This is a genomic window from Salinihabitans flavidus (genome assembly GCF_900110425.1).
Lineage (GTDB): Bacteria > Pseudomonadota > Alphaproteobacteria > Rhodobacterales > Rhodobacteraceae > Salinihabitans > Salinihabitans flavidus.
In genome coordinates this window covers 1-55,873 of sequence record NZ_FODS01000013.1, presented here as the reverse complement: position 1 = coordinate 55,873, position 55,873 = coordinate 1, and the positions used below count along the sequence as shown (strand labels likewise).

The following is a 55,873-nucleotide window of genomic DNA, read 5'->3' as shown; positions in this document are numbered from 1 at the left end:
TGCCTCGCTGCTCGATGAGGCGACCGCCTGCGCGGAGGCGATGACCATGGCGCAGCGGGTGGCCAAGTCGAAGGCCACGGCCTTTTTCGTGGACCGCGATTGTCACCCGCAGAACATCGCCGTGATGAAGACGCGGGCCGCGCCGCTGGGGATCGAGGTGATCGTGGGCAACCCCGAAAAGCTCGATGCCGAACAAGTGTTCGGCGCGATCTTCCAGTATCCCGGCACCTATGGGCATGTGCGCGATTTCACCGATCAGATCACCGCGCTGCACGAGCACAAGGGCATCGGGATCGTGACCGCCGATCCGCTGGCGCTCACGCTGCTGAAGGAGCCGGGCGCGATGGGGGCCGATATTGCCGTGGGCAGCACGCAACGCTTTGGCGTGCCGCTGGGCTATGGCGGGCCGCACGCGGCCTATATGGCGTGCCGCGACGCGTTCAAGCGGTCGATGCCCGGGCGCCTTGTGGGCGTGAGCGTGGACAGCCACGGCAACCGCGCCTATCGCCTTGCCCTGCAAACCCGCGAGCAGCATATCCGCCGCGAGAAGGCGACGTCGAACGTCTGCACCGCGCAAGCGCTTCTGGCGGTGATGGCGTCGATGTATGCGGTGTTCCACGGGCCCAAGGGCCTCAAGGCCATCGCGCAGCGCATCCACCGCAAGACGGTGCGCCTTGCCAAGGGGCTGGAGGAGGCCGGGTTCAAGGTCGACCCGAAGGCGTTTTTCGACACGATCACGGTGGATGTCGGCCCGCTTCAGGCGGCGGTTCTGAAATCGGCGGTGGATGAGCGGATCAACCTGCGCCGCGTGGGCGAGACCCGCGTCGGCATCACGCTTGACGAGGCGACGCGGCCCGAGGCGGTGGAACGGGTCTGGCGGGCCTTCGGGATCACCCGCAAGGACGATGATTTCACCCCAGAATACCGCGTGCCCGAGAAGATGCACCGCACCTCGGACTATCTCACCCATCCGATCTTCCACATGAACCGGGCCGAGACGGAAATGATGCGCTACATGCGGCGCCTTGGCGACCGCGATCTGGCGCTGGACCGGGCGATGATCCCGCTTGGCTCCTGCACGATGAAGCTCAATTCCGCGGCGGAGATGATGCCGATCTCGTGGCGCGAGTTCGCGCTGCTGCATCCCTTCGCGCCAGCCGATCAGGCGGAAGGGTATCGTGAGATGATCGCGGATCTGTCCGACAAGCTCTGCCAGATCACCGGCTATGACGCGCTGTCGATGCAGCCCAATTCAGGCGCGCAGGGGGAATACGCGGGGCTGTTGACCATCGCGGCCTATCACCGGGCCCGCGGCGAGGGGCACCGCAATGTCTGCCTTATCCCGATGAGCGCGCATGGCACCAACCCGGCCAGCGCGCAGATGGTCGGCTGGAAGGTCGTGGCGGTAAAGTCGGACGAGCGGGGCGATATCGACCTTGAGGATTTCCGCGCCAAGGCGCAGCAGCACGCCGAGGCGCTGGCGGGTTGCATGATCACCTATCCGTCGACCCACGGCGTGTTCGAGGAAACGGTGATGGAGGTCTGCGAGATCACGCACCGGCACGGCGGGCAGGTCTATATCGACGGGGCCAACATGAACGCGATGGTGGGGCTGAGCCGTCCGGGCGATCTCGGCGGGGACGTGAGTCACCTGAACCTGCACAAGACCTTTGCCATCCCGCATGGCGGCGGCGGTCCCGGCATGGGGCCGATCGGGGTGAAGGCGCATCTGGCGCCGCATCTGCCGGGCCATCCCGAAGACGGCGGGGGCGAGGAGGGACCGGTGAGCGCCGCGCCCTATGGCTCCGCCTCCATCCTCGCGATCAGCTGGGCCTATTGCCTGCTGATGGGGGGCGAGGGGCTGACGCAGGCGACGCGGGTGGCGATCCTGAACGCCAACTACATCGCCCGGCGGCTCGAAGGAGCCTATGACGTGCTCTACAAGGGGCCGACGGGGCGGGTGGCGCATGAATGCATCATCGACACGCGGCCCTTCTCCGACAGTGCCGGGGTGAGCGTGGACGACATCGCCAAGCGGCTGATGGATTGCGGGTTTCACGCCCCCACGATGAGCTGGCCGGTGGCCGGTACGCTGATGGTGGAGCCGACCGAGAGCGAGTCCAAGGCGGAGCTGGATCGGTTCTGCGACGCGATGCTGGCGATCCGCGAGGAGATCCGCGCCATCGAGGAGGGGCGGATGGACCGGGAGAACAACCCGCTGGCCAACGCGCCGCACACGATGGAGGATCTGGTGCGGGAGTGGGATCGCCCCTACAGCCGCGAGCAGGGGTGCTTTCCGCCGGGGGCCTTTCGGGTGGACAAATACTGGCCGCCGGTGAACCGGGTGGACAATGCCTGGGGCGATCGGCACCTGATCTGCACCTGCCCACCGATGGAGGATTACGCCGAGGCGGCGGAGTAGGTCCGGGCGGCGTGATCTTGCGGGGCGCGCCTTCGCGCACGCAGTATGATTTGCGCTCAGGCCGCGCAGGCGCATGTCAGTTTGCGCTCAGGCCGCGCAGGCCCCGGGGCTCTGCCCCGGACCCCGAGATATTTGATCCGAGAAGAGGAAACAGCCGGAATCACTCGCGCGCGCGCAAGATGTGCGCGGGGCGTGCGGTGAGCGGCGCCCAGGCGAAGGCCAGCCCGGCCAGAAGCGTGGCCGCGATACCCCCCGCGACGATGGCCAGCGCGTTGGGCCAGATCACGTCGAAGCCCGTCTCCAGCACATGGTGGCTCACGGCCCAGCCGCCCGCGATGCCGGCGGCGAGCGCCACAAGCCCCGCCCCCGCGCCCAGAAGCGCGGCGCGAATGGCAAAGCTCATCAGGATGCGGGCGCGGGTGGCGCCAAGGGTTTTCAGCACCGCCGCCTCGTAGCTGCGGCTGTGCTGGCCCGCGGCGGAGGCGCCGATCAGCACCAGAAAGCCGGTCAGCAAGGTGGCTGCGGCGCCATAGGCGGTGGCGGCGGCGAGCTGTCCGAGGATGCCGGAGACCTGATCGATCGCGTCGCGCACGCGGATGGCGGTGATATTGGGATAGGCGTTGGTCAGATCGCGCATCAGCGCGGCCTCGGCCCCGGGGTCGGCGTAGACGGTGGCGATGAAGCTGTGCGGTGCGGCCGAGAGCGCCGTCTCGTTCATTGCCATGACGAAGCCCATTCCGGCGGTGGAAAAATCGACCTCGCGGAAGCTGGTGATCGTGGCGGTGATGTCGCGTCCCAGTATGTTGACGGTGAGCGTGTCGCCCAGGGCGAGGCCCATTTCGGCGGCTTCCTCGGCCGAGAAGCTGACCTGCGGGGGGCCGTCGTAGGTTTCGGGCCACCATTGCCCGTCGGTGAGGGTCGTGCTGTCGGGTTGCGCGGCGGCGTAGGTCACGCCCCGGTCGCCGCGCAGCACCCAGTGTTCGCCTGCCACCTCGCGCGCGGGCTGGCCGTTGATGCGGGTGATCACGCCGCGCAGCATGGGGGCGGTCTGGGTGCGGGTGACATCCGGATCGCCTCTCACGCGGTCCAGAAACCCCTCCATCTGGTCCTTCTGGATATCGACGAAGAAGAAGGAGGGCGCGACAGCGGGCAGATCGCGGGCGATGGCGCCGCGCAGGTTGCCGTCGATCTGCCCCACGGCGGCGAGGACCGACAGCCCCAGCCCGAGCGACAGGACCACGGGTGTTGCCCCCTCGCGCGGGCCGGAGATGGCGGCGAGCGCCCAATGCAGGGCCGGGCGGCGGTGCGCGGCGGGGCGGGCGCGGGCGGCCAGCCAGCGGATGCCGAGCGCGGCGAGCGTCAGCACCCCGAGCGCGCCGGCGATGCCGCCCGTTGTCCAGAGCGTGAGCATGGCCGAGCCCGACAGCCAGCTTGCCGCGCCCACCAGCAGCGCCAGAAGCAGCGCCAGCGCGATCAGGTAGCGCGGTGCGGGCAGGGCGCGGCCCGACGACATGGCATCGCGAAAGAGCGTGGCGGCGCGGATATCCTCGGTCCGCGCGAGCGGCCAGAGCGTGAAGATGAGCGCGGTCAATACGCCATAGAGCGCGGCCTCGGCCAAGGGGGCGGGGTGGATGGTGAAGACCGCGGGCACCGGTAGAGCCGACTCGATCAGTGGCGCGAGGATCAGCGGCGTTCCGGCCCCGAGCACCAGCCCCAGCGCGATTCCCAGCACGCTCAGCGCACCGATTTGCAAGAAATATGTGGCGAAGATGGTGCCGCGATCCGCGCCGAGGCTGCGCAGGGTGGCGATTGTTTCGGTCTTGCCCGCGAGATAGGCGCGGATGGCCGAGCTGACGCCGACGCCGCCCACGGCCAGCCCCGACAGCCCGACCAGCACCAGGAAGGCGCCGAGCCGGTCCACGAAGCGGGCCACGCCCGGCGCACCGTTGCGCGCGTCGCGCCAACGCAGCCCGGTGTCCTCGAACCGCGACTCCGCCTGAGCACCGATGGTGTCCAGATCGGCCCCCTCGGGCAGGTCGAGCCGGTATTTCGTCTCGAAGAGCGTGCCCGGCTCCAGCAGGCCGGAGCCTTGCAACGCCTCGGTCGCCACGATGGTGCGGGGGCCGAGGGCGAAGCCGCTCGCGGCGCTGTCGGGCTCATTCACCAGACGGGCCATGAGGATGAAGGGTTGCGCGCCGAGACGGACCGTCTCGCCCGTCTTCAGCCCCAGCCGGTCGGCCAGAAGCGGGTGCATGACCGCGCCGGGAAGCCCGTCTTGCCCGGCGAGGGCGGCCTCGAGTGGCATCGCCGGGTCGAGCGAGACCGCCCCCCGGAGCGGATAGAGATCATCGACCGCCTTCACCTGCGTGAGCGCGCGTTCCGCACCGTCGGCGCGATCCACCACGGCCATGGACCGGAAATCGACCACTTCGGAGGTGCGCCGGGCGGTCTGCCTCATCCAGGCGCGCTCTTCTTCGGTGGCGAAGCGGTAGGTGAACTGCATCTCGGCGTCGCCGCCCAGAAGCGTGGCGCCCTCGGTCCTGATCCCGGCCTCGATGCTGGCGCGGACGGTGCCGATTCCGGCGATGGCGGCGACGCCGAGGGCGAGGCAGGCAAGGAAAATGCGAAAGCCGCGCAGGCCGCCGCGCAGCTCTCGCCGGGCGAAGCGGGCGGCGGTGGCAAGATTCATTCCGCGGCCTCGCGGTCTTCGGTGGCGATGCGCCCGTCGGCCAGCCGGATCATTCGGTCGCAGCGCCCGGCCAGCGCCTCGGCATGGGTGACAAGCACGAGCGTGGCGCCGTGACGGTCGCGCAGGCCGAAAAGCAGGTCGATGATCGCCTCGCCGTTGGCGCTGTCGAGGTTGCCTGTCGGCTCGTCCGCGAGCAGGATCTCGGGGCGGGGAACGGAGGCGCGGGCGAGCGCCGCGCGCTGCTGTTCGCCGCCCGACATCTGTGTGGGGTAGTGATCGGCGCGATGCGACAGGCCCACGGCGGCCAGCTCGTCGCGTGCGCGGTCCAGCGCGTCGCGCTGCCCGGCGAGTTCCAGCGGAGCCGCGACATTTTCCAGCGCGGTCATCGTGGGAATGAGGTGAAAGCTCTGGAACACGATGCCGACATGACCGAGGCGCAGGCGGGCAAGCTGATCCTCGGACATGGCGGAAAGATCGTGGTCCAGCGCGCGCACCGTGCCGCTCGTGGCGCGTTCGAGCCCGCCCATGAGCATCAGAAGAGAGGACTTTCCGGACCCCGATGGCCCCGTCAGGCCCAGCGTTTCGCCGCGCCCCACATCGAGTGTGATGTCGCGCAGGATTTCCACCGATCCGGCATTGCCTTTGAGTGAAAGGCACGCATCTTGGAGGGAGAGAATTGGGGTCATGAAAGGGGTGCCTGCTTATGATCGGTTACAAGCCATATGGGGCCTTGGGGTGGCTGAGCAAGGTTCTTGCGCTGCTTGCCCTGCTTGTGTCCGGCCCGCTCCGGGCCGAGGAGGTCAAGATTGTCGCGCTTGGTGACAGCCTGACGCAGGGTTACGGGCTGATTGAGCAGGAAGGTTTCGTGGCGCAGTTGCAGGCGTGGCTCGATGCGCGGGACGCGGAGGCGACGGTCGTCAATGCCGGCGTTTCCGGCGATACCACGGCGGGCGGGCTGTCGCGGGTGGAATGGGCGCTTGGCGCGGGCACGGATGCGATGATCGTGGCGCTTGGCGGGAACGACATGCTGCGCGGGATCGACCCGGCGTCGGTGCGCGATAATCTTGCGGGCATCCTTGAGGTGGCGGCGCGCGCGGAGGTCGAGGTTCTTCTTGTCGGGATGCGCGCGCCGGGCAATTACGGCGCGGAGTACAAGTCCGATTTCGACGCCATCTACCCGGAACTGGCAGAGACCCATGACACGCTCTATGTGGAGAGTTTCTTTATTGGAGTGGACGAGAGTGACCCGGCGGCGCGGCGCGATCTGTTGCAGCCCGACGGGATTCACCCGAACGCCGAAGGGGTGACGCAAATCGTGGAGGGGCTGGGCCCGCATGTGCTGCGCCTGATCGAGCGGGCGCGACAGGAGGGCGGTTGAGCCCCGGAATGACATCGGGCGCCGCAGGGGCGCCCGGTGCCGGAACGGCGGTGATGCTTCGCGTGTTCAGAGCAGCTCTATATTGACGGCGGATTCGCGCCCGTCGCGGCCCGATTCCAGATCGAAGCTGACTTTCTGGTCGTCGGCAAGGCCGGTGAGGCCGGACCGCTCTACCGCGGAAATGTGGACGAACACGTCCTTGCCACCATCTTCAGGGGCGATGAAGCCGTAACCCTTGGTGGTGTTGAACCATTTGACGGTGCCCTTGGCCATCGTCGTCTCTCCTCTTCAAGTTCCTGCCCGCGGAATTGCGGCAGGCCGGCGCAGTCAGTAGCGTAATCGAGATACTGAGCCCTTGAAGCAGCAGGTCGTCGATAGCGTAACATTGCAAAACGGATTTTTGCCGCAGAATCACCTTCATATCAAGGAAAATTTGAAACCCCGCAAGGAGCGGAGCCGATTGGTTCAGTGAAAGACTCAGATTATTTTACCAGTTGATAAAAAAAATATCCTGTGTCAGCCTGTCTCAAAGCCCACCACAAGAATACGGGGAGAGACATGACCAACACACCATTGAGCGCGGGCATCGTGGCCGGGCGTCTTGCGCCTGCGGAGCTTCAGCAGAACTTTGCCGATCTGCATCCGCCGCTGGACGATCACGAGGCGCTGGTGGCGGCGGACCGCTGCTATTTCTGCCATGATGCGCCCTGCATCACGGCCTGTCCGACCGATATCGACATTCCGCTTTTCATTCGCCAGATCGCCACCGGCACGCCGGAAGCGGCGGCGAAAACGATCTTCGATCAGAATATCCTGGGCGGCATGTGCGCCCGGGTCTGCCCGACCGAGACACTCTGTGAAGAGGCCTGCGTGCGTGAGATCGCAGAGGGCAAGCCGGTCGAGATCGGGCAGTTGCAACGCTATGCCACGGACCGGCTGATGACGCGCGGGGAGCATCCCTTTTCCCGCGCGAACCCAACCGGCAAACGTGTGGCCGTGGTGGGCGCGGGACCGGCTGGTCTGGCCTGCGCCCATCGTCTTGCAATGAAGGGGCATGACGTTGTCATCTTTGACGCGCGGGCCAAGCCTGGCGGGCTCAACGAATTCGGGATCGCCGCCTACAAGTCGGTGGACGGCTTTGCCGAGCAGGAGGTTGACTGGCTTCTCAAGATCGGCGGGATCACGGTGGAGACCGGCAAGGCGCTTGGCAATGGACTGACGCTGGAGGGGCTGAGCGGGGAGTATGACGCGGTGTTCCTCGGTATCGGGCTGGGCGGTGTCAACGCGCTTGGCCTTGAGGGCGAGGACCGCGACGGGGTGGAGGACGCGGTGTCCTTCATCGCGGACCTGCGGCAGGCGAGCGATCTGGCGGCGCTGCCGGTGGGCCGTGACGTGGTGGTGATCGGCGGCGGCATGACGGCGGTGGACGCCGCGGTGCAGTCGAAACTTCTGGGCGCGCTCAACGTGAGCCTTGTCTATCGCCGGGGCCGGGACCGGATGAACGCGAGCGCATACGAACAGGACCTGGCCGCCTCCAAGGGGGTGCGGATCATCACCAATGCCCGCCCCGTCGCGGTGCACGGCAACGGCGCCGTGCGCGAGGTCGAGTTCGAATATGTCACCGACGATCAGAAGCCCACGGGTGAGGGCTTCCGCCTGCCGGCCGATCAGCTTTTCAAGGCGATCGGCCAGACGCTTGAGGGCGAGGCGCTTCCCGAACTGGAGGGCCGCAAGATCAGGGTCACGGGCGCGGGGCGCACGTCCTTGCCGAACGTCTGGGCCGGGGGCGACTGCGCCGCGGGCGGCGACGATCTGACGGTGACGGCGGTGGCCGAAGGGCGCGACGCCGCCGAGGACATTCACGCCGGGCTGATGGGCTGAGGCACGCACACAACAGGGGCCGTAGCGGTCCCGCACACAGGGAGATAAGCAGATGGCCAATCTCGCAAGCGACTTCGTGGGGATCAAGTCCCCCAACCCGTTCTGGCTCGCTTCCGCGCCGCCGACGGACAAGGAATACAACGTGCGCCGCGCCTTCGAGGCCGGCTGGGGCGGGGTGGTCTGGAAGACCCTCGGCGCCGAGGGACCACCGATCGTCAACGTCAACGGGCCGCGGTATGGCGCGATCTACGGGGCGGACCGGCGGCTTCTGGGTCTCAACAACATCGAGTTGATCACCGACCGCGAGTTGCAGCAGAACCTCAAGGAAATCAAGGCGGTCAAGCGCGATTACCCGGATCGGGCGGTGGTCGTCTCGATCATGGTCCCCTGCGAGGAGGAGGCATGGAAGGCCATTCTTCCCGCAGTCGAGGAAACCGGCGCCGACGGGGTCGAGCTGAACTTCGGCTGTCCGCATGGCATGGCCGAACGCGGCATGGGCTCCGCCGTGGGGCAGGTGCCGGAATACATCGAGATGGTCACCCGCTGGGTCAAGCAATACAGCCGGTTGCCCTGTATCGTGAAGCTGACGCCCAATGTCACCTCGATCCTGCCACCCGCCATGGCGGCGGCGCGCGGGGGGGCGGATGCGGTCAGCCTGATCAACACCGTCAAGTCGATCACGAACGTCGATCTCGACCATTTCTCGCCCTTCCCGATGATCGACGGCAAGGGCAGCCACGGCGGCTATTGCGGCCCGGCGGTCAAGCCGATCGCGCTCAACATGGTGGCGGAGATCGCCCGGCAAGAGGAAACCCGGGGTCTGCCGATTTCCGGTATCGGCGGGGTGACGACATGGCGCGACGCGGCGGAATTCATGGCGCTTGGCGCGGGCAACGTGCAGGTCTGCACCGCTGCGATGACCTATGGCTTCAAGATCGTGCAGGAGATGATTTCCGGTCTTTCTCAATACCTTGACGAGAAGGACATGGAGATGTCCGACCTGATCGGGCGGGCGGTGCCGAACTTTGTCGAATGGCAGCACCTGAATCTCAACCATGTCACCAAGGCGGTGATCGATCAGGACGCCTGCATCCAGTGCGGGCGCTGCTATGCCGCCTGCGAGGATACCAGCCATCAGGCGATCGCGATGTCCGACGACCGGGTGTTCACCGTCAAGGAAGAGGAATGCGTCGCCTGTAACCTGTGCGTCGATGTCTGCCCCGTCGAGGATTGCATCACCATGCGGACCCTTGAGGCGGGAGAGATGGACCTGCGGACCGGGCTGCGGGTGAGCGCCGAGCATGGCGACTGGACCACCCATCCCAACAACCCGGCGGCGCGTCAGGCGGCCGAATAGGCGAATCAGGGTTAACGCGCTGAAATCGCTGAAAAACCCGTTTCGGTATCACGTCGGTAAAACGTCGGTATCGCGTCGGTATCGAAAACAGCCCCGGCCGGAATTGGCCGGGGTTAAACATGCGCGCGTTGCGCGGGGGGCTTGTGCGACCGGAGGGAGCGTTGCCGCCCACTGGCGGAGTCCGGACCGGCCATTCGGGCTTGTCTTGCGATCTTTCGCGCGGCACTGTCGTGGGTGCCAGTGTTTTTCAGTCGCGTTGCCAGAGCGGGCCCCTCATGCCGACACCATTCGACCCCGAAGACGTCCTGCGTCTCCCCCTGGTTGCCATTCTGGCCAGTTGCGAAACGGACGGCAGCCCCCGCAATGCGCCGGTCTGGTTTCACTGGGAAGAGGGTGCGCTGTTCATGCTGTCGGACGACTCCGCCAGCTCGGCGCGCCGGATTCTGAATGACCCCCGCGTTGCGGTCGAAATCATAGACTATGACAACGGGCAGGGCATCATGCGCCACCTTGGCCTGCGGGGCCGCGCAACCATCGAACCGATGAACCCGGCGCTGTTCCGCCGCCTGCTGTCGCGTTATCTCGGCCCCGACGAAACCCGGTGGAACCCGTGGTTCATCGAGACTGTCGCCCGGATAGATGACCCGTCCGGCCGCCTTATCCGGCTTGCGCCCGACAGCATATTCACCAATGACGTGAGCTTTTTCCGCACAGGACCAGAGCTTGCCACAAGTTGATCGGAGGGGCGGGTTGCGGTTGTTTGCTGCGCTTCGAACGAATGTCAGAGATGTGCAGGAAGCGGAGTTTGCAAATTTCTGGCAATAATCCCAAAATTATATCGATCAACCCACGATGTAGTAAAAGCGGCAGGGCCTTGGGGTTGCTGATGTCAAGACTCATGCACACATACGAATATTCTTGATGAGTGCTGACTTTCAGTGCATCAATTATGGTGCCGGCAGGCAAAGAAGACCGGTAAATCAATGGGAGGATCCAAGATGAAACGTTTTTTCATGCCAATTGCGGCGCTGCTCGCTGCAGTAACGATAACCTTCGCCACCGCAGAGCTCGCAAGTGCGGAAGGTTACGGAAAGCAGAAGGTTGTCTATCATATTAACTATGATGGCGGGCCAGACTCCAAAGCCTACAAGGGCGCGCTGCGGAACATCCAGAACCATATCAACGCAGTCGGCGACGAGAACCTCGATCTCAAGGTAGTTCTGCATGGAAACGGTCTCGGTGTGCTGATGGCGGCTAAATCGGACGACACCTTGCAAACCGTTGTCGGCTCGCTGAAGTCGCAAGGCGTGGATTTCCACGTCTGCAACAACACGCTGGTCGGGAGGGAAATAAGCTACGAGAATGATCTCTACGACGTGTGGGAGAGTGATATCGTACCGTCGGGCGTGGCAGAACTCGCACACCTGCAAGCGCAGGGATATACTTACATTAAGCCCTAATCCGCGTTTCATTTGCCGATAAGAAACCCAGCGCTGTCGCTGGGTTTTTTCTTGTTATGAGGTTCCAGGTTTGCGAGCAGACCAGAGCCAGCGCCGACCGGACGACAAGCTATTTGTGAGGCAGATACCTTGGAAAGGTCCTGAATGGGCTGGGTCCTGCCATTAGCCGTGCGCGTGACCCATGTGTGCAATGGGCCAGTCATTTCACGAAGGGGCGATCACGGGTCGCAATTTTAACCTCCCGCCCCCCAAGCGTTGCCGTCTGTCAGGTCAGTTCTCGGCGCTTTTCAGCGCCCACCTGCAGCTGGGCGCTCGGCGGCGGTCAGGGCGCCAGCAGCTTGCGATACATCGTGTCGAGATAGGCCGCCGCGCCGTCGAGCACGTCGTCTTCGCCGGCCATCAAAACCCGCACCTGCGCGTCGAAATCGGCGTAATGCTGCGTCGTGGCCCAGATCGAGAAGATCAGGTGGCGCGGGTCGAGCGGGGCGATCCGGCCCGCCTCCATCCAGCGGCGGATCAGCGCGGTCTTGTCGTCGAAGAGCGCCTTCAGTGTGGTCTCCAGATGCGGCTTCATGCGCGGCGCGCCTTGCAGGATCTCGTTGGCGAACAGGCGGCTCTCGCGCGGGAACTCGCGGCTCATCTCCAGCTTGCGGCGCACATAGGCGCAGATTTCCTCCAGCGGGTCACCGTCCGGGTCCATGTGGTCGAGCGGGTCGAGCCAGCTTGTCATCAACTGGTTGAGCAGCGAGACGTGAATCTCTTCCTTGCCGTTGAAATAATAGAGGATGTTGGGTTTCGACAGCCCGGCCTCCGCCGCGATCTGATCGAGCGTCGCGCCGCGATAGCCGTGGTGCGAGAACACCTCCAGCGCCGCGTCGAGGATGCGCCGGCGGTTGCGGATCTGGATGCGGCTGCGTTTCTTCACCGCGGTGGGGGCGCCCGTCATGCCGGTGGTATCCTCGTCTTGATGGAAGGGCGAGACTAGCGCGCCCGGTTTGCGCCGTCCAGTTCGCCCGCCGATGCGGCCGGGACCGCGCCGATACCGCGCAGGATGATCTGTTTCACGCTCTGTTTGGCGGCCTCCCATTGCGCGTCCGAGAGGGGGTCGCCGCCATTGAGCGTTTCGATCTGGTGGTTGAAATCGGCGTAATGCTGCGTCGTGGCCCAGAGCATGTACAGCAGGTGGCGCGGATCGACCGGATCCATCAGCCCCTGTTCGATCCAGCGTTCGATCACCGCGATCCGGCCATCTGTCCATTCCGTCAGCGTGGTTTCGAGATAGTCCTGTATGACCGGCGCCTGATGCATCACCTCGGAGGCCCAGACCTTGGAGCCTTCGGGGTGGCGGCGGCTGATTTCCATCTTGGCGTCGATATAGGCGCCCAGCCCCTCGACCGGGCCATCGGCGTGATCGAAGACGTCGGCGGCCTTCAGCCAGTCGAGAAAGATCGTCTGCACCACCTGCCGGTAAAGCGATTCCTTGGTGGGGAAGTAATAATGCAGGTTGGCCTTGGGCAGCCCGGCAACATCCGCGATAAGCTGCATCGTGGCCCCGCCAAAGCCCGCCGCCGAAAAGACTTTTTCCGCTGCCTGCAAAATAAGCTTCTCGCTTTCCCGGCGGCGATCCTTTCGGCTGTTGGGGCGGGCCTCGTCGTTCATGGCGCAAAATGATCCGAGAAAATTCTTGACCAGTTGGTCAGGCTGTGGTGCTTTGTTTTTGACCATATGGTCAGGATGGGGTGGAAGGCAAGAGGCCGCATAACGGCACGACCACCCTCCGCAACAAGGGAGAAGATTGCTATGGCCGCACCGGGTGAAAACCTCAAGATCAATGGCGACCGCCTGTGGGACGCGATTCACGAGATGGCCAAGATCGGCCCCGGCGTTGCGGGCGGCAACAACCGCCAGACTGTCACAGACGCCGACGGCGAGGGCCGCGCGCTGTTTCAGACATGGTGCGAGGCGGTCGGCTGCTCCATGGGGCTCGACCAGATGGGCAACATGTTCGCCGAGTATCCCGGCACCGATCCGCAGGCGCTTCCGGTCTATGTGGGCAGCCACCTCGATACGCAGCCCACGGGCGGGCGCTATGACGGCGTGCTTGGCGTGCTGGGCGGGCTGGAGATCCTGCGCACGATGAAGGATCTCGGCATTCGCACGAAGCATCCGATCGTGGTCACCAACTGGACCAACGAGGAAGGCACCCGCTTTGCCCCCGCCATGCTGTCGAGCGGGGTTTTCGCGGGGATGCACACGCAGGACTGGGCCTATGAGCGCGAGGATGCGGAGGGCAAGACCTTCGGGGATGAACTTCAGCGTATCGGCTGGCGCGGCGAGGAAGAGGTGGGCCAGCGCAAGATGCACGCCTTTTTCGAGCTGCACATCGAGCAGGGCCCGATCCTTGAGGCCGAGGGCAAGGATGTGGGCGTTGTCACCCACGGGCAGGGCCTGAGCTGGACGCAGGTGACGATCACCGGCAAGGACAGCCACACCGGATCGACACCGATGCCGATGCGCAAGAATGCCGGTCTGGGTATGGCGCGGGTGCTGGAAAAGGTCGATGAGATCGCCTGGAGCCACAAGCCCGACGCGGTTGGCGCGGCCGGACATATCGACATCTACCCCAATTCGCGTAACGTGATCCCCGGCAAGGCGGTGTTCACGGTGGATTTCCGCTCGCCCCAGCTTGAGGTGATCAAGGACATGGAACAACGGCTCCGCGAGGAAGGTCAGAAGATCGCGGACGACATGGGCCTTGAGATCGCGTTCGAGAAGGTCGGCGGGTTCGACCCGGTGAAGTTCGATGAAACTTGCGTGGCCGCGGTGCGGAACGCGGCCGAGCGGTTGGGCTATTCCCACCGCGATCTTGTGTCGGGGGCGGGGCACGATGCCTGCTGGATCAACCGGGTGGCACCGACGGCGATGGTGATGTGCCCCTGCGTCGACGGGCTGAGCCATAACGAGGCCGAGGAGATTTCAAAGGAATGGGCCGTGGCCGGGGCGGATGTCCTGATGCACGCGGTGCTCGAGACGGCGGAGATCGTCGAGTGAACATGAATCGGCGGGGCGGGGCGACCGTCCCGGCGCCTTCCGGACCATTTGACGCAAGACGGCGGCCCCGGGCCGCGCTTGCCGAACAGGGAGAAGAGCAATGACAACCAAGGTGATCAAGGGCGGAACCGTTTGCACCGCCGACCGCACATGGAAGGCCGATGTGCTGATCGAGGACGAGACCATCAAGCAGATCGGCGAGGATCTGAAGGGCGATGAATATATCGACGCCGAGGGGGCCTATGTCATCCCCGGGGGCATCGACCCGCATACGCACATGGAAATGCCCTTCATGGGCACCACCGCCGCCGAGACCTTCGAGACCGGCACCTGGGCCGCCGCCTGCGGGGGCACCACGATGCTGGTGGATTTCTGCCTGCCGGGCCCCGATGGCAGCATCAAGAACGCGATCAACGAATGGCACCGCAAGTCGGCGCCGCAGATATGCACCGACATCGGCTATCACATGGCGGTCACCGGCTGGAACGAGACCATCTTCAACGAGATGAAGGACGCCGTGGAGATGGGCGTGAACTCGTTCAAGCACTTCATGGCCTACAAGGGCGCGCTGATGATCGAGGACGACGAGATGTTCGCGTCGTTCAAACGCTGCAAGGAGCTGGGCGCGCTGCCGATGGTGCATGCCGAGAACGGCGATCTGGTGGCCGACATGCAGGCGCAGATGCTGGAGAAGGGCATCACCGGGCCGGAGGGCCACGCCTATTCGCGCCCGCCGGAATTCGAGGGCGAGGCCGCGAACCGCGCCATCACCATCGCCGATACCGCCGGCGTGCCGCTTTATATCGTGCATGTGTCCTGCGAGCAGGCGCATGAGGCGATCCGGCGCGCGCGGCAGAAGGGGATGCGCGTCTATGGCGAGCCGCTGGCGCAGTTCCTGACGCTGGACGAATCGGAGTATTTCAACACCGACTGGGATCATGCCGCGCGCCGCGTGATGAGCCCGCCGTTCCGCAACAAGGAGCATCAGGACAGCCTCTGGCACGGGCTTCAGGCCGGCAGCTTGCAGGTGGTGGCCACAGATCACGCCGCCTTCTCGACCGAGCAGAAGCGGATGGGGCTGAACGATTTCACCAAGATTCCCAACGGCTCCAACGGGCTTGAGGAACGGCTTGCCGTGCTCTGGACGCGGGGCGTGGAGACCGGGCGGCTGACCCCGAACGAGTTTGTCGCCGTCACCTCGACCAATGTGGCCAAGATCCTCAACATCTACCCCAAGAAGGGGGCGATCGTGGAAGGGGCGGATGCCGATATCGTGGTGTGGGATCCCAAGATCACCAAGACGATCAGCGCCAGCAATCACCATTCGATCCTCGATTACAACGTGTTCGAGGGCTTCGAGGTGACCGCGCAGAGCCGCTATACCATCTCGCGCGGGGAGGTGATCTGGGCCTGGGGCCAGAACAGCCAGCCGCAGCCCGGACGAGGCCGTTTCGTGCCGCGCCCGGCCTTCCCCTCGGCGCATACCGCGCTGAGCAAGTGGAAGGAACTGACCGCGCCGAAGCAGATTCACCGCGATCCGATGAATATTCCGGCAGGGATCTGAGCGCGGGGCGCCGGGCCAGCCCCGGCGCCTTTCTTTTACCCATGAACGCCCGGTATGATCCGGGATGTGCAAAGGCAAGACAACGTGACAACATCCCCAGTGATCAGCGCGAAGAACATGTCGCTGACCTTTCAGACCAACGACGGCCCGATCCATGCGCTGCAAGATGTCAGCCTGGACATCGAAAAGGGCGACTTCGTGAGCTTCATCGGCCCGTCGGGCTGCGGAAAGACGACCTTTCTTCGGGTCATGGCCGATCTTGAACAGCCCACGGGCGGCGAGATCACCGTGAACGGCGTCAGCCCCGAAGAGGCCCGCAAGGCGCGCGCCTATGGCTATGTGTTTCAGGCCGCCGGACTTTATCCGTGGCGCACCATAGGTGGCAACATCCGCCTGCCGCTGGAAATCATGGGCTTTTCCAGGTCCGAGCAGGCCGAGCGTGTCAAGCGCGTGCTGGAGCTTGTGGAACTGGACGGCTTCGAGAAGAAATTCCCATGGCAGCTTTCGGGCGGGATGCAGCAGCGGGCGAGCATCGCGCGCGCACTGGCCTTCGACGCCGATATCCTGCTGATGGACGAGCCGTTCGGCGCATTGGACGAGATCGTGCGCGATCACCTCAACGAGCAGCTTCTCAAGCTGTGGAAGCGAACCGAAAAGACCATCGCCTTCGTGACCCATTCGATTCCCGAGGCGGTCTATCTGTCCACAAGGATCGTGGTGATGAGCCCGCGGCCCGGACGAATCAGCGAGGTGATCGAAAGCCCGCTTCCGAGGGAACGGCCGCTCGACATCCGCGACACGCAGGAATTCCTCGACGTCGCGCACCGCGTGCGCGAGGGGCTCAGGGCGGGGCATGCCTATGACGAGTGAGTGTCTTGAAACGGCCCGGGGGGTCTCGGATGCCCGCCACCCCCCGGTGCCGTGCCGCCTTTCGGGCAAGGTGGCGGCCCCTTTCTCCGTTCACGGCCATCGGCTCTCCAGCCTGTGCCGCGAGAGCAGGAGACCATCAATTCCTTTCTCTGTTCTTAAAATACTCAAAAATCCGCGTCTGCCGCGGGCGGAGCGCTATGAGTATTTATGGAACAAAGAAAAGGGGAGGGTGCGGGCATGAGGAACGTTCTTCCGGTTCTGACGGTCGTGGCCGCGATTTTCGTGATCTGGTATGTCGGCGCGGTCGCGCTCAACGCGACATGGGCGCAGGACAACGCGGCGCGCGCGGGTGGGGGCGAGCTGAGCTTTACCGAACTGGTGGCCGACACGCTGTCGCAGGACAAACCCAAGCTGCCCGCCCCGCATCAGGTGGCGCTGGAGATCTGGGAAACCACGGTGGAGAAGAACATCACATCTCGGCGGTCCCTGATCTATCACAGCTGGATCACGATGAGCGCCACGCTCATGGGGTTCGTGCTGGGCACCGGGCTGGGGATCGCGCTGGCCATCGGCATTGTCTACAACCGCACCATGGACATGAGCGTGATGCCATGGGTGATCACGAGCCAGACCATTCCCATCCTTGCCATCGCGCCGATGATCATCGTGGTGTTGAATGCCATCGGGATCACGGGGCTTCTGCCCAAGGCGGTCATTTCCATGTATCTGTCGTTTTTCCCGGTCGTGGTCGGCATGGTCAAGGGGCTTCGAAGCCCCGACCGGATGCAGCTTGACCAGATGAAGACATGGCATGCGACCGGCAATCAGGAGTTCTGGAAGCTGCGGTTCCCGTCGTCGATGCCGTATCTGTTCACCTCGCTGAAGGTGGGGATGGCGGCGTCGCTGGTCGGTGCGATCGTGGGTGAGTTGCCCACGGGCGCGGTGGCCGGGCTTGGTGCGCGGCTTCTGGCGGGGTCCTATTACGGGCAGACGGTCCAGATCTGGAGCGCGCTGATCATGGCGGCGGTTCTGGCGGCCTGTCTGGTCGGGATCATCGGTCTGACGCAGCGGTTGGTTCTCAAGCGGATGGGGATGGCGTAATGGGCTGGGTCGTATTCGGAATATGCGTCTGGCTTGTCGGCTGGCTCACCAATGTCTGGCTGGCGCGGCAACCCAAATCGCAAACCACGTCGCTGGCGGTGCCGGTGATCTTCGGTGTCACGCTGATCCTGATCTGGGAAAGCGTGGTGCGGGGGCTCGGGATATCCCCGGTGCTTCTGCCGCCCCCCTCGGTGATCGCGGAGCGGTTTTCACAATCGTCCGAGATCCTGTGGGTCGATTTCGTGCAGACGGTGATCAAGGGGGCGCTGTCGGGCTATGTCATCGGCTGCGGCGCGGCCTTCGTGATCGCGGTGGCGGTGGACCGCTTTCCGTTTCTGCAACGCGGTGTGTTGCCCGTGGGCAATTTCGTCGCCGCGCTGCCGATCATCGGGATGGCGCCGATCATGGTGATGTGGTTCGGTTTCGACTGGCAGTCGAAGGCGGCGGTGGTTGTGGTGATGGTGTTCTTTCCGATGCTGGTGAACACGGTGCAGGGCCTTCAGGCCAGCGATGCGATGCAGCGCGACCTGATGCGGACCTATGCGGCCGGATACTGGAAGACGCTGCTGAAGCTGCGTTTGCCGTCGGCGATGCCATTCGTGTTCAACGGGCTGAAAATCGCCTCGACGCTGGCGCTGATCGGGGCGATCGTGGCAGAGTTCTTCGGCTCCCCCGTCAGGGGCATGGGTTTTCGCATCTCGACCTCGGTGGGGCAGCTCGCGCTCGATCTGGTCTGGGCCGAGATCGTGGTTGCGGCTATCGCCGGGTCGGCATTCTATGGCGGCGTGGCGCTTCTGGAAAGGGCGGTGACCTTCTGGCACCCGTCGCAGCGAGGCTGAGCAAAAGGAACAACAAGAACAACAACAACACGTCAACAAGGTTCAACAAGGAGAGAAAGATGAAACGTCTATTCACGACAATGAGTGCCGCGGCCCTGACCATGGCGGCGGGGGCGGCGCAGGCCGCCGACGATGTGACGCTACAGCTCAAGTGGGTCACGCAGGCGCAGTTCGGGGGCTACTACGTGGCGCTCGACAAGGGGTTCTACGAGGAAGAAGACCTTGACGTCACGATCAAGCCGGGCGGCCCGGACATCGCGCCGGTGCAGGTTCTGATGGGCGGCGGCGCCGATGTGATGGTGGACTGGATGCCCTCGGCGCTGGCGGCGCGGGAAAAGGGCGCCCCGATCGTCAACATCGCGCAGCCGTTCGCCTCTTCGGGGCTGATGCTGACCTGCCTGAAAGAGCATGGCATCACCAGCCCGGAAGATTTTCCGGGGCATACGCTTGGCACATGGTTCTTCGGCAACGAGATCCCGCTTTACACCTGGATGGGCAAGCTGGGCATTCCCACCGATGGCTCCGAAGAGGGTGTGACCATCCAGAAGATTAACTTCAACGTCGATCCGCTGCTTCAGAAGCAGGTCGAATGCGCCACGACGATGACCTACAACGAATACTGGCAGGTGATCGACGCGGGGCTGACGCCGGACGATCTGGTGGTGTTCAAGTATGAGGACGAGGGTATCTCCACGCTGGAGGACGGGCTTTACGTCGTCGAGGACAAGCTGGAAGACCCGGAATTCGTGGACAAGATGGTGCGGTTCGTGCGCGCGTCCATGAAGGGCTGGAAGTGGGCCGAGGAAAACCCCGAAGCGGCGGCGATGATCGTTCTGGAAAACGACACGACCGGCGCGCAGACCGAAAAGCATCAGGTCCGCATGATGAAGGAGATCGCCAAGCTGACCGCCGGATCGGATGGCGAGCTTGACCCCGAAGCCTATGAGCGGACGGTCGAGATCGTGAAATCCGGCGGCGTCATCGAGGAAGAGCCCGAAGGCGCGTGGACCCATAAGATCACGGACAAAGCTTTGGACTAAGCCGGATCGCAATATGATAGGGGAAAGGGCCGGGCGGTGTTCCGGCCCTTTTCTTTTCGCGCGGCGATCATATATTCAGCCGACTGAATTTGAATGCGAGGATGTGGCGATGGCCGGAGCGAGGAAAATCACCTGCCTGGAGTGCGGGCAGGTCAACCGGGTGCCGGGAGAGAAGCTCTCCGCGGCGCCGAAATGCGGCACCTGCGGGGCGCCGCTGATGGGGGGCAAGCCGCGCGAGGTGGACCTTGCGACCCTGCAGAAGGCGGCGCGCAACGACGATGTGCCGCTGGTGGTGGATTTCTGGGCGCCGTGGTGCGGGCCCTGCCGCCAGATGGCGCCGCAGTTCGCGCAGGCCGCGCAAGAGCTTCTGGGCGATGCGCGTCTGGTGAAGCTCAACACCGAGGATCACCCGAAGGCGGGGGCGGCCTATGGCATCCGCGGCATTCCGACCATGGCGGCCTTTGCGGGCGGGCGTGAGGTGGCGCGGCAGTCGGGCGCCATGCCCAAGGCGGCGATCGTCAACTGGGTGCGCTCGAAGGTGTAAGGCGGCCGTTCTTTGCGGTGGTATCGGGGGCTGAAGCGGATATGCTTGCCCCGTTGCAGACTGGAGGGCCCGATGACCGACGACGACGCAAACGGGGAATTGACACTGCGCACCCTTGCGATGCCGAGCGACGTGAACGTGAACGGCGATATCTTCGGGGGCTGGGTGCTCAGCCAGATGGACATTGCCGGGGGGATCGTGGCGCGCGAGCGGGCGAAGGGGCGCGTGGCGACCATCGCGGTGGACGCGATGAAGTTCATCCGTCCGGTGAAGGTGGGCGATATCCTGTGCGTCTACACGTCCATCGCGCGGGTGGGCACCAGTTCCATCGCGGTGGAGGTCGAAGCCTGGGTCAGGCGCGGCACCGAAGGGGCGCGCGACAAGGTGACAGAGGCGCTTTTCACCTTCGTGGCGATCGACGCCGAGGGACGGCCCCGACCTGTAGACCCTTGATCGCAAAAGAAAAGGCGCGGCCCCCGGGGGACCGCGCCTTTCCTGTCATATCCTGATGCGATCAGGCGAGCGCGAGGTTGATCGCGCTTTCGCGGCCGTCACGGCCGGCTTCGATGTCGAAGGTCACCTTCTGATCATCGCGCAGCCCGGTCAGGCCGGAACGCTCGACAGAGCTGATGTGGACGAAAACGTCCTTGCTGCCGCCGTCGGGTGCGATGAAGCCGAAGCCTTTAGTGGTGTTGAACCATTTCACGGTGCCAGTGGCCATATCCGTGGTCTCCTATCATGATGCTGCCCGCGGAGTGCGGCAGCTTGGCGTTGTTGGTCTGGATCGAGGTCTGAACGCCGTTGGACGGGAGACAGATGGTCGAAAAAGATTAACGTTAGCCCGTGCCGTATGACAGCATTGCCCCCCCGGCGCAAGACAAATCGACGTGACCACCGACGGCGCCTGTGACGGGCCGGATCGGGCGATTTTGCCACGTCGGTGGAACGTCGGTATCACGTCGGTATTGCGTCGGTGGCGCCGCGCGGTGGGGTCAGGCGACGCTAACCCGCCCGTGGCAGGGTGCGCCTCCACGCCGAAAAGGAGACCGCCATGACCCGCGCCCGCACCAAGACCGAACGCCTCGCCAGAGAGCGCCTCGTGCCGAATCTGATCCGGATCGAGAGCGACGGGTGGATCGACGCGACGCTGCGCGAGCAGATCCCCGACGCGTGGCACACGCTGGAGGCCGATGTCGATGTGCGCGAGCCGAAGGAGAAGGTGACGCTCTACCTCGACCGGTCGGTTGCGCGGTTCTATCGCGGCATGGGCCACGGCTATCACGCGCGGATCAACCGGCTTCTGGCGACATGGGCGCAGATGAAGATCGCGGGAGAGGTCCGGCTGGACGCCTACCTGCAAAAGCGCCTGCGGGAGATGGGGGATGATCACCCGGACGCGCCGGAGGGGAGTGGGTGAAGGGGAGGGGGGGCGACGCACGCGCGAATGGCCGGAGTGCGCAAAGAGGGGACTTTGTAAAGTTGCGAAGCGGCCCATATTGGCCATTCACGGGTCCTGCCGACGCCGCAGCGCAGCTTCACGAAACCCGCCATTCATGCATCTTGCAACATTCGAGCGTGGACGAAGGTTAGGAAGCTTACAAAGCTGCTTTTCTCGGCACCACATAAGGGTGAGGCTTTTGAAAATGATGCAACTTGCGAAGGATCAGTCGAACGTGACCGGCGCCTGCCGGCTGCGATTGACGGTCAAGGTGAACACATCCGGGCGGGCATAGTGTCCGCTGGCGTCGAATTTCCGCCGCGAAGATCGGGCGGCGCTGACGTCGATGTCAGAGATCAAGAGGCCCTTCTCCTGATGCATCGGTCCTGCGTGGACGCCGCCGAATGGCTTGTAGATGACCGCGTCGCCCGGGTTCACCCATTCGTCCTTGTTCGGAAACAGGTCTTCATAATGAGGGATGTCGGTCGGAATATCCGATACCTCAAGAGCCGTGGCGCAGCCGATGACCCAGCACCCGCCTTCGCGCGCGATGTGCTGCATCGTGGCCAGCCAGGTGTCGCCGCTATCCCAGGTTGGAGCGACATAGATATCGATGTTCTGGGCATAAAGCGCGTATCGCGCCAAGGGCATGTAATTTTCCCAGCATAGCAGAGCTCCGACACGACCCACCGCAGTGTCGACGACGTTCAGGCCGGACCCGTCGCCGAACCCCCAGACCATGCGCTCGGGATTGGTCGGCATCAGCTTGCGGTGGTTGTTCGCGACGGTCCCGTCCGCGTCGATGATGATGCAACTGTTGTAAAGCGTGCTGCCGCTGACCGCCCCGTCCAATTCCTGATACCCCGCAACGATCACGACACCATGGTCCTTTGCGGCCGCCTGCAACGGCTTCATGCCGCCCCGGCTGAGGTCGATCGCGTTGGCCTGAAGGCGGCAGAACAACTCATCGGTCTTTCCCATCCCCGCGCCGGGCGGCAAACGCCAGACGAAGGTTGGGTAGCCGGGAAACCATGCCTCGGGGAAGACCACCATCTGGGCCCCGTCGCGGGCGGCGTCTTCGATCAGCTGGATCGCGCGGGACATCGTTTTTTCAAGATCAAGATAGACTGGCGGCTGCTGGATGATGGCGACTTTGGTCATGATGTGGTCCTTACTATGCAAATGGGGCTAAAATTCTGTCCGGCCTTCTATATCAGAAGATCCGTCCGACCGGCTGACCAAGCGCCATCGCGCCCGCGTATTCCGACTGCGCCTCTTTTTGCAGCGGGTGATACCTCGCGGCCTGGATGTCACGGAACCGACGTTCCAGCCCTGTCTTGCGGTAGAAGCCCGCGCCACCCGCCAGTTCCATTGCCAGCTCGACCGTCAGGATGGCGTTTTCCTCGACCAGCCTCCGACCGATCATGACGTCATTGACGCTTTGCTCCGATGGCGCGTTGCGCTCCGCCGCGGCGATCATGTGTTCATGCCCCATCCGGGTCGCGGCAAGGGCCGTGTCCATCCGCCCTGCGATGGATTGCAGTCGGTGGGACACGGGCTTCATCCCAGCGATGCCCACGGCGATCTCGCGCGCGCTTTCGGCAATGCCGAGGTATGTCGCGTATATCAGCGGGAAGGCCATGGTGGCGATCAACTGGAAACCGGGATGCCATTCACCCGCCGTCCGTCTGAGGGGGATCTTGTCATCGGGCACGAAAAGCCCGTCGATCATGATGTCGTGCGACCCGGTGCCCCGCATCCCAAGGGTGTTCCAAGTGTCCAGGACCGTGACCTCCTTCGCGGTCATTGGGGCGCCGAAATGAAGCACCATTCGCTCGCCGTCTTCGTCGCAGATGGCGCTGGTCATCAAGATGTCGCCCACGGGCGCACCCGAGGAAAACACCTTGCGCGCGGTAATCTTGTAACCGCCATCGACCTTTTCCGCCTGGCCCGATCCGCCGATCCAGTCCGATCCGCCCGAGCTGAGTAAGACGATGTTCTCCGCGGCAACGCGGCGCAGAAGCGGCTCGACCAGCGGTCGGGCCGCGGCTTGATGGTGCCAGCGCCAGGCCGGAATGGCGACCTGGTGGGTGTGCATCGACAAGGTGAGCCCGCTGGATCCGCAGGCCCCGCCGATGATCCGCAGCATCTCGCACAGATCGCGAAATGAGGCGCCGCCGCCGCCAAGCTCGGTTGGCACGCCAGCGGCCACCAAGCCAGTGGACTTCATGGCCTTGTAGTTGCCCGCGATGAAATCGCCGGTCAGGTCATGATCCGCCGCGCGTTCCGCGCAGCCTTCGGCAAACTGCCGCGCCGTATCTTCAAGGGATGGTTTCCGGGTCGGGATCAGGTCTGCTGTTACGTCAGTCATCAATCAATCCTCCTGTTAAACTTTGAGAAGGATCGCAGGCCGGAGTACGTGCATCCAGTCCACAAACTATACTGGGCAGGACCTTACCTTGTGGTAGATTGAAGATCGGGGCGTTTTGCCCTGCCAAACGGGAGGTTGAAATGCGTGGAAGCTACGGACAGTTCTGCCCCGTCGCCATGGCGTCAGAGGTGCTTTGCGCCCGCTGGACGCCTCTTGTCGTGCGGGAACTCATGTGCGGCAGCACGCGGTTCAATGATCTGCGCCGCGGCGTTCCGCGCATGTCGCCCTCGCTGTTGTCGAAACGGTTGGTGGAGATGGAGGCGGCTGGTCTGATCGATGCGGTGCCGGATGCAAGAGGCATCAAGTCCTACCGCCTGACAAAGGCGGGAGAGGAGTTGCGCCCGATCATCATGTCCCTGGGAAGCTGGGGGCAGCGGTGGGTCGAGACCGGCCCAACGCTTGACAATCTCGACCCGGAGCTTCTGATCTGGGACATGCACCGGTGCCTTGATCCCACGCCGCTACCAGCTCGACGAATTTGTATCCAAGTCGTATTCGAAGATCTGGCCGCAGAAAAACGCGACAACTGGCTGATCATCGACCCAGAAACTGGCGCCGAGGCCTGCTACGTCGATCCAGGGTTCGACGTCGATCTTTACGCGGAATGCAGCTTGCGCACGATGACCGCGATCTGGCTGGGGCTGGACACAGTCGCCGCGGCGGTTGCGCGGGCCGATCTGGTGCTGTCGGGGGACCGGGAAATCGCCGCCATGATGCAGAAATGGCTGGGACTCAGCCCCTTTGCGAAAGACAAGAAGCAGGTGGCGTGACGACGCTGAAGGCGTATAGCGGCCCTGAGCGGACATTCAAGCCGAGCGCAGAAAAATGGCTGGTCCCAGCCCAAACCAGACATTAGATTTGGTGGAAGGCTACGTCGCCTTGATCCGCGATTCGAGGTTGATAGAAACTGGGGGAAGGGAACTACCGAAATGCGCATTATTGATTCAATTTAATGCAATTAGTATCGGTATATTGGTGCTAAGTTGACCGGGCACAATCATTACCCTTGGTGCACATGCGGTTGGTGCGTTGGCGGCGGCAACAGAAACGGTGACGGCGTCTCCGCAGCACCAGGAATAAAGCCACTTCGGCCAGTCTATTCCGAGTATGAAAAGCACCAAGCGACGCAAACACTGAAAGGCTACGGCGCAACAAGCTACTCTCGCTGCTTCGTTAATCCCAATGCATCCTGCCCTGTCTGCGGTCAGCCGGTTTATTTCTATTCGAATGAGTACGGTAGCCGTGTCTTCTTTAATGAACTCGGAAAGCCTTGGGAGAAGCACGGTTGCACGGACACCGGGCGCCCAGCCTCTGGCTCAATGCGTGCTCGCCCTTCCAGTCGACCAGTTGCTGAAATCAAAGACATTCTCGGTGCCGAAGAAAAGATCGAACAGCGAATACTACCTGTAGGTCGGCAAGCCAGAAAAAATTCGTGGAAGCTTGCAGTGGTGGTTGAAGTCCATTTTACCGACTTCCGGATGGAAGTTCAGGTTGAAGACCTTTCAAGCCAAAATCATCAGAAATATCGTTTTTCCATTTACTGCGATCAGCCGCTTCTAACTGAAGGCGACCTCGTCAGTCGCCGTGGAGAGACCTTCTCATTTCTGCATCCACTGTCACTTGAAGACATCGAGGTTACCAACGGTGACCGGCTAATGGACTTCGAAGCGCTGGAGAAGGATATTGACCCAAGTGTTATTCCCGATGAGGTTTTAGAGCTTTTGCCATCCGAGAGGAGGCACTTTGGGTCAGAAAGCGGCGGAACTGCCAAAGTGTCAGGTACATTGCGTTCTGTCCTCGAAGATTTCGCCAAGAAGGGGATAGTGGGCCCCAAACTTGTTTCTCACTATTTGAATGCAACGGGCCGTGTGACTGCTGATGGTTCGCCTTGGACTCCTCGCCTTGCCTTTTTTCTGATAACCCTATCCGGCGTATCCCAAGAAAAACCGGTTAGGCAAAAGAAACGAACTGCAGCTAACAAACAGAAAAAGGCTCGGAAGCCGCAACCACATCCACGCGCCAAGAAGCGCCCACGTTCATCTGGAACCCTGTCTGGCAATTCGGTTTCGCAATCAGCCAATAAAACTCGCAAGCCACGTTCCGAACCCGCACATCGGCTCTCTACCGATGTAGATGAGTGGGCACGTATGCTCTCAAGGCTTGGGCGGGTTTCCAGAAAAGACGACGACGGCTGATGATTACCCGGAACTAAGATTGAGCGCTGTTATCGGTCGCTCCGTTTCGAAGGCGGAGCAATGAGACGATACGGTTTTCAGTCCTGTTGGCCTTGGTCCGTTCTCAGGTGGCCAACGGCTGGTCTGAGATGACAGCGGCGCACCAAAAGTCACATTGGCTTTCTCCTGCCGTGCGGTCTTTCAAGTGGCAAACGGTCAGTGTTCGTTTCCTGCAGCATCGCTGCCGTCCGTCCAAGACGCAGCGAACTACCGCTTCCCGCCCTCCCTGTAGAAGCGCTATGACCGCTCCGGGCGGGGACCGGTCATTCCTGGACCCGCGTTTGAAAGACCGTTCAGACCCTCCCCCCCTCAACTCGCCAGCATCCTCAGTCCTTGCGTGACGTCCGAGCGGACGGCGAGGCGCAGGCCGGGTTCGTCCCCGGCCTTGAGCGCGGCGAGGATCAGGCGGTGGTAGTGGGGCGGTTCGGTCTTGCGCAGCCGTCCGTAGAGCGCGCGCATCGTCGGGCCGAGTTGCAGCCACACTGTCTCCGCCATCGCCAGCATCGCCGGGGCCTGCGCGCGCAGGTAGAGTGTGCGGTGAAATTCGAGGTTGCTGCGGATATAGCTGACCGGGTCGCGCCGCTCCACCGCGTCGGCGACGGAATTGTTGATGCTTTGCAGCCGGTCGATGAGCGCCATATGCGCGCGCGGCAGGGCGCGGCTGGCCAGTTCCACCTCGATCAGGGCGCGCAGGGCGGCCAGTTCCTCGATCCGGTCGCCGGTGAGTTCCGGTGTCGCCACCCGGCCCGAGCTTGACAGGGTGAGCGCGCCCTCGGCGGCCAGACGGCGCAGCGCCTCTCGCGCGGGGGTCATGGACACACCGTATTCCTGCCCGATCCCGCGCAGCGTCATGGCGTGGCCGGGCATCAACTCCCCGTGCATGATCCGGGTCCGAAGGGTTCGGTAAATCCGGTCATGGGCCGAGGGCGTCTGCTCTGGCGGGCGGGTCTGGATCAGCATGGGCCGACTGTGATCACAAACCGGATCGGGGTCAATCGCAAATGGTCTCAGAACCGCACGAGGTGGAGCGAGTCGCCCTGCTGCCGCAGCCATGCGCGCGGCGCCGCGTAATCGCCGTAGAGCCGCTCTACCGTGGACCAGAAGGCCGGGGAATGGTTCATCTCCGTCAGGTGCGCGACCTCATGCGCGGCGACGTAGTCGAGCACCTCGGGCGGGGCCATGATCAGCCGCCATGAGAACATCAGCGCCCCGGCCGATGAGCATGAGCCCCAGCGCGAACGGGTGTCGCGCAGGGTGATGCGCGTGTAAGGGCGGCCCAGCCGCGCGGCGTAGGCGTCGCAGGCCGGCACCAGCGCGGCGCGCGCCCGTGTCTTGAGAAACCCGGCGATCCGCGCGCCGGCGCGGGCGGGATCGCCCGGCACCGTGATGGCCCCCGGTTGGAGCTGCACGGCGCGGCCCGGTTCGGTCTCGATCCGCCGAAATTCGCCCTGCACCGGGATCTGCGCCCCGATGGCGGCGGTGATCTGCGCGGGGCGATCCGACAGGTGGCGGCGCAGCCAGTCGGCGCGGTCGCGGGCGAATTGCAGCCCTTCGGCCTCTGGCACGCCGCGCGGCAGCGTGAGCGTCACCCGCCCGTCGATCCGCGATACCCGCAGGGAGATGCGCCGCGCCCGCGCGGAGCGCCTCAGATCGAGTGAAATTTCCGGGTTGCCCGGAAGAAGATGTTGCCCCATATACGCCCCTCGACGCGCGGCCCGGCGGGGCGGCGCGATAGCCTTTGACACACCGAACCACATATGGCAGTTGGCGCGAACTGTCTGCAAGACTCACGAAATCAGAGGGGATTTCCCATGCCCAAGGAAGAATGGGGCGTCAAGCGTGTTTGCCCGACAACCGGCAAACGGTTTTATGACCTGAACAAGAACCCGATCGTCAGCCCCTATACCGGCGAGGTCGTGGAGCCTGAAACCGGCAAGAGCCGCATGATCGCGGCCGATGCCGAGGATGCCGTCACCACCAAGTCGAAGCCCGCCAAGACCGACAGCAGCGCGGTTCTGGATGATGACGATTCGGTCGATCTCGATGTCGGGGACGATGTGCTCGAGGATGACGACGAGGACGAGAAAGTCTCGCTCGACGATCTGGCCGATGTGGCCGCGGACGACGACGATACCTGAGCCAAGGGCCGGGCGGGGCCGACGGCCGCCGCCCGGCACAGGTCAGCCGCCCCGGCAGGCCGCCATCAGGCGATAGGCGATCTGCGCGGCGGTGAAATCCCACGCCGCGTTGCCATCCGGCGCCAGTTCCACCACGTCCACCCCCACGCACCGCCGCCCCCCCAGCGCGTGTTCGACCAGATGCAGCGCCTGGTAGTAGCCAAGGCCGCCGGGCACCGGCGTGCCCGTCGCGGGCATCTGCGAGGGATCGAGCCCGTCCACGTCAAAGCTCACGTAGACCAGGTCGGGAAAATCCTCGGGCAGATCGACGGCATGGATGTTGCCGGTCACGAGCCCTTCGGCATCCTTGAAGAAGACATTGTTGGCAAGGCGGCTCTCTTCCTCTTCGGCAGAGAGGGCGCGCACCCCGAAATGGGCCTGCCGGATGCCCTCCTGCGCCAGCAGGTGCATGACAGAGGCGTGCGAATGCACCTCGCCCTGATAGGCGACGCGCAGGTCCGCGTGGGCATCGATCAGCACAAGCCCCACGGGCCGATCCAGCGTGCGCGCCACGCCCATCACCGCGCCGTAGGTGAGCGAATGCTCTCCGCCCAGCGTGACCGGGATGCGCCCGGCCTGCGCCGCCGCCTGCGTGCGCGCGGCCAGCCGCTCCATCACCTGCGGCATCGGGCCGGTGCAGTCGAGCGGGTCTTCGGTGAAGATCCCGTCCGCGCAGGGCTCCGCCCCGTTGCAGCGGCGTTCGAGTTCATTGCTGGCGGCGATGATCGCCTTCGGCCCCCCGGCCGTGCCGGCGCCATAGGACACCGTCCGCTCCAGCGGCACCGGGATCACATGAAAGCGTGCGGACTCCCCACGTTCCGCTGCGCTCAGTTCACTGTCGAGAAAGACGCTCATGACAGACGCTCCCTGAAATCGTCGTATCCGAATTCGCGGATGATCCGCAGCGCATCGGTGTCGCTGTTCCACAGGGCGATCGCGGGCAGCGGCACGCCGTTGAAGGTGTTGGTCTTGACCATCGAGTAATGCGCCTGATCGAGAAAGGCGAAGCGGTCCCCCACGCGGAGCGGCCGGTTCCATGTGTAGTCCCCGATCACGTCGCCAGCGAGGCAGGAAGGGCCGCCGAGGCGGTAGGTTTCCCCGTCTTCGGCCTCATCGAGGAGCGCCGGGCGATAGGGCGCCTCGATCACGTCGGGCATGTGGCAGGTGGCCGACACGTCGGTGATCGCCAGCTTCATCCCGTTCACCGGCAGGTCAAGCACCTCGCCCACGAGGATACCCGCGTCGAGCGCCACCGCCTCTCCCGGTTCGATATAAACCTCCACCCCGTAGCGCTCGCGGATGCTGTGCAGGAAGGCGATCAGAACATCGCGGTCGTAATCGGCGCGGGTGATGTGATGCCCGCCCCCGAAGTTGAGCCATTTGAGCCGGTCCAGATAGGGTTGCAGCTTGAATTCCACCGAGGCCCATGTGCGCAGAAGCGGCACCACCCCCTGTTCGCACAGCGTGTGCATGTGAATCCCCTCCACGCCCTCCATCACCTCCGGCGTGATCTGGCTGACGGGGGTGCCAAGACGCGAGCAGGGCGCGGCGGGATCGTATTTCGGGATCTCGCCTTCGGAATGTTCGGGGTTGATGCGCAGGCCGACCGACACCCCCGCCGCGTGGCAGCGCGGCGCGAAACGGGCCTTCTGCGCAGGGGAGTTGAAGATCATGTGATCGGACAGCGCGATGATGGCGTCGATCTCGCTTTCCTTGTAGCCGGCGCAGAAGGTGGCGACCTCGCCGCCGTATTCCTCGCGGCCCAGCCGCGCCTCGAATAGACCGCTGGCGCAGGTGCCGCCGAGATACTGCCGAACGAGGGGCGCCAGCGCGAACATCGAGAACGCCTTGAGCGCGCTGAGGACATGCGCGCCGGAGCGATCCCCGACATCGGCCAGAACCTTCAGGTTCCGCTCCACCGCCACCTCGTCCACCACGAAACAGGGGCTTGGTACGCGGGCAAGGTCGAGCCGCCGGAAGGCGCCGGGATCGCCGGCTTGAGTGGCCATCATGTCTGACACGGGTCTGATCTCCGATTCTGCGCGCGGTCTGGCGGGGGACAAAGGGGGCGGGGCCCCCTCAGAATTCCACCGGGCCGTCCAGTTCCCTGACATGCCACGGCAGGCCCTGCGTGTTCAGCATGTCCATGAAATCATCGGGGTCGAGTTGTTCCATGTTCCACACGCCCGGCCTGGCCCAGTTGCCCTTGAGCACCTGCGCCGCGCCGATCATCGCCGGCACGCCGGTGGTATAGCTGACCGCCTGACTGCCGACCTCGCGGTAACATTCCTCGTGGTCGCAGATATTGTAGATGTACCAGGTCTGCTCACCCGTGCCGTCCTTCGCCTCGCCGGTGGCGATATCCCCGATGCACGCCTTGCCCTTGGTCAAGGCCGCCAGACCGCCGGGATCGGGCAGCAGGGTTTTCAGGAACTGGATCGGGATGATTTCCACCCCGTTGTGCATCACCGGGTCGATCCGTGTCATGCCGACGTTTTCCAGCACCTTGGCGTGCTTGATGTATTCATCCCCGAAGGTCATCCAGAAGCGCGCGCGCTCGATCTCGGGGAAATGGGTCGACAGGCTCTCCAGCTCCTCGTGATACATCAGATACATGTTCTTCGGCCCCACGCCGGGAAAGTCGAATTCGACCTTGTGGGTCATGGCGGGGGTCACTTTCCATTCGCCCCCTTCCCAGTGTTTCGCGTCGGCCAGCACTTCGCGCAGGTTGATCTCGGGGTTGAAGTTGGTGGCGAACGCCTGGCCATTGTCGCCGCCATTGGCATCCAGCACGTCGATCTGCCGGATGCTGCCCAGCTTGTGCTTTTTCAGCCATGTGGCGAACACGCTGGTCACGCCCGGATCGAAGCCCGATCCGAGAATCGCGGTCAGCCCAGCCTTTTCGAATTTCTCGCGGTAGGCCCATTGCCAGTGATATTCGAATTTCGCCTCGTCCTCGGGCTCGTAATTGGCGGTGTCGAGGTAATGGCAGCCCGCCTCAAGGCAGGCATCCATCAGTTTGAGATCCTGATAGGGCAGCGCGAGATTCACGAGGATGTCCGCGCCCGTGTCCCTGATCAGCGCCACCGTCGCGGCCACGTCCATCGCGTCCAGCGCCTCGGTCCTGATTGTCACGCCGACACGCTCTTTCACGCTTTTGGCGATGTCGTCGCATTTCGATTTGGTGCGGCTGGCCAGCGTGATCTCGGTAAAGATCTCGGGGTTCATCGCCATCTTGTGGACGGCGGCATGGCTGACGCCGCCCGCCCCGATCACCAGTGTCTTGCCCATGGGAAACTCTCCTCTGGATGGGTTATTCGTAATAGGTATAGCCGTTGATACTGTCGCGGTAGGCGGCCATCAGCGTGCGCCGGTCCTTGGCCTTCAGGCCCCCGCCCGCGATCGCCTCATCGACCATCTTGCGGAAGGCGGCAACGCAGTCGGTGGGGTCGAACTCCACATAAGCCAGCACCTCGCTGATGGTGTCGCCCTCCTGTTCATGGAGCAATTCGAACCCGCCGCCGGGCTTGAGGTCAATGGTCACCACGTTGGTATCGCCGAAAAGGTTGTGCAGATCGCCCAGCGTCTCCTGATAGGCGCCGATGAAGAACACCCCGAGGTAATAGGGCGCATCCTCGCCCAGCGTATGCACCGGCAGCGAGGGGGAGACCCCGTCAGCGAGGATGAAGCGGTCCACCTTGCCGTCGCTGTCGCAGGTGATGTCGGACAGGATCGCGCGCCGGTCCGGCGCCTCGTTCAGCCGTTGCAGCGGCACCATTGGGTGGATCTGGTCGATGGCCCACACATCGGGCAGCGACTGGAACAGAGAGAAATTGCAGTGATAGATGTCGGCAAGGCTCTCAAGCTGATCGTCCACATCGGTGGGCCCGTCGCTGCCCGCCACCACCGCCTTGATCCGCCCCATCAGGTGCAGGTAGATGCGTTCGGCCCGGCCCATCTGCCGCAGGTCGATATAGCCGCGCCGGAACATCGCCCGAAGCTCGTTGCGGTAGAAGGTGGCGTCGTTCCAGCATTCCTGAAGCCGGTCGGTGCGCAGGTAGTCATTCACAGCGATCAGGTCGGAGATCAGGTGGTGATCGTCCGGCTCTGCCGCCGGGGCGTCCTGCGCGTCATAGAGCGTGGCCTCCAGCACGTTGAAGATCAGCATCGAGGAGGTGGCCACCACCGCGCGGCCGCTTTCGGTCACCAGCGTCGGATGCTCCACCCCGGCCTCATCCATCGCATAGGCCACCGTTTCCACCACGTTGGAACAGTATTCCGCCACCGTGTAGTTGATGGAATTCTCGATCGCCTTCTTCTCGCCGGTGTAATCCACGCCAAGCCCGCCGCCGAGATCGAGATGCGTGAGCGGCACCCCCTCGCGGGTGAGTTCGGTGAAATAGCGGCACGCCTCGCCCACCGCGCGGCGCACGTCGTTCACGTCGGGCACCTGGCTGCCAAGATGCGAATGTTGCAGCCGCAGGCAATGCAGCAGGCCCGCATCGCGCAGCTTGTCGATCACGGCGACGATCTGATCGGTGTTCATCCCGAAGGTGGATCGGTCGCCGGAGCTTTCCTCCCACTTGCCGCTGATCTGGTTGGTGAGCTTCACCCGCACGCCGAGCATCGGCTCCATGCCAAGTTCCTCGTACACCGCGATGACGGTATCGACCTCCTTGGGGCTTTCCAGCACGATCACCGTGTTGAAGCCCAGCTTGCGGGACAGGATCGCAAGCCGGATGAACTCCGCGTCCTTGACCCCGTTGCACACGATCAGCGCCTCGCCCGGAAGCCGGTGCGCCAGCGCGATGACAAGCTCCGGTTTCGATCCGGCCTCCAGCCCGTAGTGATAGGGCTTGCCGTATTCCACGATCCGGTCCACCACCTGCGCCTGCTGGTTGACCTTGATCGGGAACACCCCGCGATAGCTGCCGCGATAGCTGGTGCGCGCGATGGCGGCGGCGAAGCTGTCGTTGATCTCGCGGATCTCGTGTTCGAGATAGGAGGCGACGCGCAGGATCATCGGCACATGCACGTCACGCTGTTCCAGATCGTGCAGGATCTCCGGCAGGCTGACCGGCGGCTGATCCGGCGCCAGCGGGTTGCGAAGCCCCACGTCGCCGTTGTCCATCACCACGATCAGATCCTTGCCCCAGCGGTCGATCCCGTAAACGGAATGTGCGGCGTCCTGCGTTTGCGTCACTCGGCTCACCCCCTGTCGATGGTTTGTCACACTGTCCGGACCCTGCGCGCCCGGCACTGCCACCTATGCCGGATTCGCGGCGTTTCCAAGGGCCAGTCTGCACCGGGGCACGGGCAAAAGGCGACCCTGATTCGGGGCAAAGTTTGCTGTTGACTCGGTGGCCCCATTTTACTTAACATGATAACTAACATCAGAACGGACCGGACCCATGCCGCATATCATCATCGACTATTCCGCCAACCTCGAAGACGAGGTCGACATGACCGCCTTCTGCGAGCATATGCGCCGCGCCGCCGCCACGATAGAAAGTTTTCCGCTGGCGGGCATCCGCGTGCGCGCCATCCGCGCCGATCACTACGCCATCGCCGACGGCAACCGCGATCACGGCTATATCGACATCTCCGTGCGTCTGCGCGCCGGGCGGCCGGACGCGGTGAAGCAGGCCGCGACGCAGACCCTGTTCGACGCGGCGCGCGCGCTGCTTGCGCCGGTTCTCGACCGACGCCCGCTCGCCCTGTCGCTGGAGATGCGCGACATCGACCCCGACCTGTCGCCCAAGACCGGCACCATCCGCCAATACCTCAAGGAGAGTTGAGCCCATGACCGACCTGCAAACCAATCTCGCAAAGCTCAACGGCCATCTTGCCCGCTTTTCCGAAGGCGGCATTGACAACCTCATCGGCGGGCAAAGCCGTCCCGCTGCCGGGGGCGCGACGTTCGAGACCACATCGCCCGTGGACGAAAGCCTGATCTGTACCGTCGCGCGGGGCACCGCCGCCGACATCGACGCCGCCGCGGGCGCCGCGTCGGATGCCTTTCCCGCATGGCGCGACATGCCCGCGGCAGAGCGCAAGGCCGTTCTCATCCGCATTGCCGAAGGCATCGAGGCGCGAACCGAGGAGATTGCGCTTTGCGAATGCTGGGACACCGGGCAGGCGCTGCGCTTCATGTCGAAGGCGGCGCTGCGCGGGGCGGAGAATTTCCGCTTTTTTGCCGACAAGGTGGCCTCGGCCCGCGACGGGCAGCAGTTGCGCTCTCCCACGTTGATGAATGTCACCACCCGCGTGCCCCTTGGCCCGGTGGGGGTGATCACGCCGTGGAACACGCCCTTCATGCTCAGCACATGGAAGATCGCCCCGGCGTTGGCGGCGGGCTGCACGGTGGTGCACAAGCCGGCAGAATTTTCGCCGCTGACCGCCCGCATCCTTGCCGAAATCGCGCATGAGGCGGGGCTGCCGGACGGGGTCTGGAACCTCGTCAACGGATTTGGCGAAGAGGCGGGCAGGGCGCTGACCGAACACCCGAAGATCCGCGCCATCGCCTTTGTCGGGGAATCGAAAACCGGCTCCATGATTATGAAACAGGGGGCCGATACGCTCAAGCGGGTGCATTTCGAACTGGGCGGCAAGAACCCTGTCGTGGTGTTCGACGATGCCGATCTGGACCGCGCGCTCGATGCCGCGATCTTCATGATCTATTCGCTGAACGGGGAACGCTGCACCTCCTCCTCGCGGCTTCTGGTGCAGGACACGATTGCCGATGAGTTCGAGGCGAAGCTGATCCAGCGGGTGAACAACATCAGGGTCGGCCACCCGCTCGACCCGGCGACGGAGATCGGCCCGCTCATCCACAAGGTGCATTTCGACAAGGTGACGGGTTATTTCGACACCGCGCGCAGTGACGGGGCGACCATCGCCGCCGGCGGCGCGCGCGAGGGGGACACCGGCTGGTTCGTGCGCCCCACGCTCTTTACCCATGCCACCAACGACATGGCCATCGCGCAGGAAGAGATTTTCGGCCCGGTCCTGACCTCCATCCGCTTCGGGAGCGAGGAAGAGGCGCTGGAGATCGCCAACGGCACGCAATACGGTCTGACCGGCTATGTCTGGACCAACGACCTCAAGCGCGCGCTGCGCTTTACCGACAAGCTGGAGGCCGGCATGATCTGGGTGAACTCGGAAAACGTGCGCCACCTTCCCACGCCCTTCGGCGGGATGAAGGCCTCCGGCATCGGCCGGGACGGGGGCGACTGGTCATTCGAGTTTTACATGGAGCAGAAACACATCGGCCTTGCGTTCGGCGATCACGCGATTGCCCGGCTCGGGGCCTGACCGCCGATCAAGTGACTTGACCCGGAAACGCGCGCCACGTCTTTTGCAACGCATCAGGAGAATCCGCCAATGCCCGTCCCCGCCCCGAATCTCTATCCGCCGTTCAATATCGTGCGGCTGAGCCATGTGACCTATCGCGTCACCGATCTGGCCGCCTCGCGCGCGTTCTATGTCGACACGCTCGGCCTTCAGGTGACTGAAGAGAACGACAGCGAAATCCACCTGCGCGCGATGGAAGAGCGCGGGCATCATTGCATCGTTCTGGAACAGGCGGGCACCGCCGATGTCGGCGTGCTTGGCTTCAAGCTTTTTGACGAGCCCGATCTCGACAAGGCTGAGGCCTTCTTCCGGGCGCGCGGCCTGCCCGCCGAATGGGTGGAGCGCCCGCACATGGGCCGCACCCTGCGCACCCGCGATCCCTGGGGCATTCCGCTGGAATTCTACGTGAAAATGGACCGCCTGCCGCCGATCCATCAGCAATACAAGCTCTATCGCGGGGTCAAACCGCTGCGCATCGACCATTTCAACATGTTCTCGGCCGATGTGGACGCCTCTGTTGCCTTCTACAACGACATGGGGTTCCGCGTCACCGAATACACCGAGGACGCGGAGACGGGCCGCGTCTGGGCGGCGTGGATGCACCGCAAGGGCGGCGTGCATGACGTGGCCTTCACCAACGGGCTGGGCCCGCGCCTGCATCACACCGCCTTCTGGGTGCCGACACCGCTCAACATCATCGACCTGCTGGATCTGATGGCCACCACCGGCTATGTCGCCAATATCGAACGCGGCCCCGGACGCCACGGCATCTCCAACGCCTTCTTCCTCTATGTCCGCGATCCCGATGGCCACCGGATCGAGATTTATTGCTCCGACTACCAGACCGTCGATCCCGACCTTGAGGCGATCAGATGGGATCTGAAGGACCCGCAGCGCCAGACCCTCTGGGGCGCGCCCGCCCCGCGCAGCTGGTTCGAGGAAGGATCGCTTTTCGAAGGCGCCGCGCCGCAGGACTCCGCGCTCAAGGCGCAACCGATCATCGCCCCCTGACCAGACCGAAGGACAACGCCCATGTGCTCCAACACCTCCGACACCACCGCGACCGGCACCGTTCTGATCGAAAACGACCGGGTGCGCGTCACCCGCTGGTCCTTCGCGCGGAAGGGCGACCGCACCGGCTGGCACCGCCATGAACACGATTACGTCGTGGTGCCGCAGTTCGACGGCGTGCTGGAGATCGACCTGCCGGGCGGAGAGCACACCACTGCCGAGCTGCGCACCGGGGAGCCTTATTACCGCCCCCTTGGCGTGGAGCATGACGTGATCAGCGGCAATGATTTCCCCTGCGCCTTCATCGAGGTCGAGCTTCTGGACAGAAAGGGCTGAGCCATGATGCGTTTTGCCACGGTCAGCACCCCGGACGGGCAGCTTTACGGTGCGGTCGGCGATGACGGCGGGTTTGTCGCGCTCTCGCCCGTCTTCCCGCAATGGGCCAGCCTGCGCGATGTGATCGCCGCCGGCGGCCTGCCCGATCTCGCCCGCGCGGCAGAGGGGCGCGCGCCCACGCACCGCGATTTCACCTATGAGATCCCGGTGCCCGACCCCGAAAAGATCCTCTGCGTCGGCGTCAACTTTCCCGACCGCAATGCCGAATACAAGGACGGCACCACGCAGCCGCAATACATGTCGCTTTTCCCGCGTTTTGCGCGCAGCTTCACCGGCCATGACCGCCCGCTGATCCGCCCGCCGGAAAACCACACCCTCGACTATGAGGGCGAGGTGGCGATTGTCATCGGCAAGGGGGGGCGGCGCATTGCGGCCGCGGACGCCTATGACCATATCGCGGCGATCACGCTGGCCAACGAGGGCACGATCCGCGACTGGGTGCGGCACGCGAAGTTCAATGTCACGCAGGGCAAGAACTGGGACAACTCCGGCGCCATCGGCCCGTGGCTCATCCCCTTCACCGACGCCGCGCAGCTTGACGACGCGCGCATCGTCACCCGCGTGAACGGCGAGGTCCGGCAGGACGACACCCTGTCGCGCATGATGTTCCCCATCCGCGAAGAGATCGCCTATATCTCCACCTTCACCACGCTGGTGCCCGGCGACATCATCATCACCGGCACCCCCACCGGCGCGGGCGCGCGGTTCGACCCGCCCCGCTATCTCGTTCCCGGCGACGTGGTGGAGGTGGAGGTCGGGGGCATCGGCACCCTGCGCAACACGGTCGAGGATGAGGCATGAGGCCCGAGGACCACGCAAGCGCCGCCGCAGAGCTGCTGAACGCCGAAAAGACCGGCACGCAGATCGGCCTTCTGTCGCTGCGCCACCCGGAGATGACACTGGGCGACGCCTATGCCATTCAATCGGCCCTGATGGCGGCCAAGCTGGCGGCGGGGCGGCGCGTGATCGGCTGGAAGATCGGGCTGACCTCGAAGGCGATGCAATCGGCCCTCGGCATCGACATCCCCGACAGCGGTGTGCTTTTCGATGACATGCTGCTGGCCAATGACGCGCATATCCCCGCTGACCGCTTCATCCAGCCGCGGATCGAGGCGGAGATCGCCTTTGTCATGAAGGCCCCGCTGGCGGGCGAGAGTGTGAGCCGCGCCGGTGTGCTGGCTGCCACCGATTACGTCGCCCCCAGCCTTGAGATTCTCGACACCCGCATCCTGCGCGCCGATCCCGACACCGGCCAGCCGCGCCGCGTGCACGACACGATTTCCGACAACGCCGCCAATGCCGCGCTGGTGCTGGGGGAGGCGCGCCACGCCCCGGAGGCCCGCGATCTGCGCTGGACCGGCGCCATCGTGACCCGCAACGACACGGTGGAGGAAACCGGCCTTGGCGCCGGGGTGCTGAACGATCCGGTGGAAAGCGTCGTCTGGCTCGCCCGGCGGATGCACACCTATGGGCAGGTGATCGAGGCCGGGCAGATCATCCTGTCGGGCTCGTTCATCCGTCCGGTGGAATGCCCGCCGGGCAGCCACATCCATGCCGATTTCGGCCCGTTCGGCTCTGCCTCTTGCCATTTCGACGACTAGGAGATCCCGCCATGCCCGCCCCAAGCAACCCCTTCAAGGCCGCGCTGGCCGCACAGACCCCGCAGATCGGCTGCTGGTTGAGCATGGGAGAGGCCGCCAGCGCCGAGATCATGGGCACCTGCGGCTTCGACTGGCTGGTCATCGACGGCGAGCACGGGCCCAATGACCTGCGCTCGATCCGCGATCAGCTCATGGCGCTGGAACGCAGCGAAAGCCACCCGGTCGTGCGCATTCCCGTGGGCGAGACATGGATGGTCAAACAGGTGTTCGACGCGGGCGCGCAGACGGTGCTCGTGCCGCTGGTGGAAACGGCGGCGGAGGCCGGCGCGATGGCCCGCGCCTGCCGCTACCCGCCGCAGGGCGTGCGCGGCGTCGGCTCCTCCGCCGCCCGCGCCTCGCGGTTCGCGCAGATCCCCGATTACCTCGCCACGGCCAACGACGAGGTCTGCATGCTGGTGCAGGTCGAAACCCGCAAGGGGATGGACAATATAGAGGAAATCGCTGCGGTCGACGGGGTGGACGGCGTCTTCATCGGCCCCGCCGATCTTTCCGCCGACATGGGCCACCTCGGCAACGCCGCCCATCCTGACGTGAAAGCGGCCATCGCGGGTGGCATCGCCCGGATCCGGGAGGCGGGCAAGGCCCCCGGCATTCTGATGATGGACCTGCAAGGCGCGCAAGAGGCGCTCGGATATGGCGCGGTGTTTGTCGCCGTGGGCATCGATGTCACGCTTCTTGCCAAGGCGGCAAGGGCGCTCGCGGCGCAGGCGCGTGCGCTGGTGGACTGACACCAAACAGCCCACTCCAGTCGCCACCTGCCGCGCGGGTGAACCCCCGCGCGGCAGTCAGCAACGGACGGGCATGTGGCCCTGACGCACAGTCTCGCCCGTCGTCACTCGGACATCGTCTCGTCGGTGCCAACGGTCCCGGTTCCGTTCGTGTCGGTGGTTCCGGTTCCCGTCGTGCCCGTGGTGCCGGTTCCGGTCATGCCCGTGGTGCCCGTCGTGCCGGTTCCCGTGCCGGTCCCCGCTGCGGACGGATCTTCGGCGGGTCTGTAATCGCGGCTGCGGAAGCTGTATTCCGGCGCCTCCTCCGCTTCTGCGCGCGTCAGATCGACCACGACCTCATTGGCGTCCCAGTCGATCTGCAATTCGGACCAGTCGATCGCGACCGCCTTCGCCCCGATCCCGAGGAACCCGCCGACAGAGACGACCGCCGCGGTCACGTTGCCCTCTTCCTGATCGAGAATGATATCCTCGATATTGCCGATTGTTTCGCCATCGGGCGATGTGATCCTCGCGCCGATGACCCATTCGCCGCGCAATTCGTTGGCGCCCTGCTCGGTGACCAGCGCGTCCTGCGCAGAGGCCGCGCCCAGAAGAAGGGGAAATACGACGATTGACCCAAGAATGCTGTGACGTATCATTTTCAGTCTCCTTTCCGTTTTGAATAGCGAATGAAAACCGGGGTTCGCTATTTGTCATAACTCCGGAAATGGAATTTTGTTCACACCCTTGATATTGGAAATGTGCCGGGAGTTGGCAATTCCGTCGGCATTCCCTTGCCAACTGGAATTGAACCTTATCCGGGCGCACCTCCGCAAAGGCAATGGATCGGCATAACCTGCCAATCTGAAAACACCTTGATATATTGAGCCGCGCGGGCTGATCATGCTTCGAAACGATTCCGAAAACGCAAGTCAATACCGTTCGGCATCAAATTGCCCACCATACGCAACAGATTGCCGAGAGGACGCGCCGACCCCTTCCACTGGACATTGCCGTCCGCTCTGGGGTTTAACGCCCGCATGGCAGGCCAGACCGATACCATCATCGCCGCGATCCTCGATGACATCGAATCCGGCGCGCTCAATCCCGGCGACGGGATCGACGAACCCGCGCTGGAGCGGCGGCTGGGCGTGTCGCGCACACCCATGCGCGAGGCGATGATCCGGCTGGAAACCGCCGGGCTCATCACCCGCCAGCCGCGCAAGGGGGCGACGGTGTTCAAACCCACGCTGGAGGAATTTCTCGCCATCCTCGAAGTGCATGCCAAGCTCGAAGGTCAGGCCGCCGGCCTTGCCGCGCGCCGCCTGTCGGGGCGCAGCGCCGCGGCGCTGGAGCGGATCGTCGCCGACTGCGAGAACCACGCCGGCACGAAGGGCGACGCGGAGCCGGACGCCTATTATCAGCTCAACATGCGTTTTCACGAGGTGGTGGCGCAGGCCGCGGGCAACCCCTTCCTGCTGGAAATGATCAAGACCAACGCGCGCAAGCTCATGGCCTACTACCGCGCGCGCTACAAATACGTCGGTGCGGTGGCCGATTCCGCGCATGAGCACCGCGAGATCGCCCGGCTGATCAGCGCCCGCGATGCTGCGGCCGCCGAACGCCGCATGGCCCGCCATGTGCAGTTCGACCAGATCACCGCGATGGACCTGCTTGCCGCGCTGGGCTGAGCGTCTCAGGCCTCCCGCCGCGCCACCGACCATTCGAAGAACCGCGCGATGATCTCCGCGATCACCTCCCGGTCGGCACGGTTCTTCAGCGATTCGCGCGCCCGCGCCGTCACTTCCGGACCCACGTAGCCGGCGGTATGCTCCACCAGATCCGCGATGAAGGCATCGCTCATTTCCGGGTGGTATTGCGTGGTGAAGATGTGATCGCCGATCACGAATCCCCCAACGCCGCAGCCCGGCCCCCGGGCCACGATCTGCGCCCGCTCCGGCGCGCGCAGCACCTGTTCGCTGTGAGAGGCGTAAAGCCCCATCCTTTCGGGCACCTCCGCCCAGGGCAGCGGCGCCGCCCGCGTCACCTCCACATACCCATGCACCCAGCCGCCGGGGTTGTCGCCCACCTCGCCGCCAAGCGCCATCGCCACCGCCTGATGGCCGAAACACGCCCCGAAGACTGGAAAGCGCGCGGCGTCCATCTGCCGGATCATGTCCAGAAGCCGCCCGATCCACGCCTCGTCCCCGCGCACGGAGGCCGGGCTTCCGGTGATCATCGCCCCGTCGAAGGTGCTGAAATCCTCGGGAAAGTCGCCGTCCCGCACCCAGAACACCTCTGTCTGCCAGTCGGGGCGCCGCTCCTGCACAAGGGCGGTGAACTTCTCCCCGTCATCGGCATGCGTCCGGGCGAATTCGCTGTCGTCGGTATTGGTCACGAGAATGGCAAGTTTCATGCGGCGTCCGCTTTCCGGCCCCTGGGGCAGTTTATGATTGCATATTTATAATCCCCCTATATATACATAACAAAGCAACGATCAAGACCGCAGAAGGGATGGCTCATGACCGTCTGGACGCCAACGGATGACGGCTTCGCCGATCTGACCAGCCACGACACCTTCGCGCGGGGCGCGCCGCACAACACCTTCGCCCGCCTGCGCCGCGATGACCCCGTCCACTGGACGGAGTGGGACGGCGGAGAGGGCTTCTGGTCGATCACCCGGCACGCCGACATCACCGAGATGAACCGAAATTTCGCGGTCTTCTCCTCGGCGCGCGGCATCCGGATGGAGGATCAGACCTACGAGGAATATCTCGCCCGCCGCACGTTTCAGGAAACCGACCCGCCCGAACACATGATGACCCGGATCAAGGTCGCCAAGGCGTTCTCCAAACCCGTCATTGCCAAATTTGAAGAGGATATCCGCACCCTCTGCGACGAGATCCTCGACACCGCCCTCCAGCACGGGGAATTCGACGCCACGAAGCTGATCGCGCGCCAGTTGCCGATGCGGATGCTGGGCCGCATCCTCGGCCTGCCCGACGAGGATCTGCCATGGCTGGTGGAAAAGGGCGACGCGCTCATCGCCAATACGGACCCCGATTTCACCGACCATGTGCTCGACCGGATGACCACGGACGAGTTTCGGATGATGCCCTTCAACTCCCCGGCGGGAGCGGAGCTTTACACCTACGCAAAGGATCTGATGGCCCGCAAGGAGGCCGCGGGCGACACCTCCGGCGTGCTGCATCTCATCCTGCAACCGGGCAAGGACGGCTCGGTCATCACCGAAGAGGAATTCCGCAACTTCTTCTGCCTTCTGGTGGCGGCGGGCAACGACACCACCCGCTATTCCATCGCAGCGGGCATTCAGGCCATGTGCCACCAGCCCGAACTTCTCGGCCAGATGCAGGAGGGCGGCGCCATCTGGGACACCGCCCCCGACGAGATCATCCGCTGGACCACGCCGGCGACCTATTTCCGCCGCACCGTGACCCGCGATTTCGAGGCGCACGGCAAGACCATGCGCGAGGGCGACAAGGTGCTGTTCTGGTTCGCCTCGGCCAACCGCGACGAAGAGGCGTTCGACGATCCCTTCCGCGTCAATCTTTTCCGCAGCCCCAACAAGCACCTGTCCTTCGGACAATCGGGCCCGCATGTCTGCCTCGGCATGTGGCTCGCCCGCCTCGAAGTGCGCGTTCTGTTTCAGGAGCTTTGCAAACGCATCAAATCCGTGGAACCTGCGGGAGAGCATAAATTCCTTCGCTCCAACTTCGTGGGCGGCATCAAGGAACTGCCCGTCCGGGTCAAACTGCAATAGGGAGCCTTCGTTTCATGTCCGACCGCCTGCGTGCGCTTTTCTGCGACCACCTCTCGATCATGCGCGGCAAATACCTGCCCGCCGCCAAGATCGGGGATGCCGCCACCCGCTTTTGCCGCTCCACCTTCGGGGTGCATTACGACAAGGATCTGCTGCCCGCCCCCGGCGCCATGATGATGGAGGGGTTGCCGGACATGGAACTGCGCTGGCGCCACGACGACATCCGCGACAGCTGGCACGGCGCGACGAAGATCGTTCTGGGCGATCTTTATGACACCGAGGGCGCGCCGCTTCCGATGTGCCCGCGCGGGGCGTTGAAACGCGCCGTCGCCGCGTGGGAGGACAAGGGCCTCACCCCCAAGATCGGGATCGAACTTGAAGCCTTCGCCCTGCAACGCGACGCCGAGGGGCAGCTCGTGCCCTATGACGCGCCCGGTGGCGTGGTCTATGGCACCGGCCCCGGCACCGATCCGCTCGGCTTCAACGATGCGATCTGGGAGGCGGCGGAAGATCTGGGTTTCCGGCTCGACATGATCACGGCCGAATACGACGCGCCGCAATTCGAATACACGCTCACCTTCGACGACGCGGTGAAGGCGGTGGACGACATCGTTCTGTTCCGGCTGATGGCGCGCGAGATCGCGCTCGATCATGGCATCGTGCTGAGCTTCCTGCCCAAGCCGCTGACCGACCGGGGCGGCTCCGGGCTGCATGTGAATTTCTCGTTTCTCGACACCGGGGGCGGCAACGCGCTCTCATCGGGGGAGCACAACAGCCCCGAGACGGCCAACGATCTCACGCGCGGCTGCATTGCCGGTCTGGTTCACCACCACAAGGGGCTCGCCGGGCTCATTGCGCCGAGCGCCAATTCCTATGAGCGGCTGCAACCGGGCACGCTCTCGGGCTACTGGAGGAACTGGGGCGGCGATCATCGCAACGTTACCACGCGGCTCAGCTCCGAAGGCGGCGCCAAGGCGCGGCTGGAACATCGCACGGCCGACGCCGCCGCCAACCCCTATACGTCCGTGGCCGCGATCCTGCACGCCGCGCGGCTCGGGGTTGAGAACGGCTATGACCTGCCGCCCGCCGAAACCGGCGACGGCTTCGAGACGACGGATGCCACCGAAGGCACCGCCGACAGCCTCGCCGGGGCCGTGGCCGATCTGGAGGCCGATACCGCGCTCGGCGACGCGGTGGGCCGGACGCTGGTGGACAACCACATCTTCATGAAACAGCAGGAGGCCGAGAAAACCGCCGCCCTCTCGGGAGAGAGCCTGCGCGATTTCTACGTTCATTACATCTGAGGCCGGCGCGCGCCCCGTGCGTCTTTTCGGCCCAAATACCTCCCCGCCGGAGGCGTCCCGCAGGCGCCCCCGGCGCAACGTCAGATCATCGGAGACCCGCCATGAAAGTCACCTGGAACCTGCCCGACGGCGCGCAGATCACCGCCGATGTGCAAACCGGCACCAACATGATGGAGGCCGCGGTCGCCAACAATGTGCCGGGCGTGATCGGCGAATGCGGCGGCAACCTGAGCTGCGCGACCTGCCATGTCTATGTCGACGCCGGCTGGACCGACCGGACCGGAGACGCTGAAGACTTCGAGGATGCCATGCTCGACGTGGCGGAGGCCGAACGCCGCCCCGAAAGCCGCCTGTCGTGCCAGATCGAGGCGTCGGATGATCTCGACGGGCTGGTGCTCATCGTCCCGCAGCCCTGACCCGGCGTCCGGGGCCGATGCCGCCATGTGCGTTGCTCGGCGCGTTTAGGCAACGCGCGCGGCGTTAAACCCCGGCCCGCCGCAAACCGATACCGACGCGATACCGACGTAATACCGACGTTTTACCGAATGCCGTTTTTCAGCGATTTCAGCGTGTTAAACTGAATTTGACGGATCTTAACGATCCAGCAGCGCCGCCAGCGCCTTGGCGCAGCTTGCGACCTGCCGCGCGGCCAGTGCCACGTCGAGATCTTCCATCGCCACCACGCCCACGCTCGCCTCCATCGCGCCGCTGGCCGCGTGACCGCTCAGGATCGGGCTGGCCACGCCGATGGCACCGGGTTGCAGGATGCCGCGTGTCACCGCGTACCCCTGCGCCCGCGCCTCGCGTATCTCGTTGGAATCGCCCGCGGATTCGGCACGCCCGGCCAGTATCGCCAGCCCCGCCGCCCCCTTGTTCAGCGGGTGCGTGCTGCCCACGCGATAGCCCACCCGCAGCAGCACGTTGTCGGGTTCTGATACCACGATGGCGGTGCAATCGTCGCCCTCGGCCACCGAGATGAAGGCCGTCGCCCGCGTCGCCTCCGCCAGCCGCGCCAGCAGCGGTTCGGCCTCCTGCCGGAACTGCGGCTGAAACCGGGCGTCAAGCTCCAGCACCGCCGCCCCCAGCACCAGCCGCCCATCCCCCCGCCGCGCCACGAGGCGATGAGATTCCAGTGTGGAAACAATGCGATAGGCGATCGCGCGATCCACGTCGAGCGCCTGCGCAAGCTGCACCGCCGAAAGCCCACCGGGCGATTTCCCGATGATCCAGAGCGCCTTGAGGCCACGGTCCAGCGTCTTGAGCGTACTCATCGTTTTCCCTTGCTCCATTCCGGCGCTTTATCCTCGCGCCGATCCTTCCTACCCTCCGCGCCCCCGTCCCCACAACAGGCTTGACCGGATGGGGTACAAGGCGATATTGAGCGTTATTAGCACATAATGAGCGATAAGCGACACGAAAGGGATCTCTCCATGACAGATCAGGGTGCCTGCCCCGCCGATCACGGCCTCTCGCCCACCGGCTGCCCGATCTCCGCCCGCGCCGCCGCCTTCGATCCGTTCAAGGGCGACTATCAGGTCGATCCGGGCGATGCCCTTCGCTGGGCGCGAGAGCAGGAGCCGGTTTTTTACAGCCCCGAACTGGGCTATTGGGTGGTCACCCGCTATGAGGATGTGAAGGCGGTCTTTCGCGACAATATCCTTTTCTCGCCCTCCATCGCGTTGGAAAAGATCACCCCCGCGCCGCCGGAAGCCCTCGAGATCCTGAAGAAATACGATTTCAACATGCAGCGCACCATGGTCAACGAGGACGAGCCCCAGCACATGGAGCGCCGCCGCCTGCTGATGGACGCCTTCCTGCCCGACAAGCTGGCCAAGCACGAGCCGATGGTCCGCCGCCTGACCCGCTCCTACATGGATCGCTTCATCGATCGGGGCCATGCCGACCTGGTGTCCGACATCTTCTATGAGATACCGCTCACCGTGGCGCTGCATTTTCTGGGCGTGCCCGACGAGGGCGCGGAGGAACTGCGCCAGTTCGCCGTGGCCCACACGCTCAACACATGGGGCCGCCCTACACCCGAGGAACAGCTTGAAATCTCGGAAAACGTGGGCCGGTTCTGGAAGACGGCGAACGACATCCTTGACCGCATGCGCGCCGATCCGACGGGCGAGGGGTGGATGTATGACACCATTCGCATGCACAATGAGCATCCCGAGGCCGTGCCCGAAAGCTACCTGCGCTCGATGATGATGGCGATTCTCGCCGCCGCGCATGAAACGACATCGAACGCGACGTCCAACGCCTTCTGGACGCTGCTCAACGACCGTCCCGCGTGGGAGGATCTGGTCGCCAACCCCGCGCTCATCCCTTCGGCGGTGGAGGAATGCCTGCGCGTTGCCGGCTCCATCGTCGCATGGCGCCGTATTGCCACCGACGACACGGAGGTGGGCGGCGTGAAGATCCCCGAGGGCGGCAAGCTCCTGATCGTGCAGGCCAGTGCCAACAAGGACCGTCGCCATTGGGAAAACCCCGATGAAGTGGACATCTACCGCGACAACGCGGCCGAACACATGAGCTTCGGCTATGGCGCGCATCAGTGCATGGGCAAGAATATCGCCCGCATGGAAATGCGTGTTTTCCTTGAGGAATTCACCCGCCGCCTGCCGCATATGCGCCTTGTGCCGGGACAGACATTCCGCAACCTGCCCAACACCTCCTTTCGCGGGCCGCAGAGCCTCGAGGTCGAATGGAGCCCACAGGACAACCCAGAGCGGCGCGATCCGGCGATCCTTGACCGCACCGTATCGTTCCCCATCGGCGCCCCGCGCAAGGACGACATCCTGCGGCAGATGACCGTCACCGACGTGCGCGAGGAGGCGGAGGGCGTGCGCCGCATCACGCTGGCCGATCCGCGCGGCCGCGATTTGCCCCGCTGGTCGCCGGGTGCGCATATCGACCTCGTCTCGGGCGACATCCGGCGCAAGTATTCGCTTTGCGGCGAGCGCGCGGACGCGGGCCATTACACCGTCTGCATCCTGCGAGAGGACGCGGGCAAGGGCGGCTCGCGGTATTTCCACGAGCATGTGAAGCCCGGTGACACGCTGCATATCGCGGGGCCGAAGAACCACTTCCGCCTTGATGAGGAGGCCGCCGAACATATCCTGATCGCGGGCGGCATCGGCATCACCCCGATCCTTGCGATGGCCGACCGCCTGAAGGAGGCGGGCACACCGTATGTGCTGCACTATTGCGGTTCCATACGCGGTCGTATGGCGTTTCTGGGCCGGGCGATGCGAGATCACGGTGCGGCCTTGTCGCTGCATGTCGGGGAGGAGGGCACGCGGCTCGATCTGGATGCCGCGCTCGCCGATTTGCCTCCCGGCGCGCAGGTCTATGCCTGTGGTCCCGAGCGCCTGTTGAACGCTCTGGAGGACATGGCCGAAGGCTGGCCCGAGGGCATGCTGCACATCGAACATTTCACAACCGGGGCGGGCGGGCTCGATCCCGAGAAGGAACACAGCTTCGAGGCGGTGCTGCGCGATTCCGATCTCACGCTGACGGTGCGCAACGACCAGACGCTTCTCGACGCGCTCACCGCCGCCGGGGTCGATGTGCCCTGCGACTGCAACGAGGGGCTGTGCGGCACCTGCGAGGTTGGCGTGCTCGATGGCGAGGTCGATCACCGCGACAAGGTGCTCAGCCGCGCGGAACGCGGCGCCAATGATCGCATGATGGCCTGCTCCTCGCGCGCGAAAGGCGGCCGGATCGTGCTCGCGGTCTGACCTCGGGGGCCTTCGTTCGGGTCGTTGTGTCGGGCGCCTCTGCATCTGTCGGCGCCACCTGCGTTGCAAGGCGGCGCGGAACCCGCTAGAGGACGCGCAACTCGTTGCTTCCCGCGTCCAGACAAGCGAAGGAAACCGCCATGACCACCCCCCTGCGCCTCGGCATTGCCGGACTGGGCACCGTCGGTGTCGGCGTCGTCAAGATCATCCGGCAAAAGGCCAATCTTCTGGCGGACCGCACCGGGCGCCCTGTGGTGATCACCGCCGTGTCGGCCCGCACGCGGGACAGGGACCGGGGCGTGTCGCTGGCGGGATACGACTGGGAAGGCGATCCGGTGGCGCTGGCGCGGCGCGACGATGTGGATGTCTTCGTGGAACTGATGGGCGGGCATGACGGCGCGGCGCTGGAGGCCACGCAGGCCGCGCTCGACGCGGGCAAGGATGTCGTGACCGCGAACAAGGCGCTTCTGGCCCATCGCGGGCAGGCTCTCGCCGAACGGGCGGAGGCCGCGGGCCGCACCATCCGGTTCGAGGGCGCGGTGGCTGGCGGCATCCCCATCATGAAGGCCCTGACAGAAGGCCTTGCGGGCAATGAGATCACCCGCGTCATGGGCGTGATGAACGGCACCTGCAACTATATCCTGACGCGGATGCAGGATTCGGGCCTGCCTTATGAAACCGTGTTCCAGGAGGCGAGCGATCTGGGCTATCTCGAGGCCGATCCGACGCTCGATGTGGGCGGGATCGACGCGGGCCACAAGCTGGCGCTTCTGTCGACCGTGGCCTTCGGAACCCGTGTCGATTTCGACGCGGTGGAACTGGAAGGGATCGAACGTATCTCCATCGAGGATATCCGGCAGGCGAGCGATCTGGGCTACCGGATCAAGCTTCTCGGCGTGGCGCAGATGACCGGCCGCGGGCTGGAGCAGCGCATGTCGCCCTGCCTTGTTCCGAAAAGCAGCCCGCTGGGGCAGCTCAAGGGGGGCACCAACATGGTCGTGATCGAGGGCGACGCGGTGGAGCAGATCGTGCTGCGCGGCCCCGGTGCGGGGGAAGGCCCGACCGCAAGCGCGGTAATGGGCGATGTCTGCGATCTGGCGCGCGGCTGCCGCGTGCCGACCTTCGGACAGCCCGCCAGCGAACTGACGCAGGCGCGCGTGGCGCAATCCAACTCGCCAGCGCCCTTCTACTTGCGCATGGCGCTTCTGGATCGTCCCGGCGCGCTGGCCAAGATCGCCACCGTTCTGGGCGAGGCGGGGATCAGCATCGACCGGATGCGCCAGACCCGCCACGATTCCAGCGCCGCGCCGGTTCTGATCGTCACTCACCGCACCCAACGCAGCGCGCTCGATGCCGCCATCGCCGCGATGCAGGAAACCGGCGTGCTGGCCTCCGACCCGGTGGCGCTGCGGATCGAGACGGCCTAGCGCGCTTGCCCCGGTGCCGCACGCCCGTTAAACACCGGATAATTCCACCTCTCGAAGGACCATATTGATGCCCACCCAAGCCGAATTTCAGGACCGTATGCTTTCCCTCGGCCTTGCCCGCGTCGCCGAACAGGCCGCTCTGGCCTCGGCGCGCCTTGTGGGGCGCGGCGATGAAAAGGCCGCGGATCAGGCTGCCGTCAACGCCATGCGCGATCAGCTCAACCTGCTGGACATCGCCGGCGTCGTGGTCATCGGCGAAGGCGAACGCGACGAAGCCCCGATGCTCTTTATCGGCGAAGAGGTGGGCACCGGCAACGGCCCCGGCGTGGACATTGCCCTCGACCCGCTCGAAGGCACGACGCTGACCGCCAAGGACATGCCCAACGCGCTGACCGTGGTGGCGATGGGGCCGCGCGGCTCCATGCTGCACGCGCCGGATGTCTACATGGACAAGCTCGCGATCGGGCCGGGTTATGCTCCCGGTGTCGTCACGCTCGACATGGAACCGGCGGACCGGGTGCGCGCGCTGGCCAAGGCGCGGGGCTGCGACACCTCCGACATCACCGTTTGCATTCTCGAACGTCCCCGCCATGACGCGATGATCGCGCAGGTGCGCGAGACCGGTGCGGCGATCCGGCTGATCACCGATGGCGACGTGGCCGGCGTCATGCACTGCGCCGAGGCCGGGATCACCGGGATCGACATGTATATGGGATCCGGCGGCGCGCCCGAGGGCGTGCTTGCCGCGGCCGCGCTCAAATGCATGGGCGGGCAGATCTATGGCCGCCTGCAATTCCGCAACAACGACGAAAAGGCCCGCGCCGCCAAGGCCGGAATCACCGATCTCGACCGCGTCTATGCCCTTGAGGACATGGTGACGCAGGATGTGATCTTTGCCGCCACCGGCGTGACCGACGGCTCCCTGCTGCCGGCGATCAAGCGCAGCCCCGGCTGGCTTGAGACCACCACGCTCCTGATGCGCTCCAGAACCGGCTCGGTGCGGCGCATGTCCTACCGCACCCCGGTCTGACGATCATGCGGCGCGCGCTCCTCCTGATCGATATCCAAACGGGGATGGACGACCCCGTGCTGGGCGCGCGCAACAATCCCGGCGCAGAGGCGAACGCCGCCCGCCTGCTGGCCCGGTATCGCGGCACCGGGGCGCCGCTGGTGCATATCCGGCACTTGTCGAAGAACCCCGCCAGCTCGCTCTATCTCGGCAAACCCGGCACCGCCTTCAAGCCCGAGGTTGCGCCGCAGGAGGGCGAGACGGTGTTCGAGAAAGCCACCAATTCGGCCTTCATCGGCACGCCGCTGGACTCGCACCTGCGCGAGTGGGGCGTCGAAGGCGTCGTGATCGCGGGTCTGTCCACGCCGCAATGCGTGTCCACCTCTGCGCGCATGGCGGCCAACCTGGGGTTTGACGTATGGCTTGCGCATGACGCCTGCGCCGCCTTCGACACCCACGCCAGCAACGACTGGGCGCCCGAGATGCCGCCGCTGACGGCGCAGCAGATACACGACATGGAAATCTGTATCCTGCACGGCGAATTCGTCACCGCCCGAAGCACACAAGAGATCATCGACTCTCCCCTATGAGCGATTTTCTGAATGTCTCCGCCTCGCTCACCGGACGCCGCTGGACCGGCCCGGGGACAGAGATCATGCGCGCCGCCGAGGCGCTGGAGCAGGACACCGGCCTGCCCGGCGCACTGGCGCAGGTGCTTGCCCGGCGCGGGGTGACCGCGCAGGCCGCCGCGCTTTTTCTTGAACCGTCCTTGCGCGATCTGCTGCCCGACCCGCGCAGCTTGCGCGACATGGACATTGCCGCCACGCGGTTCCTTGCGGCGGTCAAGGGGCGGCAGCGGATCGCGGTCTTTGGCGACTACGACGTTGATGGCGGCAGCTCGGCGGCGCTTCTGCTGATATGGCTGCGGCAGATGGGGCGCGAGGCGACGCTCTATATCCCCGACCGGATCGACGAAGGCTATGGCCCCAACGACGAGGCGATGGCGATGCTGGCGCGCGATCACGATCTGATCGTCTGTGTCGATTGCGGCACGCTCTCGCATGGTCCGATTGCCGCCGCCAAGGGCGCCGATGTGGTCATTCTCGACCACCACCTCGGCGGCGAAACGCTGCCCGATGCGCTCGCCGTGGTGAACCCCAACCGACAGGACGAGGATGGCGCGCTGGCGCATCTGTGCGCGGCGGCTGTGGTGTTCCTCATGCTGGTGGAGGTCAACCGCATGATGCGGGAGGAGGGCGCCAGGGGCCCCGACCTGATGGCGATGCTCGATCTGGTGGCGTTGGCCACCGTGGCCGATGTCGCGCCCCTGATCGGCGTGAACCGGGCGCTGGTGCGGCAGGGGCTGAAGGTGATGGCCCGGCGCGACCGCCCCGGTATCGTGGCGTTGTCGGATGTGGCGCGGATGGATTCCGCGCCAAGCGCGCATCATCTTGGTTTTCTGCTCGGCCCGCGCGTCAATGCCGGGGGGCGCATCGGCAAGGCCGATCTGGGCGCGCGGCTTCTGGCCACCGATGACGAGCAGGAGGCGCGCGCGCTGGCCGAGCGCCTCGATCAGCTCAACACCGAACGGCGCGAGGTGGAGGCGGCGGTGCGCGCCTCCGCCATGGCGCAGGCCGAAGAGCGCGGCTTCGATGCGCCGCTGGTCTGGGCGGCCGGAGAAGGCTGGCATCCCGGCGTTGTAGGGATCGTGGCCAGCCGGTTGAAGGAGGCCACCAACCGCCCCGCCATCGTCATCGGGCTGGAGGGCGGCGAGGGCAAGGGCTCGGGCCGCTCGGTTTCGGGGATCGACCTCGGCGCCTCCATTCAGCGGCTCGCGGCGGAGGGGCTTCTGCTCAAGGGCGGCGGGCACAAGATGGCCGCCGGATTGACTGTGGCGCGCGAGAGGCTTGAGGAGGCGATGGACCGGCTGTCGGAGCTTCTCGCCAGACAGGGCGCGGGAGAGATCGGGCCAGCGGAGCTGAAGCTCGACGGGATACTCATGTCCGGCGCCGCCACGGTGGAGCTTGTCGAACAGATCGACGCCGCCGGTCCCTTTGGCGCGGGCGCGCCCGCGCCGCGCTTTGCCTTCGCGGACGTGGAGATCCGCTTTGCCAAGCAGGTGGGCGAAAGCCATCTGAAACTGCGCTTCGGCGACGGGGCCGGCCCCACCGTCGACGCCATCGCCTTCGGCGCCTTCGACACCGCTCTGGGGCCGCGCCTGATCGCCCACGGCGGGGCACGCTTTCATCTCGCCGGGCGGCTGGAGGTCAATATCTGGGGCGGGCGCCAGCAGGTTCAGCTCCGCCTCGAAGACGCTGCGGAGGCGTGAAAACTGGCCGCTTCGCGCCTCGGAAAAAAACCATGAATCGCCCGAATTTCCGCTTGCACCACCGGGGGGCTTTCAATAAATACCGCCTCACGCTACGGCGCTGGCCCGTTCGTCTATCGGTTAGGACGCCAGGTTTTCAACCTGGAAAGAGGGGTTCGATTCCCCTACGGGCTACCATTTATCCGTATAATTAATTGAAAATATGGTGTAATTTACATCGGAATAAGCTCTAGCTGCCTATATATATGCCATTAGTGAATGTGTTCGTGGATACCGCGGCGACCACAAGAGCCTATCAGTATTACGGTCACCACATGTCTGCCTTCCAGCGCCGATTTAGGCTTGCTTTGTTTTCTTGGGCAGCTGCGGGGTGCAAGGCGTTTGCGCAAAGCCCAAAAAGTGATTTTTTGCACCCGCGCAGGCCCGACAACACGCCGGTCAAGGCGCTGGCCCGCGCGTTCCGATGGAAGCGGATGCTCGAATCCGGGGAGTTCACCACAATCGCTGAACTGGCCGAGCGCGAGGGGATCGCGCCCTCCTATATGACCCGCTTTCTGCGCCTAACACTGCTCGCGCCTGTCATCGTCGAGGCGATCCTGGACGGGAAGCAGGGGCCGGAGGTCACGCTGGCAAGGATGCTGGAGCCGTTTCCGATCGAGTGGAAGGAGCAGCGGCCGGTCCGGTAGGCTCAGCTGCCTTGACCGCGCGCACCCGCTCTGTTTCTCTTTGACGCTGGGGGATACGACCTCCGATGCCATTAGAATATCAACAGAAATCCATGGTGATCATCGAAGCCCCGCGATAAACTGAGGATTGAAAAAGCAAGTAAGGTCAATCCCGGAATGAATCTGCAGGCTCACGATCAGCTCAAAAACCACATCTGGGAAATCGCGAACCGCCTGCGCGGTCCCTATCGTCCGCCCCAGTATCGGCTCGTCATGTTGCCGATGGTCGTCCTGCGTCGGCTCGACAGTGTCCTTGAGCCGACAAAAGACGCTGTGCTCAAGGAGTACGACAAGCTCACCGCGCAGAACATGCCTGAGAGCGCGATGGAGCGGCTGCTTGGCCGCGCCGCTGATCCTGCCCGACAGCATCCTCTCTATAACACCAGCCCCTTCACGTTCAGGCGTCTACTTGGCGACGCCGAGAACATCGCGCCCAACCTCGTCGCCTACATCAACGGCTTCTCGCCTACGGCGCGCAGCATCTTCGAGCGGTTCAAGTTCACCGACCAGATCGAGAAGCTCGATGCCAGCAATCGGCTGTTCACCATCGTGAAGGCGATGGCCGACGTCGACCTGCACCCGGATCGTATCGACAACCTGCAGATGGGCTACCTGTTCGAACACCTGGTGATGCGCTTCAACGAGCAGGCCAACGAGGAGGCCGGCGATCACTTCACCCCGCGCGAAGTCATCCGGCTGATGGCGAACTTGATCTACACCGGCGAGCAGGACGTCTACACGCCTGGCATATACCGGACCATCTATGACCCCGCCTGTGGCACGGGCGGGATGCTATCAGAGTCCGAAAAATTCATCCTCGCGCAGAACGAGAGCGCCAATCTCGCGCTCTTCGGGCAGGAGTACAACGACGAGTCTTGGGCGATCTGCTGCTCGGACATGCTGATCAAGGACGAGGAGACCAGCAACATCGTCCTCGGCGACACGCTGGGCGATGGCAAGACCCGCGACGGCTTCGAAGGGGAGCGTTTTCACTACCTGCTGGCGAACCCGCCCTTCGGCGTGGAGTGGAAGGATCAGAAATCCGTCGTCGAAGCGGAGCATGCGCTGCACGGCTTCTCCGGCCGCTTCGGCGCGGGTCTGCCCGCGATCAACGATGGCTCGTTCCTGTTCCTCCAGCACATGATGTCGAAGATGCACCCGGCGCCCCAGGACGGGGGCGAAGGGTCAAAGATCGCCATCGTGTTCAACGGCTCGCCGCTCTTCTCGGGCGACGCCGGGTCCGGGCCATCGAACATCCGCCGCTGGATCATCGAGAACGACCTTCTCGACGCCATCGTCGCGCTCCCCGACCAGCTTTTCTACAACACCGGTATCTTCACCTACGTCTGGCTCGTTACCAACCGCAAAGCGCCCGAGCGGCGCGGCAAGGTACAGCTGATCGACGGGACGCGGTTCTTCGAGCGGATGAAGAAGAGCCTCAACAACAAGCGCAACGAGATCACCGAGGACCAGATCCGACACCTTACCCGCATCTATGGCGCCTATCGCGACGGCGAGACGGCCGAGGTCGTCATGGATCAGAAGACGGGCGAGACCGAAACCCGTACCGTCTCGCGCATCTTCGAGAACCGCGAGTTCGGATTTCTCAAGGTGACGGTGTGTCCGTCGTCATATAAAATGGGACATCAGAGCGGCTTGAACATTGGAGGCTCTGGTTCGGTTGTGTGATTGATTATGCTGCTTGTTTTTGATGTTGCAAGCGGCGCTGTCGGATCGTCAGGTTCTTGATCTTCTCCCTTTCTCTCAGAATGGCCTTGTCCCGGCCAAAGTAGACGTCAGCGGGTGTGACGTTTTTCAGGCTCTCGTGGTAGCGCTGGTTATTGTAGTAGTCGACGAAGTCCCCGATCTGTCGCTCGAGATGACCGGGCAGGTAGTAATTCTCCAGCAGAACACGATTCTTCATGGTCTGATGCCATCGCTCTATTTTGCC

54 protein-coding genes and 1 tRNA gene (1 of these 55 cut by a window edge) are annotated in these 55,873 nt (G+C 64.4%); 37 read left to right on the top strand and 18 right to left on the bottom strand.

The genetic code is table 11. From position 1 onward, the window contains the following. A protein-coding gene (gene gcvP, locus BMW66_RS11535) for an aminomethyl-transferring glycine dehydrogenase (RefSeq protein WP_093118722.1) crosses the window boundary here: on the top strand, positions 1-2,422 show its 3' portion. Its footprint begins 431 nt before the window's first position; 2,422 of the gene's 2,853 nt are visible here — the last part of the coding sequence; the start codon falls outside the window, past its left edge; the stop codon is at positions 2,420-2,422. Positions 2,423-2,582: 160 nt separating this feature from the next. Here gcvP and BMW66_RS11530 read toward each other — a convergent pair whose 3' ends face one another. Together BMW66_RS11530 and BMW66_RS11525 are read right to left on the bottom strand one after the other, a co-directional pair. Continuing rightward, on the bottom strand, positions 2,583-5,111 hold the full coding sequence (locus tag BMW66_RS11530; protein ID WP_093118620.1) for an ABC transporter permease: 2,529 nt from the start codon (positions 5,109-5,111) through the stop codon (positions 2,583-2,585). Then, complete coding sequence (locus BMW66_RS11525; protein ID WP_093118618.1) at positions 5,108-5,797, bottom strand: ABC transporter ATP-binding protein; 690 nt, start codon at positions 5,795-5,797, stop codon at positions 5,108-5,110. The genes BMW66_RS11530 and BMW66_RS11525 overlap by 4 nt, the downstream gene beginning before the upstream one ends. Positions 5,798-5,814: 17 nt before the next feature. Here BMW66_RS11525 and BMW66_RS11520 point away from each other — a divergent pair, with 17 nt between their 5' ends. Continuing rightward, positions 5,815-6,489: an arylesterase gene (locus tag BMW66_RS11520; RefSeq protein ID WP_093118616.1), complete on the top strand. Its 675-nt coding sequence runs from the start codon at positions 5,815-5,817 to the stop codon at positions 6,487-6,489. A 66-nt stretch (positions 6,490-6,555) separates the two neighbouring features. On the opposite strand, the gene BMW66_RS11515 is transcribed toward BMW66_RS11520, so the two are convergent. Beyond that, positions 6,556-6,762: a cold-shock protein gene (locus tag BMW66_RS11515; RefSeq protein WP_093118614.1), complete on the bottom strand. Its 207-nt coding sequence runs from the start codon at positions 6,760-6,762 to the stop codon at positions 6,556-6,558. Between the two features lie 285 nt (positions 6,763-7,047). Between BMW66_RS11515 and BMW66_RS11510 the strand changes: the two genes are divergently transcribed. From BMW66_RS11510 to BMW66_RS11495, 4 genes are all read left to right on the top strand, one after another. Beyond that, a complete protein-coding gene (locus BMW66_RS11510) occupies positions 7,048-8,370 on the top strand; it encodes an NAD(P)-dependent oxidoreductase (RefSeq protein WP_093118612.1) in 1,323 nt (440 codons plus the stop codon). Positions 8,371-8,422: 52 nt separating this feature from the next. Beyond that, entirely contained in the window at positions 8,423-9,727 is a 1,305-nt protein-coding gene (gene preA, locus BMW66_RS11505) for an NAD-dependent dihydropyrimidine dehydrogenase subunit PreA (protein ID WP_093118610.1), read from the top strand. 275 nt (positions 9,728-10,002) lie between these two features. After that, a complete protein-coding gene (locus tag BMW66_RS11500; RefSeq protein WP_093118608.1) occupies positions 10,003-10,464 on the top strand; it encodes a pyridoxamine 5'-phosphate oxidase family protein in 462 nt (153 codons plus the stop codon). Positions 10,465-10,725: 261 nt separating this feature from the next. Then, positions 10,726-11,187: a DsrE family protein gene (locus BMW66_RS11495; RefSeq protein WP_175483223.1), complete on the top strand. Its 462-nt coding sequence runs from the start codon at positions 10,726-10,728 to the stop codon at positions 11,185-11,187. A gap of 322 nt (positions 11,188-11,509) precedes the next feature. On the opposite strand, the gene BMW66_RS11490 is transcribed toward BMW66_RS11495, so the two are convergent. Then, positions 11,510-12,133 carry a TetR family transcriptional regulator C-terminal domain-containing protein gene (locus tag BMW66_RS11490; protein ID WP_093118606.1) on the bottom strand — a complete coding sequence of 208 codons (624 nt, stop codon included), beginning with the start codon at positions 12,131-12,133 and terminating at the stop codon, positions 11,510-11,512. 35 nt (positions 12,134-12,168) lie between these two features. Beyond that, on the bottom strand, positions 12,169-12,846 hold the full coding sequence (locus BMW66_RS11485; RefSeq protein ID WP_093118604.1) for a TetR/AcrR family transcriptional regulator: 678 nt from the start codon (positions 12,844-12,846) through the stop codon (positions 12,169-12,171). Positions 12,847-12,987: 141 nt separating this feature from the next. Between BMW66_RS11485 and BMW66_RS11480 the strand changes: the two genes are divergently transcribed. The 8 genes from BMW66_RS11480 to BMW66_RS11445 all read left to right on the top strand — a co-directional run bounded on the left by BMW66_RS11480 (position 12,988) and on the right by BMW66_RS11445 (position 20,649). After that, on the top strand, positions 12,988-14,238 hold the full coding sequence (locus BMW66_RS11480) for a Zn-dependent hydrolase (RefSeq protein WP_093118602.1): 1,251 nt from the start codon (positions 12,988-12,990) through the stop codon (positions 14,236-14,238). Between the two features lie 100 nt (positions 14,239-14,338). Further along, a complete protein-coding gene (gene hydA, locus BMW66_RS11475; protein ID WP_093118600.1) occupies positions 14,339-15,802 on the top strand; it encodes a dihydropyrimidinase in 1,464 nt (487 codons plus the stop codon). 117 nt (positions 15,803-15,919) lie between these two features. Next, positions 15,920-16,672, top strand: a complete 753-nt coding sequence (locus BMW66_RS11470) for an ABC transporter ATP-binding protein (RefSeq protein WP_245729463.1) — start codon at positions 15,920-15,922, stop codon at positions 16,670-16,672. Between the two features lie 237 nt (positions 16,673-16,909). Continuing rightward, positions 16,910-17,773: an ABC transporter permease gene (locus BMW66_RS11465; RefSeq protein ID WP_093118596.1), complete on the top strand. Its 864-nt coding sequence runs from the start codon at positions 16,910-16,912 to the stop codon at positions 17,771-17,773. Continuing rightward, positions 17,773-18,612, top strand: coding sequence for an ABC transporter permease (locus BMW66_RS11460; RefSeq protein ID WP_093118594.1), 840 nt, complete (start codon positions 17,773-17,775; stop codon positions 18,610-18,612). The genes BMW66_RS11465 and BMW66_RS11460 overlap by 1 nt, the downstream gene beginning before the upstream one ends. 59 nt (positions 18,613-18,671) lie before the next feature. After that, positions 18,672-19,652, top strand: a complete 981-nt coding sequence (locus BMW66_RS11455; protein ID WP_093118592.1) for an ABC transporter substrate-binding protein — start codon at positions 18,672-18,674, stop codon at positions 19,650-19,652. A 109-nt stretch (positions 19,653-19,761) separates the two neighbouring features. Further along, positions 19,762-20,196, top strand: coding sequence for a thioredoxin TrxC (trxC, locus tag BMW66_RS11450; protein WP_093118718.1), 435 nt, complete (start codon positions 19,762-19,764; stop codon positions 20,194-20,196). Between the two features lie 72 nt (positions 20,197-20,268). Next, positions 20,269-20,649 (top strand): acyl-CoA thioesterase, encoded by a 381-nt coding sequence (locus BMW66_RS11445; RefSeq protein ID WP_093118590.1) that lies wholly within the window; start codon positions 20,269-20,271, stop codon positions 20,647-20,649. Positions 20,650-20,710: 61 nt separating this feature from the next. On the opposite strand, the gene BMW66_RS11440 is transcribed toward BMW66_RS11445, so the two are convergent. Next, positions 20,711-20,917 (bottom strand): cold-shock protein, encoded by a 207-nt coding sequence (locus tag BMW66_RS11440; RefSeq protein WP_093118588.1) that lies wholly within the window; start codon positions 20,915-20,917, stop codon positions 20,711-20,713. 330 nt (positions 20,918-21,247) lie between these two features. Between BMW66_RS11440 and BMW66_RS11435 the strand changes: the two genes are divergently transcribed. Further along, on the top strand, positions 21,248-21,613 hold the full coding sequence (locus BMW66_RS11435) for a BrnA antitoxin family protein (protein WP_093118586.1): 366 nt from the start codon (positions 21,248-21,250) through the stop codon (positions 21,611-21,613). Between the two features lie 246 nt (positions 21,614-21,859). On the opposite strand, the gene BMW66_RS11430 is transcribed toward BMW66_RS11435, so the two are convergent. Both BMW66_RS11430 and BMW66_RS11425 read right to left on the bottom strand, forming a co-directional pair. Beyond that, positions 21,860-22,795: a carbon-nitrogen hydrolase family protein gene (locus BMW66_RS11430; protein ID WP_093118584.1), complete on the bottom strand. Its 936-nt coding sequence runs from the start codon at positions 22,793-22,795 to the stop codon at positions 21,860-21,862. A gap of 52 nt (positions 22,796-22,847) precedes the next feature. Further along, positions 22,848-24,005 carry an acyl-CoA dehydrogenase family protein gene (locus BMW66_RS11425; protein WP_093118582.1) on the bottom strand — a complete coding sequence of 386 codons (1,158 nt, stop codon included), beginning with the start codon at positions 24,003-24,005 and terminating at the stop codon, positions 22,848-22,850. A gap of 140 nt (positions 24,006-24,145) precedes the next feature. Between BMW66_RS11425 and BMW66_RS11420 the strand changes: the two genes are divergently transcribed. Together BMW66_RS11420 and BMW66_RS20025 are read left to right on the top strand one after the other, a co-directional pair. Further along, on the top strand, positions 24,146-24,835 hold the full coding sequence (locus BMW66_RS11420; RefSeq protein WP_093118580.1) for a winged helix-turn-helix transcriptional regulator: 690 nt from the start codon (positions 24,146-24,148) through the stop codon (positions 24,833-24,835). Positions 24,836-25,048: 213 nt separating this feature from the next. Further along, positions 25,049-26,260, top strand: coding sequence for a hypothetical protein (locus BMW66_RS20025; RefSeq protein WP_139196159.1), 1,212 nt, complete (start codon positions 25,049-25,051; stop codon positions 26,258-26,260). 348 nt (positions 26,261-26,608) lie between these two features. On the opposite strand, the gene BMW66_RS11415 is transcribed toward BMW66_RS20025, so the two are convergent. Further along, positions 26,609-27,259 carry a GntR family transcriptional regulator gene (locus tag BMW66_RS11415; protein WP_093118578.1) on the bottom strand — a complete coding sequence of 217 codons (651 nt, stop codon included), beginning with the start codon at positions 27,257-27,259 and terminating at the stop codon, positions 26,609-26,611. A gap of 47 nt (positions 27,260-27,306) precedes the next feature. Further along, positions 27,307-27,993 (bottom strand): M48 family metallopeptidase, encoded by a 687-nt coding sequence (locus tag BMW66_RS11410; RefSeq protein WP_093118576.1) that lies wholly within the window; start codon positions 27,991-27,993, stop codon positions 27,307-27,309. Positions 27,994-28,110: 117 nt separating this feature from the next. Here BMW66_RS11410 and BMW66_RS11405 point away from each other — a divergent pair, with 117 nt between their 5' ends. Then, positions 28,111-28,437: a TIGR02300 family protein gene (locus BMW66_RS11405; protein WP_093118574.1), complete on the top strand. Its 327-nt coding sequence runs from the start codon at positions 28,111-28,113 to the stop codon at positions 28,435-28,437. Positions 28,438-28,479: 42 nt separating this feature from the next. On the opposite strand, the gene speB is transcribed toward BMW66_RS11405, so the two are convergent. The 4 genes from speB to speA are packed head-to-tail and all read right to left on the bottom strand — an operon-like array spanning position 28,480 to position 33,679. Beyond that, positions 28,480-29,331, bottom strand: a complete 852-nt coding sequence (speB, locus tag BMW66_RS11400; RefSeq protein ID WP_093118572.1) for an agmatinase — start codon at positions 29,329-29,331, stop codon at positions 28,480-28,482. After that, positions 29,328-30,497: a carboxynorspermidine decarboxylase gene (gene nspC / locus BMW66_RS11395; RefSeq protein WP_093118570.1), complete on the bottom strand. Its 1,170-nt coding sequence runs from the start codon at positions 30,495-30,497 to the stop codon at positions 29,328-29,330. The genes speB and nspC overlap by 4 nt, the downstream gene beginning before the upstream one ends. Before the next feature lie 58 nt (positions 30,498-30,555). Beyond that, entirely contained in the window at positions 30,556-31,767 is a 1,212-nt protein-coding gene (locus BMW66_RS11390; RefSeq protein ID WP_093118568.1) for a saccharopine dehydrogenase family protein, read from the bottom strand. A 22-nt stretch (positions 31,768-31,789) separates the two neighbouring features. Further along, positions 31,790-33,679: a biosynthetic arginine decarboxylase gene (speA, locus tag BMW66_RS11385; protein WP_093118566.1), complete on the bottom strand. Its 1,890-nt coding sequence runs from the start codon at positions 33,677-33,679 to the stop codon at positions 31,790-31,792. Positions 33,680-33,887: 208 nt separating this feature from the next. Between speA and BMW66_RS11380 the strand changes: the two genes are divergently transcribed. The 7 genes from BMW66_RS11380 (at position 33,888) to BMW66_RS11350 (ending at position 39,625) form a co-directional block, all read left to right on the top strand. Continuing rightward, entirely contained in the window at positions 33,888-34,274 is a 387-nt protein-coding gene (locus BMW66_RS11380; RefSeq protein WP_093118564.1) for a 5-carboxymethyl-2-hydroxymuconate Delta-isomerase, read from the top strand. Positions 34,275-34,278: 4 nt separating this feature from the next. Then, positions 34,279-35,790 (top strand): 5-carboxymethyl-2-hydroxymuconate semialdehyde dehydrogenase, encoded by a 1,512-nt coding sequence (hpaE, locus tag BMW66_RS11375; protein ID WP_093118562.1) that lies wholly within the window; start codon positions 34,279-34,281, stop codon positions 35,788-35,790. Positions 35,791-35,859: 69 nt separating this feature from the next. Beyond that, complete coding sequence (hpaD, locus tag BMW66_RS11370) at positions 35,860-36,840, top strand: 3,4-dihydroxyphenylacetate 2,3-dioxygenase (RefSeq protein ID WP_093118560.1); 981 nt, start codon at positions 35,860-35,862, stop codon at positions 36,838-36,840. Positions 36,841-36,861: 21 nt separating this feature from the next. After that, the gene (locus BMW66_RS11365; protein ID WP_093118558.1) at positions 36,862-37,176 is read left to right on the top strand and encodes a cupin domain-containing protein; all 315 of its coding nucleotides are present in this window, start codon (positions 36,862-36,864) and stop codon (positions 37,174-37,176) included. A 6-nt stretch (positions 37,177-37,182) separates the two neighbouring features. After that, entirely contained in the window at positions 37,183-38,037 is an 855-nt protein-coding gene (locus tag BMW66_RS11360; RefSeq protein WP_093118716.1) for a fumarylacetoacetate hydrolase family protein, read from the top strand. Next, complete coding sequence (gene hpaH / locus BMW66_RS11355) at positions 38,034-38,837, top strand: 2-oxo-hept-4-ene-1,7-dioate hydratase (protein WP_093118556.1); 804 nt, start codon at positions 38,034-38,036, stop codon at positions 38,835-38,837. Before BMW66_RS11360 ends, hpaH begins: the two co-directional genes overlap by 4 nt. An 11-nt stretch (positions 38,838-38,848) precedes the next feature. After that, positions 38,849-39,625, top strand: a complete 777-nt coding sequence (locus BMW66_RS11350) for an HpcH/HpaI aldolase family protein (protein ID WP_093118554.1) — start codon at positions 38,849-38,851, stop codon at positions 39,623-39,625. 104 nt (positions 39,626-39,729) lie between these two features. Here BMW66_RS11350 and BMW66_RS11345 read toward each other — a convergent pair whose 3' ends face one another. Beyond that, entirely contained in the window at positions 39,730-40,263 is a 534-nt protein-coding gene (locus BMW66_RS11345; RefSeq protein ID WP_093118552.1) for a PRC-barrel domain-containing protein, read from the bottom strand. A gap of 381 nt (positions 40,264-40,644) precedes the next feature. Here BMW66_RS11345 and BMW66_RS11340 point away from each other — a divergent pair, with 381 nt between their 5' ends. Beyond that, positions 40,645-41,295 carry a GntR family transcriptional regulator gene (locus tag BMW66_RS11340; protein ID WP_093118550.1) on the top strand — a complete coding sequence of 217 codons (651 nt, stop codon included), beginning with the start codon at positions 40,645-40,647 and terminating at the stop codon, positions 41,293-41,295. A 5-nt stretch (positions 41,296-41,300) separates the two neighbouring features. On the opposite strand, the gene BMW66_RS11335 is transcribed toward BMW66_RS11340, so the two are convergent. Next, positions 41,301-42,020 carry a type 1 glutamine amidotransferase gene (locus tag BMW66_RS11335; protein WP_093118548.1) on the bottom strand — a complete coding sequence of 240 codons (720 nt, stop codon included), beginning with the start codon at positions 42,018-42,020 and terminating at the stop codon, positions 41,301-41,303. A 105-nt stretch (positions 42,021-42,125) separates the two neighbouring features. On the opposite strand from BMW66_RS11335, the gene BMW66_RS11330 reads away from it, so the two are divergent. The 3 genes from BMW66_RS11330 (at position 42,126) to BMW66_RS11320 (ending at position 45,105) form a co-directional block, all read left to right on the top strand. Beyond that, the gene (locus tag BMW66_RS11330; RefSeq protein ID WP_093118546.1) at positions 42,126-43,385 is read left to right on the top strand and encodes a cytochrome P450; all 1,260 of its coding nucleotides are present in this window, start codon (positions 42,126-42,128) and stop codon (positions 43,383-43,385) included. A 14-nt stretch (positions 43,386-43,399) separates the two neighbouring features. Continuing rightward, entirely contained in the window at positions 43,400-44,689 is a 1,290-nt protein-coding gene (locus BMW66_RS11325) for a type I glutamate--ammonia ligase (protein WP_093118544.1), read from the top strand. Positions 44,690-44,790: 101 nt separating this feature from the next. Beyond that, on the top strand, positions 44,791-45,105 hold the full coding sequence (locus tag BMW66_RS11320; RefSeq protein ID WP_093118542.1) for a 2Fe-2S iron-sulfur cluster-binding protein: 315 nt from the start codon (positions 44,791-44,793) through the stop codon (positions 45,103-45,105). Between the two features lie 177 nt (positions 45,106-45,282). On the opposite strand, the gene BMW66_RS11315 is transcribed toward BMW66_RS11320, so the two are convergent. Further along, a complete protein-coding gene (locus BMW66_RS11315) occupies positions 45,283-45,960 on the bottom strand; it encodes an IclR family transcriptional regulator (RefSeq protein WP_093118714.1) in 678 nt (225 codons plus the stop codon). 159 nt (positions 45,961-46,119) lie between these two features. Here BMW66_RS11315 and BMW66_RS11310 point away from each other — a divergent pair, with 159 nt between their 5' ends. From BMW66_RS11310 to BMW66_RS11275, 8 genes are all read left to right on the top strand, one after another. Continuing rightward, positions 46,120-48,432 carry a cytochrome P450/oxidoreductase gene (locus BMW66_RS11310; RefSeq protein WP_093118540.1) on the top strand — a complete coding sequence of 771 codons (2,313 nt, stop codon included), beginning with the start codon at positions 46,120-46,122 and terminating at the stop codon, positions 48,430-48,432. A gap of 140 nt (positions 48,433-48,572) precedes the next feature. After that, complete coding sequence (locus tag BMW66_RS11305) at positions 48,573-49,859, top strand: homoserine dehydrogenase (protein WP_093118538.1); 1,287 nt, start codon at positions 48,573-48,575, stop codon at positions 49,857-49,859. A gap of 67 nt (positions 49,860-49,926) precedes the next feature. Continuing rightward, on the top strand, positions 49,927-50,889 hold the full coding sequence (glpX, locus tag BMW66_RS11300; RefSeq protein ID WP_245729459.1) for a class II fructose-bisphosphatase: 963 nt from the start codon (positions 49,927-49,929) through the stop codon (positions 50,887-50,889). Between the two features lie 5 nt (positions 50,890-50,894). Then, entirely contained in the window at positions 50,895-51,458 is a 564-nt protein-coding gene (locus BMW66_RS11295; RefSeq protein ID WP_093118534.1) for a cysteine hydrolase family protein, read from the top strand. Then, on the top strand, positions 51,455-53,197 hold the full coding sequence (gene recJ / locus BMW66_RS11290) for a single-stranded-DNA-specific exonuclease RecJ (RefSeq protein WP_093118532.1): 1,743 nt from the start codon (positions 51,455-51,457) through the stop codon (positions 53,195-53,197). The genes BMW66_RS11295 and recJ overlap by 4 nt, the downstream gene beginning before the upstream one ends. 102 nt (positions 53,198-53,299) lie before the next feature. Then, positions 53,300-53,374 (top strand) — tRNA-Glu (locus BMW66_RS11285). Between the two features lie 230 nt (positions 53,375-53,604). Next, on the top strand, positions 53,605-53,883 hold the full coding sequence (locus BMW66_RS11280) for a hypothetical protein (RefSeq protein WP_093118712.1): 279 nt from the start codon (positions 53,605-53,607) through the stop codon (positions 53,881-53,883). Positions 53,884-54,039: 156 nt separating this feature from the next. Beyond that, a complete protein-coding gene (locus tag BMW66_RS11275) occupies positions 54,040-55,611 on the top strand; it encodes a type I restriction-modification system subunit M (protein WP_217639305.1) in 1,572 nt (523 codons plus the stop codon). Positions 55,612-55,615: 4 nt separating this feature from the next. Here BMW66_RS11275 and BMW66_RS11270 read toward each other — a convergent pair. After that, a partial coding sequence (locus BMW66_RS11270) for an integrase core domain-containing protein (protein WP_139196158.1) occupies positions 55,616-55,873 on the bottom strand: 258 nt, incomplete at its 5' end.

Bases quoted from the DNA above. Each gene is read 5' to 3' on its own strand.
- glpX (WP_245729459.1), top strand. From the start codon at position 49,927: ATGCCCACCCAAGCCGAATTTCAGGACCGTATGCTTTCCCTCGGCCTT.
- BMW66_RS11435 (WP_093118586.1), top strand. From the start codon at position 21,248: ATGACCCGCGCCCGCACCAAGACCGAACGCCTCGCCAGAGAGCGCCTC.
- BMW66_RS11380 (WP_093118564.1), top strand. From the start codon at position 33,888: ATGCCGCATATCATCATCGACTATTCCGCCAACCTCGAAGACGAGGTC.
- BMW66_RS11345 (WP_093118552.1), bottom strand. From the start codon at position 40,263: ATGATACGTCACAGCATTCTTGGGTCAATCGTCGTATTTCCCCTTCTT.
- BMW66_RS11415 (WP_093118578.1), bottom strand. From the start codon at position 27,259: ATGCTGATCCAGACCCGCCCGCCAGAGCAGACGCCCTCGGCCCATGAC.
- BMW66_RS11470 (WP_245729463.1), top strand. From the start codon at position 15,920: ATGTCGCTGACCTTTCAGACCAACGACGGCCCGATCCATGCGCTGCAA.
- BMW66_RS11500 (WP_093118608.1), top strand. From the start codon at position 10,003: ATGCCGACACCATTCGACCCCGAAGACGTCCTGCGTCTCCCCCTGGTT.
- BMW66_RS11425 (WP_093118582.1), bottom strand. From the start codon at position 24,005: ATGACTGACGTAACAGCAGACCTGATCCCGACCCGGAAACCATCCCTT.
- BMW66_RS11525 (WP_093118618.1), bottom strand. From the start codon at position 5,797: ATGACCCCAATTCTCTCCCTCCAAGATGCGTGCCTTTCACTCAAAGGC.
- hpaH (WP_093118556.1), top strand. From the start codon at position 38,034: ATGAGGCCCGAGGACCACGCAAGCGCCGCCGCAGAGCTGCTGAACGCC.
- BMW66_RS11360 (WP_093118716.1), top strand. From the start codon at position 37,183: ATGCGTTTTGCCACGGTCAGCACCCCGGACGGGCAGCTTTACGGTGCG.
- BMW66_RS11460 (WP_093118594.1), top strand. From the start codon at position 17,773: ATGGGCTGGGTCGTATTCGGAATATGCGTCTGGCTTGTCGGCTGGCTC.
- hydA (WP_093118600.1), top strand. From the start codon at position 14,339: ATGACAACCAAGGTGATCAAGGGCGGAACCGTTTGCACCGCCGACCGC.
- BMW66_RS11410 (WP_093118576.1), bottom strand. From the start codon at position 27,993: ATGGGGCAACATCTTCTTCCGGGCAACCCGGAAATTTCACTCGATCTG.
- BMW66_RS11490 (WP_093118606.1), bottom strand. From the start codon at position 12,133: ATGACGGGCGCCCCCACCGCGGTGAAGAAACGCAGCCGCATCCAGATC.
- BMW66_RS11420 (WP_093118580.1), top strand. From the start codon at position 24,146: ATGCGTGGAAGCTACGGACAGTTCTGCCCCGTCGCCATGGCGTCAGAG.
- BMW66_RS11320 (WP_093118542.1), top strand. From the start codon at position 44,791: ATGAAAGTCACCTGGAACCTGCCCGACGGCGCGCAGATCACCGCCGAT.
- BMW66_RS11430 (WP_093118584.1), bottom strand. From the start codon at position 22,795: ATGACCAAAGTCGCCATCATCCAGCAGCCGCCAGTCTATCTTGATCTT.
- BMW66_RS11310 (WP_093118540.1), top strand. From the start codon at position 46,120: ATGACAGATCAGGGTGCCTGCCCCGCCGATCACGGCCTCTCGCCCACC.
- BMW66_RS11340 (WP_093118550.1), top strand. From the start codon at position 40,645: ATGGCAGGCCAGACCGATACCATCATCGCCGCGATCCTCGATGACATC.
- BMW66_RS11485 (WP_093118604.1), bottom strand. From the start codon at position 12,846: ATGAACGACGAGGCCCGCCCCAACAGCCGAAAGGATCGCCGCCGGGAA.
- BMW66_RS11480 (WP_093118602.1), top strand. From the start codon at position 12,988: ATGGCCGCACCGGGTGAAAACCTCAAGATCAATGGCGACCGCCTGTGG.
- BMW66_RS11445 (WP_093118590.1), top strand. From the start codon at position 20,269: ATGACCGACGACGACGCAAACGGGGAATTGACACTGCGCACCCTTGCG.
- recJ (WP_093118532.1), top strand. From the start codon at position 51,455: ATGAGCGATTTTCTGAATGTCTCCGCCTCGCTCACCGGACGCCGCTGG.
- BMW66_RS11365 (WP_093118558.1), top strand. From the start codon at position 36,862: ATGTGCTCCAACACCTCCGACACCACCGCGACCGGCACCGTTCTGATC.
- BMW66_RS11405 (WP_093118574.1), top strand. From the start codon at position 28,111: ATGCCCAAGGAAGAATGGGGCGTCAAGCGTGTTTGCCCGACAACCGGC.
- BMW66_RS11520 (WP_093118616.1), top strand. From the start codon at position 5,815: ATGATCGGTTACAAGCCATATGGGGCCTTGGGGTGGCTGAGCAAGGTT.
- BMW66_RS11330 (WP_093118546.1), top strand. From the start codon at position 42,126: ATGACCGTCTGGACGCCAACGGATGACGGCTTCGCCGATCTGACCAGC.
- BMW66_RS11530 (WP_093118620.1), bottom strand. From the start codon at position 5,111: ATGAATCTTGCCACCGCCGCCCGCTTCGCCCGGCGAGAGCTGCGCGGC.
- BMW66_RS11275 (WP_217639305.1), top strand. From the start codon at position 54,040: ATGAATCTGCAGGCTCACGATCAGCTCAAAAACCACATCTGGGAAATC.
- BMW66_RS11510 (WP_093118612.1), top strand. From the start codon at position 7,048: ATGACCAACACACCATTGAGCGCGGGCATCGTGGCCGGGCGTCTTGCG.
- BMW66_RS11390 (WP_093118568.1), bottom strand. From the start codon at position 31,767: ATGGGCAAGACACTGGTGATCGGGGCGGGCGGCGTCAGCCATGCCGCC.
- BMW66_RS11335 (WP_093118548.1), bottom strand. From the start codon at position 42,020: ATGAAACTTGCCATTCTCGTGACCAATACCGACGACAGCGAATTCGCC.
- speB (WP_093118572.1), bottom strand. From the start codon at position 29,331: ATGAGCGTCTTTCTCGACAGTGAACTGAGCGCAGCGGAACGTGGGGAG.
- BMW66_RS11305 (WP_093118538.1), top strand. From the start codon at position 48,573: ATGACCACCCCCCTGCGCCTCGGCATTGCCGGACTGGGCACCGTCGGT.
- BMW66_RS11350 (WP_093118554.1), top strand. From the start codon at position 38,849: ATGCCCGCCCCAAGCAACCCCTTCAAGGCCGCGCTGGCCGCACAGACC.
- preA (WP_093118610.1), top strand. From the start codon at position 8,423: ATGGCCAATCTCGCAAGCGACTTCGTGGGGATCAAGTCCCCCAACCCG.
- BMW66_RS11315 (WP_093118714.1), bottom strand. From the start codon at position 45,960: ATGAGTACGCTCAAGACGCTGGACCGTGGCCTCAAGGCGCTCTGGATC.
- BMW66_RS11325 (WP_093118544.1), top strand. From the start codon at position 43,400: ATGTCCGACCGCCTGCGTGCGCTTTTCTGCGACCACCTCTCGATCATG.
- BMW66_RS11495 (WP_175483223.1), top strand. From the start codon at position 10,726: ATGAAACGTTTTTTCATGCCAATTGCGGCGCTGCTCGCTGCAGTAACG.
- BMW66_RS11295 (WP_093118534.1), top strand. From the start codon at position 50,895: ATGCGGCGCGCGCTCCTCCTGATCGATATCCAAACGGGGATGGACGAC.
- BMW66_RS11455 (WP_093118592.1), top strand. From the start codon at position 18,672: ATGAAACGTCTATTCACGACAATGAGTGCCGCGGCCCTGACCATGGCG.
- BMW66_RS11515 (WP_093118614.1), bottom strand. From the start codon at position 6,762: ATGGCCAAGGGCACCGTCAAATGGTTCAACACCACCAAGGGTTACGGC.
- BMW66_RS11440 (WP_093118588.1), bottom strand. From the start codon at position 20,917: ATGGCCACTGGCACCGTGAAATGGTTCAACACCACTAAAGGCTTCGGC.
- BMW66_RS11465 (WP_093118596.1), top strand. From the start codon at position 16,910: ATGAGGAACGTTCTTCCGGTTCTGACGGTCGTGGCCGCGATTTTCGTG.
- hpaE (WP_093118562.1), top strand. From the start codon at position 34,279: ATGACCGACCTGCAAACCAATCTCGCAAAGCTCAACGGCCATCTTGCC.
- trxC (WP_093118718.1), top strand. From the start codon at position 19,762: ATGGCCGGAGCGAGGAAAATCACCTGCCTGGAGTGCGGGCAGGTCAAC.
- hpaD (WP_093118560.1), top strand. From the start codon at position 35,860: ATGCCCGTCCCCGCCCCGAATCTCTATCCGCCGTTCAATATCGTGCGG.